At 72.1% G+C, this 55159-nt stretch carries 52 protein-coding genes, 1 pseudogene and 1 riboswitch (1 of these 54 cut by a window edge); of the genes and pseudogenes, 20 read left to right on the forward strand and 33 right to left on the reverse strand.

The genetic code is table 11. The features are described 5' to 3' along the window. Positions 1-405: 405 nt before the first annotated feature. Genes UK12_RS13180 through UK12_RS13190 form a run of 3 tightly spaced genes read right to left on the reverse strand, consistent with a single transcriptional unit; the run spans position 406 to position 3655 of the window. Positions 406-1512 carry a threonine aldolase family protein gene (locus UK12_RS13180; protein ID WP_045303102.1) on the reverse strand — a complete coding sequence of 369 codons (1107 nt, stop codon included), beginning with the start codon at positions 1510-1512 and terminating at the stop codon, positions 406-408. Beyond that, on the reverse strand, positions 1494-2237 hold the full coding sequence (locus tag UK12_RS13185) for an SDR family NAD(P)-dependent oxidoreductase (protein WP_045303103.1): 744 nt from the start codon (positions 2235-2237) through the stop codon (positions 1494-1496). Before UK12_RS13185 ends, UK12_RS13180 begins: the two co-directional genes overlap by 19 nt. Then, the gene (locus UK12_RS13190; RefSeq protein ID WP_082119568.1) at positions 2234-3655 is read right to left on the reverse strand and encodes a DUF6421 family protein; all 1422 of its coding nucleotides are present in this window, start codon (positions 3653-3655) and stop codon (positions 2234-2236) included. The genes UK12_RS13185 and UK12_RS13190 overlap by 4 nt, the downstream gene beginning before the upstream one ends. A 438-nt stretch (positions 3656-4093) precedes the next feature. Between UK12_RS13190 and UK12_RS13195 the strand changes: the two genes are divergently transcribed. From UK12_RS13195 to UK12_RS13210, 4 genes are all read left to right on the forward strand, one after another. Continuing rightward, positions 4094-4996, forward strand: a complete 903-nt coding sequence (locus UK12_RS13195; protein WP_045303105.1) for an ABC transporter substrate-binding protein — start codon at positions 4094-4096, stop codon at positions 4994-4996. Further along, positions 4993-5925, forward strand: a complete 933-nt coding sequence (locus UK12_RS13200; RefSeq protein ID WP_231591185.1) for an amino acid ABC transporter permease — start codon at positions 4993-4995, stop codon at positions 5923-5925. The genes UK12_RS13195 and UK12_RS13200 overlap by 4 nt, the downstream gene beginning before the upstream one ends. Next, entirely contained in the window at positions 5922-6689 is a 768-nt protein-coding gene (locus UK12_RS13205) for an amino acid ABC transporter ATP-binding protein (RefSeq protein ID WP_045303106.1), read from the forward strand. The genes UK12_RS13200 and UK12_RS13205 overlap by 4 nt, the downstream gene beginning before the upstream one ends. Before the next feature lie 263 nt (positions 6690-6952). Further along, the gene (locus tag UK12_RS13210) at positions 6953-7540 is read left to right on the forward strand and encodes a DUF5134 domain-containing protein (protein WP_045303107.1); all 588 of its coding nucleotides are present in this window, start codon (positions 6953-6955) and stop codon (positions 7538-7540) included. 81 nt (positions 7541-7621) lie between these two features. Here the strand turns inward: UK12_RS13210 and UK12_RS13215 are convergent, their stop codons facing one another. Beyond that, positions 7622-8548: a DUF6891 domain-containing protein gene (locus UK12_RS13215; protein ID WP_045303108.1), complete on the reverse strand. Its 927-nt coding sequence runs from the start codon at positions 8546-8548 to the stop codon at positions 7622-7624. 161 nt (positions 8549-8709) lie between these two features. On the opposite strand from UK12_RS13215, the gene UK12_RS13220 reads away from it, so the two are divergent. Next, positions 8710-9666 carry a M56 family metallopeptidase gene (locus UK12_RS13220; RefSeq protein ID WP_045303109.1) on the forward strand — a complete coding sequence of 319 codons (957 nt, stop codon included), beginning with the start codon at positions 8710-8712 and terminating at the stop codon, positions 9664-9666. 60 nt (positions 9667-9726) lie between these two features. On the opposite strand, the gene UK12_RS13225 is transcribed toward UK12_RS13220, so the two are convergent. Next, a complete protein-coding gene (locus UK12_RS13225; protein WP_045303147.1) occupies positions 9727-10164 on the reverse strand; it encodes a MarR family winged helix-turn-helix transcriptional regulator in 438 nt (145 codons plus the stop codon). An 86-nt stretch (positions 10165-10250) separates the two neighbouring features. Between UK12_RS13225 and UK12_RS13230 the strand changes: the two genes are divergently transcribed. Together UK12_RS13230 and UK12_RS13235 are read left to right on the forward strand one after the other, a co-directional pair. Continuing rightward, the gene (locus UK12_RS13230; protein ID WP_045303110.1) at positions 10251-11789 is read left to right on the forward strand and encodes an MFS transporter; all 1539 of its coding nucleotides are present in this window, start codon (positions 10251-10253) and stop codon (positions 11787-11789) included. 297 nt (positions 11790-12086) lie between these two features. Continuing rightward, entirely contained in the window at positions 12087-12692 is a 606-nt protein-coding gene (locus UK12_RS13235; protein WP_197084815.1) for a TetR/AcrR family transcriptional regulator, read from the forward strand. Between the two features lie 96 nt (positions 12693-12788). Here UK12_RS13235 and UK12_RS13240 read toward each other — a convergent pair whose 3' ends face one another. Next, complete coding sequence (locus UK12_RS13240; RefSeq protein WP_045303112.1) at positions 12789-13655, reverse strand: helix-turn-helix domain-containing protein; 867 nt, start codon at positions 13653-13655, stop codon at positions 12789-12791. Between the two features lie 417 nt (positions 13656-14072). Between UK12_RS13240 and UK12_RS13245 the strand changes: the two genes are divergently transcribed. Beyond that, a complete protein-coding gene (locus tag UK12_RS13245; protein WP_045303113.1) occupies positions 14073-14606 on the forward strand; it encodes an ATP-binding protein in 534 nt (177 codons plus the stop codon). 283 nt (positions 14607-14889) lie between these two features. Here the strand turns inward: UK12_RS13245 and UK12_RS13250 are convergent, their stop codons facing one another. Continuing rightward, the gene (locus UK12_RS13250; RefSeq protein WP_045303148.1) at positions 14890-15126 is read right to left on the reverse strand and encodes a DUF397 domain-containing protein; all 237 of its coding nucleotides are present in this window, start codon (positions 15124-15126) and stop codon (positions 14890-14892) included. Positions 15127-15576: 450 nt separating this feature from the next. On the opposite strand from UK12_RS13250, the gene UK12_RS13255 reads away from it, so the two are divergent. From UK12_RS13255 to UK12_RS13265, 3 genes are all read left to right on the forward strand, one after another. Continuing rightward, positions 15577-16482, forward strand: coding sequence for a hypothetical protein (locus UK12_RS13255; RefSeq protein ID WP_045303114.1), 906 nt, complete (start codon positions 15577-15579; stop codon positions 16480-16482). Positions 16483-17072: 590 nt separating this feature from the next. After that, a riboswitch (cyclic di-AMP (ydaO/yuaA leader) is annotated at positions 17073-17244 on the forward strand. Then, on the forward strand, positions 17229-18365 hold the full coding sequence (locus tag UK12_RS44385; protein WP_197084816.1) for a transglycosylase family protein: 1137 nt from the start codon (positions 17229-17231) through the stop codon (positions 18363-18365). It overlaps the preceding riboswitch by 16 nt. A gap of 206 nt (positions 18366-18571) precedes the next feature. Next, positions 18572-18772, forward strand: a complete 201-nt coding sequence (locus UK12_RS13265) for a hypothetical protein (protein ID WP_045303150.1) — start codon at positions 18572-18574, stop codon at positions 18770-18772. A gap of 7 nt (positions 18773-18779) precedes the next feature. Here the strand turns inward: UK12_RS13265 and UK12_RS13270 are convergent, their stop codons facing one another. The 6 genes from UK12_RS13270 to UK12_RS13295 all read right to left on the reverse strand — a co-directional run bounded on the left by UK12_RS13270 (position 18780) and on the right by UK12_RS13295 (position 25699). After that, on the reverse strand, positions 18780-19334 hold the full coding sequence (locus UK12_RS13270) for a hypothetical protein (RefSeq protein WP_045303115.1): 555 nt from the start codon (positions 19332-19334) through the stop codon (positions 18780-18782). Between the two features lie 221 nt (positions 19335-19555). Further along, positions 19556-20590, reverse strand: coding sequence for a LacI family DNA-binding transcriptional regulator (locus UK12_RS13275; RefSeq protein ID WP_442973794.1), 1035 nt, complete (start codon positions 20588-20590; stop codon positions 19556-19558). 10 nt (positions 20591-20600) lie between these two features. Then, positions 20601-22307 (reverse strand): glycoside hydrolase family 13 protein, encoded by a 1707-nt coding sequence (locus UK12_RS13280; protein ID WP_045303117.1) that lies wholly within the window; start codon positions 22305-22307, stop codon positions 20601-20603. A gap of 49 nt (positions 22308-22356) precedes the next feature. Continuing rightward, positions 22357-23259, reverse strand: coding sequence for a sugar ABC transporter permease (locus UK12_RS13285; protein WP_045303118.1), 903 nt, complete (start codon positions 23257-23259; stop codon positions 22357-22359). Positions 23260-23311: 52 nt separating this feature from the next. Next, entirely contained in the window at positions 23312-24196 is an 885-nt protein-coding gene (locus UK12_RS13290) for a carbohydrate ABC transporter permease (protein ID WP_197084823.1), read from the reverse strand. 219 nt (positions 24197-24415) lie between these two features. Then, positions 24416-25699, reverse strand: a complete 1284-nt coding sequence (locus UK12_RS13295) for an extracellular solute-binding protein (RefSeq protein WP_045303120.1) — start codon at positions 25697-25699, stop codon at positions 24416-24418. Between the two features lie 322 nt (positions 25700-26021). Here UK12_RS13295 and UK12_RS13300 point away from each other — a divergent pair, with 322 nt between their 5' ends. Beyond that, positions 26022-27290: a globin domain-containing protein gene (locus UK12_RS13300; RefSeq protein WP_331386647.1), complete on the forward strand. Its 1269-nt coding sequence runs from the start codon at positions 26022-26024 to the stop codon at positions 27288-27290. 7 nt (positions 27291-27297) lie between these two features. On the opposite strand, the gene UK12_RS13305 is transcribed toward UK12_RS13300, so the two are convergent. The 4 genes from UK12_RS13305 to UK12_RS41200 all read right to left on the reverse strand — a co-directional run bounded on the left by UK12_RS13305 (position 27298) and on the right by UK12_RS41200 (position 32275). Continuing rightward, positions 27298-27951 carry a helix-turn-helix transcriptional regulator gene (locus tag UK12_RS13305; RefSeq protein ID WP_082119570.1) on the reverse strand — a complete coding sequence of 218 codons (654 nt, stop codon included), beginning with the start codon at positions 27949-27951 and terminating at the stop codon, positions 27298-27300. A gap of 81 nt (positions 27952-28032) precedes the next feature. Next, positions 28033-29100 carry an aldose epimerase family protein gene (locus UK12_RS13310; protein ID WP_045303121.1) on the reverse strand — a complete coding sequence of 356 codons (1068 nt, stop codon included), beginning with the start codon at positions 29098-29100 and terminating at the stop codon, positions 28033-28035. A gap of 175 nt (positions 29101-29275) precedes the next feature. Further along, complete coding sequence (locus UK12_RS13315) at positions 29276-31732, reverse strand: ATP-binding protein (protein ID WP_052681853.1); 2457 nt, start codon at positions 31730-31732, stop codon at positions 29276-29278. A 39-nt stretch (positions 31733-31771) separates the two neighbouring features. Then, complete coding sequence (locus tag UK12_RS41200; protein WP_197084817.1) at positions 31772-32275, reverse strand: hypothetical protein; 504 nt, start codon at positions 32273-32275, stop codon at positions 31772-31774. 282 nt (positions 32276-32557) lie between these two features. Between UK12_RS41200 and UK12_RS13320 the strand changes: the two genes are divergently transcribed. From UK12_RS13320 to UK12_RS13330, 3 genes are all read left to right on the forward strand, one after another. After that, positions 32558-33508 carry a terpene synthase family protein gene (locus UK12_RS13320; protein WP_045303122.1) on the forward strand — a complete coding sequence of 317 codons (951 nt, stop codon included), beginning with the start codon at positions 32558-32560 and terminating at the stop codon, positions 33506-33508. A 349-nt stretch (positions 33509-33857) separates the two neighbouring features. Then, positions 33858-35381: an acetaldehyde dehydrogenase ExaC gene (gene exaC / locus UK12_RS13325; protein WP_045303123.1), complete on the forward strand. Its 1524-nt coding sequence runs from the start codon at positions 33858-33860 to the stop codon at positions 35379-35381. A gap of 1 nt (position 35382) precedes the next feature. Then, positions 35383-35772, forward strand: coding sequence for a DUF779 domain-containing protein (locus UK12_RS13330; protein WP_045303124.1), 390 nt, complete (start codon positions 35383-35385; stop codon positions 35770-35772). A gap of 25 nt (positions 35773-35797) precedes the next feature. Here the strand turns inward: UK12_RS13330 and UK12_RS13335 are convergent, their stop codons facing one another. Both UK12_RS13335 and UK12_RS13340 read right to left on the reverse strand, forming a co-directional pair. Next, positions 35798-35992 carry an SHOCT domain-containing protein gene (locus tag UK12_RS13335; protein ID WP_045303125.1) on the reverse strand — a complete coding sequence of 65 codons (195 nt, stop codon included), beginning with the start codon at positions 35990-35992 and terminating at the stop codon, positions 35798-35800. Positions 35993-35999: 7 nt separating this feature from the next. Beyond that, positions 36000-36431, reverse strand: a complete 432-nt coding sequence (locus UK12_RS13340; protein WP_045303126.1) for a DUF6325 family protein — start codon at positions 36429-36431, stop codon at positions 36000-36002. Positions 36432-36603: 172 nt separating this feature from the next. Between UK12_RS13340 and UK12_RS13345 the strand changes: the two genes are divergently transcribed. After that, complete coding sequence (locus UK12_RS13345; protein ID WP_045303127.1) at positions 36604-36927, forward strand: hypothetical protein; 324 nt, start codon at positions 36604-36606, stop codon at positions 36925-36927. A 169-nt stretch (positions 36928-37096) separates the two neighbouring features. Further along, positions 37097-38022: pseudogene (locus tag UK12_RS13350) on the forward strand (acetylxylan esterase). Between the two features lie 97 nt (positions 38023-38119). Here UK12_RS13350 and UK12_RS13355 read toward each other — a convergent pair. Then, entirely contained in the window at positions 38120-39337 is a 1218-nt protein-coding gene (locus tag UK12_RS13355) for a serine hydrolase domain-containing protein (protein ID WP_045303128.1), read from the reverse strand. Between the two features lie 108 nt (positions 39338-39445). Here UK12_RS13355 and UK12_RS13360 point away from each other — a divergent pair, with 108 nt between their 5' ends. Next, on the forward strand, positions 39446-39964 hold the full coding sequence (locus UK12_RS13360; protein ID WP_045303129.1) for an NUDIX hydrolase: 519 nt from the start codon (positions 39446-39448) through the stop codon (positions 39962-39964). Positions 39965-40065: 101 nt separating this feature from the next. On the opposite strand, the gene UK12_RS13365 is transcribed toward UK12_RS13360, so the two are convergent. Both UK12_RS13365 and UK12_RS13370 read right to left on the reverse strand, forming a co-directional pair. Then, entirely contained in the window at positions 40066-40737 is a 672-nt protein-coding gene (locus UK12_RS13365; RefSeq protein WP_082119571.1) for a cytochrome b/b6 domain-containing protein, read from the reverse strand. Further along, the gene (locus tag UK12_RS13370; RefSeq protein WP_045303130.1) at positions 40679-41383 is read right to left on the reverse strand and encodes a molybdopterin-dependent oxidoreductase; all 705 of its coding nucleotides are present in this window, start codon (positions 41381-41383) and stop codon (positions 40679-40681) included. The genes UK12_RS13365 and UK12_RS13370 overlap by 59 nt, the downstream gene beginning before the upstream one ends. 116 nt (positions 41384-41499) lie before the next feature. Between UK12_RS13370 and UK12_RS13375 the strand changes: the two genes are divergently transcribed. Together UK12_RS13375 and UK12_RS13380 are read left to right on the forward strand one after the other, a co-directional pair. Next, complete coding sequence (locus UK12_RS13375; RefSeq protein ID WP_082119572.1) at positions 41500-42306, forward strand: TetR/AcrR family transcriptional regulator; 807 nt, start codon at positions 41500-41502, stop codon at positions 42304-42306. A gap of 416 nt (positions 42307-42722) precedes the next feature. Continuing rightward, the gene (locus UK12_RS13380; protein ID WP_045303131.1) at positions 42723-44720 is read left to right on the forward strand and encodes a hypothetical protein; all 1998 of its coding nucleotides are present in this window, start codon (positions 42723-42725) and stop codon (positions 44718-44720) included. 187 nt (positions 44721-44907) lie between these two features. Here the strand turns inward: UK12_RS13380 and UK12_RS13385 are convergent, their stop codons facing one another. The 11 genes from UK12_RS13385 to UK12_RS13435 form a co-directional block, all read right to left on the reverse strand. Further along, positions 44908-45600: a spermidine synthase gene (locus UK12_RS13385; RefSeq protein WP_156178696.1), complete on the reverse strand. Its 693-nt coding sequence runs from the start codon at positions 45598-45600 to the stop codon at positions 44908-44910. A 164-nt stretch (positions 45601-45764) separates the two neighbouring features. Continuing rightward, complete coding sequence (locus UK12_RS41205; RefSeq protein WP_231591186.1) at positions 45765-46829, reverse strand: YeiH family protein; 1065 nt, start codon at positions 46827-46829, stop codon at positions 45765-45767. A gap of 8 nt (positions 46830-46837) precedes the next feature. Next, positions 46838-47356 carry a cysteine dioxygenase family protein gene (locus tag UK12_RS41210; RefSeq protein ID WP_197084819.1) on the reverse strand — a complete coding sequence of 173 codons (519 nt, stop codon included), beginning with the start codon at positions 47354-47356 and terminating at the stop codon, positions 46838-46840. A gap of 166 nt (positions 47357-47522) precedes the next feature. Further along, a complete protein-coding gene (locus UK12_RS13400; RefSeq protein WP_045303135.1) occupies positions 47523-48428 on the reverse strand; it encodes a LysR family transcriptional regulator in 906 nt (301 codons plus the stop codon). A gap of 76 nt (positions 48429-48504) precedes the next feature. Further along, positions 48505-49371, reverse strand: coding sequence for an amino acid ABC transporter permease (locus UK12_RS13405; RefSeq protein WP_045303136.1), 867 nt, complete (start codon positions 49369-49371; stop codon positions 48505-48507). Continuing rightward, positions 49368-50012 carry an amino acid ABC transporter permease gene (locus UK12_RS13410; RefSeq protein WP_045303137.1) on the reverse strand — a complete coding sequence of 215 codons (645 nt, stop codon included), beginning with the start codon at positions 50010-50012 and terminating at the stop codon, positions 49368-49370. Before UK12_RS13410 ends, UK12_RS13405 begins: the two co-directional genes overlap by 4 nt. 16 nt (positions 50013-50028) lie before the next feature. Beyond that, positions 50029-50916 carry a glutamate ABC transporter substrate-binding protein gene (locus UK12_RS13415; RefSeq protein WP_045303138.1) on the reverse strand — a complete coding sequence of 296 codons (888 nt, stop codon included), beginning with the start codon at positions 50914-50916 and terminating at the stop codon, positions 50029-50031. Between the two features lie 11 nt (positions 50917-50927). Then, positions 50928-51656, reverse strand: coding sequence for an amino acid ABC transporter ATP-binding protein (locus UK12_RS13420; protein WP_045303155.1), 729 nt, complete (start codon positions 51654-51656; stop codon positions 50928-50930). A 55-nt stretch (positions 51657-51711) separates the two neighbouring features. Further along, the gene (locus UK12_RS13425) at positions 51712-51966 is read right to left on the reverse strand and encodes a lipopolysaccharide assembly protein LapA domain-containing protein (protein WP_045303139.1); all 255 of its coding nucleotides are present in this window, start codon (positions 51964-51966) and stop codon (positions 51712-51714) included. A gap of 172 nt (positions 51967-52138) precedes the next feature. Then, a complete protein-coding gene (locus UK12_RS13430; protein WP_045303140.1) occupies positions 52139-53911 on the reverse strand; it encodes an ABC transporter ATP-binding protein in 1773 nt (590 codons plus the stop codon). Continuing rightward, positions 53908-55159: the 3' portion of an ABC transporter transmembrane domain-containing protein gene (locus tag UK12_RS13435; RefSeq protein WP_045303141.1), read on the reverse strand. Its footprint extends 587 nt past the window's final position; 1252 of the gene's 1839 nt are visible here — the last part of the coding sequence; its start codon lies beyond the right edge, outside the window — the gene reads right to left on this strand; it ends in the stop codon at positions 53908-53910. Before UK12_RS13435 ends, UK12_RS13430 begins: the two co-directional genes overlap by 4 nt.

Consider the following 55159-nt stretch of genomic DNA (forward strand, 5'->3'; position numbering starts at 1 on the left):
GTTGAGCGGCACGGCAACCACCGGAATAAGGTGACCCCGCGCACTGCGTCCTCGCTGTGTTTTTTACTTCAAAAGGAATCTCCAACAAGACCATGACGGTCTCGCCGGGGATGTCAACATATCTGGCGTTGACTTTTGGCACGCTGTTGAGTTCTCAAGGAACGGACGCTTCCTTCAGGTCGCCTTCCAGCGAGCCCTCCGGGCGCTTCGTTCTTTCGTGTTTCGAGCTTATCAGATGCTTTCCGTTCCGTTTTCCGGCCCGAATTTCATCTAATTCGCTTTTCTTCGCCCCTCGCGGTGCGACTCCGGAACTGTACGGGGCACGACCCCCCACAAGCAAATCGCCCCCGCCCGGAGCCCCCCACGGGTCCCGGACAGGGGCGACCGACGAGCCCGACGCGAAGGTCAGACCCGGCTCATCTCCTCCGCGATTGCCGCCGCGAAGGCGTCAATGTCGGCCTCCGTGGTGTCGAAGGCCGCCATCCAGCGCACCTCACCGGTGTGCTCGTCCCAGAAGTAGAAGCGGTACTGCTTCTGCAGCCGCTCGCTGACTTCCCTCGGGAGCAGGGCGAAGACCGCGTTGGCCTCGACCGGCCGGACCACCGTCACGCCGTCGATCTTGCGGACGGCAGTCTCCAGCCGCTTGGCCATGGCGTTGGCGTGGCCGGCGTTGCGCAGCCACAGGTCGCCGGTGAGCAGCGCCTCGAACTGCACGGAGACGAAGCGCATCTTCGAGGCGAGCTGCATCGACATCTTGCGCAGGAACTTGATGTCGCGGACCTTGTCCGGGTTGAGGACCACGACGGCCTCGCCGAACATCAGGCCGTTCTTCGTCCCGCCGAAGGACAGGATGTCGACGCCCGCGTCCGTCGTGAAGGCGCGGAAGGGGAGGTCGAGCGAGGCGGCGGCGTTCGCGAGGCGCGAGCCGTCCATGTGCACGAGCATTCCGCGCTCGTGGGCGTGGTCGCAGATCGCCCGGACCTCTTCGGCGGTGTAGCGGGTGCCGAGTTCGGTGCTCTGGGTGATGGAGACCGCGAGCGGCTGGGCGCGGTGCTCGTCGCCCCAGCCCCAGGCCTGCCGGTCGATCAGCTCGGGGGTGAGCTTGCCGTCCGGGGTGGGGACGGTGAGCAGCTTGATGCCCGCGATCTTCTCGGGGGCGCCGCACTCGTCCACGTTGATGTGGGCGCTCTCCGCGGCGACGACCGCGCCCCAGCGCGGGAGCAGGGCCTGGAGGGCGACGACGTTGGCGCCGGTGCCGTTGAAGACGGGGTACGCCTCGGCGCGCTCGCCGAAGTGCTTGCGGAAGACCGTCTGGAGGTGCTCGGTGTACTGGTCCTCGCCGTACGCGATCTGGTGGCCGTCGTTGGCGAGGGCTATCGCGGCGAGGATCTCGGGGTGGATCCCGGCGTAGTTGTCGCTGGCGAAGCCGCGGACGGCGGGGTCGTGCCGCCGTACCGCGTCGGTCGCTCCGGGAAGCGATCCGGCGGTGGTGCTCATCGGGCTGTCAGCCACAGGTGCTGTCCGTTCAGTTCTGCTGCGGGGCGGTCCCAGAGGCCCGCCAGGGTCTCGGCCAGGTCGGCGGTGTCGGTGAAACCGGCGAACTTCGCCTCCGGCTTCTCGGCCCGCATCTCGGGGGTGACCAGTGCCTTGATCACCAGGATCGCAGCTGCGGCGGTGGGCTCGCCGTCGGCCGAGGTGGTCTCCTTCTTGAAGGAGTCGGCCATCGAGAGCGTCCAGGCCTCACTGGCGGCCTTGGCCGCGGCGTAGGCGGCGCCTCCGGCGGTCGGCTTGTGTGCCGCGGCGGCGGAGACGATGGCGTACCGGCCGGCCTCGCTGCGGACCAGCGCGGGCTGGAAGGCCAGCGAGGTGTGCTGGAGGGTGCGCACCACGCGGTCGTGCAGGAAGTCCCAGTCGTCTATCCGGCTGTCGAAGAAGGTCTTGCTGCCGCGCCAGCCGCCGACCAGGTGGAAGACGCCGTCGACGTGGCCGTGCTCGGCCTCCAGGTGGTCGGCCCAGTCGTGGACCTCCTGCGGGTCGAGCAGGTCGATGACCTGGCTGCTGACCTTGGCGTCGGGCACGGCGGTGCGGACGAGGTCCACCGCCGCGTCGAGACGCTGCGGATCGATGTCGGCGCCGATCACGGTGGCGCCGCCCGCAGCGAGGCGGCGGAGTACGGCCTGGCCGGCGGGGCCGCTGGCCCCGGCGACGGCGATGACCTTGCCGGTCAGGGCGCTCATGCGGCGACCCCCGTCACGCCCGCGCCGGTGATGCCGGTGGTGGCGGCGATGACGCCGCTGAGCTTCTTGGAGAGGGCCTCGTAGAACATGCTGAGCGGGAACTCGTCGGGCACGACGGCGTCGCACAGCGCCTTGTTGAGGGCCTTGCCGTCGGTGATGTCGAGCGGCAGCGCCTCCGGGCCCTTGGCCCAGGTGGAGGCCGGGTGCGGGGTGAGGTAGCGGGAGACCAGCTGGTAGGCGGCGATCCAGTGGGCGGTCTTGGGGCGGTCGATGCCGTCGCGGTAGAGGGTCTCGATCTCACCGCAGAGCTGGTTGGTGACCTCGGCGACGCGGGCCCAGTCGATGCTGAGGCGGTTGTCGCGCCAGCGCAGCGCGTCGTGCTTGTGCAGGTAGGCGAAGAGCAGCTGGCCGCCCATGCCGTCGTAGTTGCGGACGCGGTCGCCACTGACCGGGAAGCGGAACAGGCGGTCGAAGAGGATCGCGTACTGGACGTCGCGGCCCTGCGGGTAGCCCTCGGCCTCCAGGCGGACGGCCTCCTTGAAGGCGGTCAGGTCGCAGCGGAGCTCTTCGAGGCCGTACATCCAGAACGGGCTGCGCTGCTTGATCATGAACGGGTCGAACGGCAGGTCGCCGTGGCTGTGGGTGCGGTCGTGCACCAGGTCCCACAGGACGAAGGTCTGCTGGGCGCGCTCCTGGTCGATGAGCAGTTCCTCAGCGTCGGCCGGGATCTCCAGGCCGAGCTGGCCGACGGCGCTGGTGGAGACGGCGCGGAAGCGGGCGGCCTCGCGGTCGCAGAAGATGCCGCCCCAGGTGAAGCGCTCGGGGGCCTTGCGGACGGCGACGGTCTCCGGGAAGAGCACGGCCGAGTTGGTGTCGTACCCCGCGGTGAAGTCGGTGAAGGTGATCGGCACGAACATCGGGTTGTCGAAGCGGGTGCGCTCCAGCTCGGCGAGCCACTCGGGCCAGACGACCTGCAGCAGGACGGCTTCGAGGTTGCGGTTCGGGTTGCCGTTCTGGGTGTACATCGGGAAGAGCACCAGGTGCTCGAGGCCGTCGGTGCGCTGCGCGGCGGGGTGGAAGGCGAGCAGCGAGTCGAGGAAGTCGGGCTCGCGGTAGCCGGTGTCGGCCCACTTGCGCAGGTCCGCCTGGACGGCGGTGAGGTACTCGGCGTCGTGCGGGAAGAGCGGGGCGAGTTCCTCGACCGCGGTGAGCACGGTGTCGATCAGGGGGTCGACGGTCTGCCGCTGGACGGCGGCGAGATCGATGGAGCCGTCCTTGGACTGCAGGGGGCGCAGGGCCTCGACGGCGTCCTTGAGCCGGAGCCAGGCGGGGTGCGCCGCGTGGCCGGAGGGCCGGGGGACCGGGGACGCTACGGGACGGTCGGCCGCCACAGCGAGCCTTGGCGAAAGATTCTGCATCTGAGACTCACTTCGACAGGAGTTATTTCGACAGAGACACCATAGATTCGAAAGGTTCTCCTGTTCAAGGGGGGGTCGGTCGTCGATCGGACGCAGCAGGTCAGGTGTCCGCTATCTGGACACCTGACGGCTGGTTGTGGACAGGCGTCCTGGTGGGGTGCGAACCTCCCGCCATGCTCCCGGCGGATCTTGTGGCGCAGCGCCACCGCGACCTGCTCCGGGTGTGCTCCTGTTGCCACGCGCACGACCGCTGCAGCTGTCGCCGCTGACGCCGGCGCGGGAGGCACCGCGGAGACGGTGCCGTACGCCGACCATGCCCCGTGCCCTGCGGCGCCGCCACCGGGGGATTCCGGTGTGCCCACCGCGCGCGGTGGGCACGTTGTCCCGAGGGCGCCCGTCCGCGATCCCACCTTCTTCGCCCTCTCCTGGAGTCCTGCCATGACCCCTGCCTCCGGCTCGCGCGTCGCCCGCCTGGCGCCGTTCGCCGCATTGCTCCTCGCCGCCTCGGTGCTCACCGCCTGCGCGCCGCAGGACGCCGAGACCGGCCAGGCGGCCTCCCCGGCCGCCGGTACCGGTTCGGCGCAGGCCGCGGGCGGGTGCGCCAAGGGTGCGCTGGCGACCAGGAAGGGGGGCACGCTGACCGTCGGCACCGACAAGCCGGCCTATGCGCCCTGGTTCGCCGACGACAAGCCGGAGAACGGGAACGGCTTCGAGTCCGCCGTCGCGTACGCCGTCGCGGACCGGCTCGGCTACCCGAAGGACAAGGTCAGCTGGGTGGTCAGCCCGTTCAACAAAGCGTTCGCGCCGGGCGCCAAGGACTTCGACTTCGACGTCAACCAGGTGTCGATCAACGACGACCGCAGGAAGTCGGTCGACTTCTCCTCGGGCTACTACGACGTGCGGCAGGCCGTGGTGGCGCTGAAGAGCTCCGGGTTCGCGTCGGCCGGCAGCCTGGCCGACCTCAAGGGCGCCAAGCTGGGCGCCCAGGTCGGCACCACGAGCCTGGCGAGCATCACCGACCAGATCAGGCCCAGCACCCGGCCGGCCGTCTTCGACGACAACGACCTGGCGAAGGCCGCGCTGAAGAACGGTCAGATCGACGCGCTGGTGGTCGACCTGCCGACCGCGTTCTACATCACCGGCGCCGAGGTGACGGACGCCAAGGTGGTCGGGCAGCTGGAGGGCGGCGGCGCCGAGCAGTTCGGCCTGGTGCTGGACAAGGGCAGCGCGCTGACCGGCTGTGTCAGCCAGGCGGTCGACGCGCTGCGCTCCGACGGCACGCTCGCCAGGCTGGAGAAGCAGTGGCTGTCCGACGCCGTCTCGGCGCCGGTGCTCAAGTGACCGCCGGTACGGCGCAGGGCGGGCGGCCCTCCGGCGGCGGGCGGTCCGCCGACGGTGGGGTGCCCGGGGCCGGTGCGGCCGAGCCGTACCGCCCGTCCGCCCGTCGGCTGGCCCGCGAGACGTACCGCAGGCAGCGGGCCAGGCGCTCGGCGCTGATCGCCGCCCTCAGCACCGGCGGCACCGCGCTGGTGCTCTACCTGGTGGTCGTCAACTCGCCCGGCTGGGAGCGCACCCGGGACACCTTCTTCAACGCGCACTACGCCTGGCAGGCGCTGCCCGAGGTGCTCAGGGGCCTGCGGGTCAACCTCGAACTGATGGCCGTCTGCGGGGTGTTGATCCTCCTCTTCGGCCTGCTGCTGGCTCTGCTGCGCACCCTGCAGGGGCCGGTCTTCCTGCCGGTGCGGCTGCTGGCCACCGCGTACGTGGACTTCTTCCTCGGCCTGCCGATGATCATCTGCCTGCTGATCATGATCACCGGCGTACCCGCGCTGCGACTGACCGGCGTGACCACCGACCCGCTGCTGCTCGGCGGCGCGGCCCTGGTGCTCACCTACTCCGCCTACGTCTCCGAGGTGTTCCGCGCCGGGATCCAGTCGGTGCACCCCAGCCAGCGTGCCGCCGCCCGTTCGCTGGGGCTCAGCAACGCGCAGGCGATGCGCTACGTGGTGCTGCCGCAGGCCGTCCGGCGGGTGGTACCGCCGCTGCTGAACAACCTCGTCTCGCTTCAGAAAGACACCGGCCTGGTCTCCATCGGCGGCGTGATCGACGCGGTGTACGCCGCGAAGATCATCACTTCGCAGACCTTCAACTACACGCCCTACCTGGTCTCGGCACTGGTCTTCATCATGCTGACCATCCCGATGACCCGGTTCACCGACTGGACGACGGCCCGGATGAACCGCCGCCAGCACCAGGGAGGGACCGTATGACCGGTACGACCGACGACGCAGTGCTGCGGCTGGAGGCCGTCCGCAAGAGCTTCGGCGAGCACGTGGTGCTGCGCGACATCGAACTCGCCGTGCCCGCCCACTCGGTGACCGCGCTGATCGGCGCCTCGGGCTCCGGCAAGTCGACGCTGATGCGCTGCGCCAACCTGCTGGAGGAGATCGACGACGGTGCGATCCTCCTCGACGGCGAGGAGATCACCGACCCGCGCGCCGACCAGGACGCCGTCCGGCGCCGGATCGGCGTGGTCTTCCAGGCGTACAACCTCTTCCCGCACATGACCGTGCTGGACAACATCACGCTCGCCCCGCGCCGGGTGCACGGCGTCGCCAAGGCGGAGGCCGAGGCCAGGGCACGGGAGCTGCTGGACCGGCTGGGCCTGGCCGCCAAGGCCAAGGAGTACCCCGACCGGCTGTCCGGCGGGCAGCAGCAGCGGGTCGCCATCGTCCGGGCGCTCGCCACCGGCCCCCGGCTGCTGCTCCTGGACGAGATCACGGCGGCGCTCGACCCCGAGCTGGTCGGCGAGGTGCTGGCGGTCGTCCGGGACCTCAAGGAGCAGGGCATGACCATGGTGCTCTCCACCCACGAGATGGGCTTCGCGCGCGAAGTCGCCGACCAGGTCTGCTTCCTCGACGGCGGCGTGGTGCTCGAACAGGGCCCGCCCGAGCAGGTCTTCGGCGACCCACAGCAGGAGCGCACCCGACAGTTCCTCAGCCGGATCGTCGCGGCCGGACGGCTCGCGGGCTGACCCTGCGGAGGCGGGAACGCTTCGGCATGCGGGCCCCTCGGGGTCGCAGGGCTGCGTTCAGGCGGCGCGGGAGAGGCACCGGTGACGGCCGGGACGGTCGGATCGCCTGACCTGCGGGCAGTTGTCCGGCTGATCACCTCAGTGCGCCCCCGCGCGCGCCCTGCTGCGCCTCCCCCCTGATCGGTGATCGTGGACGGTGAACAGCCCTCGGAGCCGGCGTACACCGGGACCGGGGGCCACGTGACCGGCCGAGAGGTGCACCGATGCACGGACCCGCCCTCGTCACCTGGCTGCTGGCCGCACTGGCCGTCGGCTCCAGCGGGTACTGCCTGGCCCGCCTGCGCAGCCCCGGCCCCTCCTGCGGCGCGCACGGCGGGGCCGGGCGGGGCCGGGCCGCCCACGAGTCGGACGTCGCCGAGGCGTTGATGGGCCTCGGCATGGCGGGCATGGCCCTGCGGCCGGGCACCCTCTGGGGCTGGCCGTTCGCGCTGCTCGCCGCCACCCAGGTGGTCGCGGCGCTCCGCCCCGGCAGCCCGGCCCTGCGGGCCCACCGGCTGCACCACGGGATCGGAGCGCTCGCCATGGCGTACATGGCGCTCACCATGGCCGATGCGCGCGCGCACGAGCACGCACACCACGGCACGTCCTCCGGACTGCCGTTGCTGACGGGTGCGTTGCTGCTCTACTTCGGCTGCTACGCGCTCTGGAGCGGCAGTCGGCTGCTCTCCGTCCCTGGCGCAGTCGTCGCGGGCGGGACCATGGCGGCGGGCACGGCCGCAGCCGACGGGGTGTCCCGGGCCTGCCGGCTGGCGATGGGTGTCGGGATGTTCGCGATGCTGCTGTCGATGTGACGTCCGGGCGGGCAGCGCCCGGCCCGTACCGGGCCCGGCACGAACGGCCGGGCCCGGCACGGGGATCGACGGGGTTGCGGGCTACTGCGGCAGTCGCCTGCGCCAGTCGAGCGGGGCGACCCGGACGGCGGTGTCCGGCGAGCCGTCCCAGACCGCGGGCAGGCCGGCCTCCGTCAGGGCGGCCACCACCTCGGCGCCGATCGCCGTGTCCCGCCCGCTCTGCCGGTGGTCCGGCCCGTACGCCCCGTACGCCAGCCAGAGCCCGTGACCCGCGGCGGCGCGATCGGTGTCCTGGCTGTGGAAGAACACGTAGCCGCGGGCCCGCCCGTCGGCGAACTCCTGTATCTCGCCGTGTCCGCACCGGCCGCAGCAGGCGAAGTTCATCCGAGCCACGACGCCCTGGTCCTCCAGGGTGGCGAAGGCCCGCGCCAGCCGGTCGGCGTCGGTCACCTCGGGCCAGGACTCCTGTTCGGCGAGCCGCTCGTCCCAGAGCGGCCCCAGGATCCGTCCGGCCTGCTCGACGGTGACGAAGCCCTCCCCCGGTTCGGACATCTCCGAGACCGCCACGGCCACCGCCCGGAAGTCCAGGAAGCCGCCGCGCAGCAGGGTGCGCGCATGCTCCTGGGCCTGGGCGCGGATCTCCTCGGTGAGGCCGGGGGTGGAGGTCAGGTCGAGCCGCCGCCAGTCGTGCGCGGCGGCCCAGGAAGGGTCGCCGCCGGCCCAGGCGAGGAAGGTCTCGGCCAGGGCGGCGGGGTCGGTGGCCCGCACGCCGTACTGGTCCGCGGAGCCGTCGCGGTACTCGACCTCGAAGGGGCCGTCGGCCTCCCGCCAGGTCTGCAGGAAGACCTGCGGCTCGGCGGGTATCCGCTCCGCCACCACGTAGTGGTCGCCGGGGCCGCCGATCCGGGCCAGCAGGGCGCGCAGCTCGACCTCGGTCGGTCGGTCGAGCTGGCCGCCGTCCTCGGTGAGGAGGGAGACGGGCAGACGGGAGGCGTCGGCATCGTTCATGGCGGGGATTCTGCCCTCCGCCACTGACAAGTGGTCAGCGCGGCGGTGCCCAGTGGTGTTGGTCACCTGCGCTGCAAGTGCGTTCCCCGGGGCCCCGGCAGCGCATAGGTTGGGGACAGCGCGATGCCGCGCTCCCGTGCGTCCTTGGGGGAGCACTTCGAATGACGGCCCTGCTCAGCCTGCTGCTGCTCGGATCGATGCTGGCCACCGTGGCCCCTGGGCGACTGGCCCGGGCCCGGTGGGCCGAGCGAGAACCGGTGCTCGCCCTGTGGGCCTGGCAGTGCCTGGTGGTCGCCGTCCTGCTGTGCTGCGTGCTCGGCCTGCTGCTGGCCGCTGCGGCCGCGCTGCCGGAGCTGCGCGAGCTGGTCTTCGCCGGGGCGCCGAGGGATGTCGAGGCGGCCTACGGCCTGGCGGGCTCGGAGGGCTGGGGACGCCTGTGCGGCGGGCTGCTCGCGCTCGGCGGGGTGTGGACGGCGGTCTCGTTCACCCGCGAGGTACGGTCGGCGCGCGCGCTGCGCGACCACCGGCACGCCCAACTCAGCCACCGGGCACCCGAGTTGCCCGCCGAACTGGGCAGCCCCCGGGTCCGCAACGGCCGGGAGCGGCTGGTGGTGCTGGAGAACGCGCGCCCCGAGGCGTGGTCCCTGCCGGGTCCCGGCGCCCGACTGGTGGTGACCACGGGGGCGCTGCGGCAGCTGAGCGACCACGAGCTGGCCGCCGTCCTGAGCCATGAGCGCGGCCATGTCCGGGCCAGGCACCACTGGTTGGCGCAGTGCGCCGAGGCGCTGGCCACCGGGTTCCCCGGGGTGGGTGTCTTCAGTGCCTTCCGCGACCAGGTCGGCGAGTTGGTCGAACTGGCGGCGGACGACCGCGCGGCCCGCCGGCACGGCCGGGTGACCACGGCCCTCGCCCTCGCCGAACTCAACTCCGGCCGCGGGGTGTTCGGGTCCTGCCTGCCCCAGCAACTGGCCCAGTCGCCGCGCCGGGTGGACCGGCTGCTGGCCGGCGAACCGCGCCTGCCCGTGCACCACCGGCTGCGGCTGACCGTCGCCGCCCTGGCGGCCCCGGCCGCCGCCGTCCTGCTCGCGGTCGCACCGGGACTGACCACACTGCTCTGAAACGTCGGCGCCAGCGCGGCGCACGAGTCCACTCAGGCGTTACCGCCCGCGCGAGTCCGTTCAGGCGTCGCAGTCCGCCGCAGCGGGCGGGTCCGCCAGCGTGCGGGCGAGGATCTCGCGGTGCAGCGGGCGGGCCGCGGTGTAGCGGGCGCGCCCGGCCTCGGTGAGGGTGACGAAGATCCCCCGGCGGTCGGCGTCGCACATCGCCCGTTCGACCAGTCCGCCCTTCTCCAGCCGACCGATCAGCCGGGAGAGCGCGCTCTGGCTCAGGTGGACGGTCTGGGCGAGGTCCTGGACCCGCAGCTTGTGGTCGACCCGCCGCTCGTCCTCGAAGAGCCGCTCCAGCACCTCGAAGTCGCTCATCCCCAGGCCGTGCAGCTCTCCCAGTTCGCGCTCCAGCGCGGTGGAGACCGCCGCATGGCGGGCCAGCAGGTCACGCCATGCGGCGACCAGCTTCGCCTCCGGGGCATCGGGGGTGACGGCATCGAGTCCGGGCATCCACCCACGGTAGCACATGCTCGATCAATTAATGCAGATGCATTAAATCTCCTTGCATTGATTGCACATGCACGTATTCTCCTCCCATGACCACAGCCCAACCGTCCCCGACCACCGCCCCGGCCGAGACCTCCGACAGCGGGTCCGTCCACGGCGACGAACGGTGGAGCCCACGCCTGTGGGGCACCCTCATCGTCCTCTGCGCAGCCCTGTTCCTCGACTCCCTCGACGTCTCGATGGTCGGCGTCGCCCTGCCCTCGATCGGCTCCGACCTGCACCTGTCCACCTCCGCCCTGCAGTGGGTGGTGAGCGGTTACGTCCTCGGCTACGGGGGGCTGCTGCTGCTCGGCGGCCGGGCGGCCGACCTGCTGGGACGCCGCCGGGTCTTCCTGATCGCGCTCGCCGTCTTCGCCGGCGCCTCGCTGCTCGGCGGACTGGTGGACGACGGCGGGCTGCTGATCGCCACCCGCTTCCTCAAGGGCATCGCGGCCGCCTTCACCGCGCCGGCCGGGCTCTCGATCATCACCACCACCTTCGCCGAGGGCTCCGCCCGCAACCGCGCGCTGAGCATCTACACCACCTGCGGCGCCAGCGGCTTCTCGCTCGGCCTGGTGCTCAGCGGCCTGCTCACCTCGGCCGGCTGGCGCTGGACCTTCCTGATGCCGGTACCGGTCGCCCTGGCCGCGCTCGTCGCCGCCGTCCGGCTGCTCCCCCGCCGGCACTCCCCCGAGCGCGCCTCGGGCGGCTACGACGTCGCCGGCGCGATCACCGGCACCGGTGCGCTGCTGCTGCTCGTCTTCACCGTCACCGAGGCGCAGAGCGCGGGCTGGGCCAGTGCCAGGACGCTGCTGTCACTGCTGGTGGTCGCCGCGCTGGCGGCCGCCTTCCTGGCGATCGAGCAGCGCACCGACCACCCGCTGGTCCGGCTCGGGATCTTCCGCAACGGCGGCGTCAGCCGCGCCAACATCGTCGCGTTCACGGCCATCGGCTCGTACGCGGGCTTCCAGTTCATCGCCACCCTCTACCTGCAGCGGCTGCTGCACTGGTCCGCGCTGGACATGGCCCTGGGCTTCCTCCCCGCCGGGGCGCTGGTCGCGCTCTCCGCGCCCAGGATGGGTGCCATCGTCGACCGCCTCGGCACCACCCGGCTGCTTCCGCTCGGGGTGCTGGCGCTGACCGCCGCGTTCGCGCTCTTCCTCCGCCTCGACGAGCACAGCGGCTACGTCTGGCTCGTCCTGCCGAGCATGGTGCTGCTCGGCGCGGGCTTCGCGCTCGCCTTCCCCTCGGTGAACATCGCCGCCACCAACGGCGTCCCGGACGACGAACAGGGCCTGGCCTCCGGGCTGGTGAACACCGCCGTCCAGGTGGGCAGCGCCGTCGTGCTCGCGGTGGTCACCGCCGTCATCACCGCCGGAAGCGGCGGCGGCGAGAGTCCGCAGGAGCAGCTCGACGGCTACCGTCCCGCGCTGCTGCTGGTCACCGCCGTCTCCCTGGTGGGCCTGCTGGTGGCGCTGGCCGGTACGGTGCTCGACCGCCGGCGCGAGCGGGCCGCCGCGGCAGCCGTCCCGGTTCCGGACTACGACTACGACCGGTCGCCCGTGGCCGAGGTGCTCGTGGAGCGGTGAGAGCCGGAGCGGCGGAAACCGACTACTGCGCGACTCGCAGCGACGAGGGCCCGGCAGCCGGGAGACCGGATCTTCCAGGGTCGGCAGTGGTGCGAGCCGACTCCACCAAACCCCCGTGTTGGTGGAGTCGGCTCACCGTACGGGCCCGGCCGGGCCCCGACCAGCGAGGGCGTACCGGATACGGATGTCCCCGGGTTCGGGCACGGCGGACCTGACCCCACCAGTATATTGGCTGGGAGCCAGTCAACGTACGGAGCAGTCACGATGGCACCTCGCGGGGAATCGGTCAACGAGGAGATGCGTCAGCGTTCCCGCCGGCGCATCATGCGAGCCACCGTCGAGCTCGTGGACCAGCACGGATACGCCGGAACGACGCTCGGCGACATCGCCGCCCGAGCCGGACTCGCGCGCGGGCTGCTGTCGTACTACTTCGACGGCAAACGATTGCTGATGCAGGCCGCCACCCACCGGCTGATGCACCTGGAGCTCGCCGAGGCGCTGGCCCAACTGCCCACCGGTGCAAGCCCCGAGGCCAGACTGGCACGCGCGATCGATGCGGTGCTCGGCGTGGCGATGGACCACCCGCGGGTGATGCGCTCACATCTCGCGCTGATCCTCGACCCGGACGTGGGCGCGTTCGTCCAGGACCCGGAGCAGCAGCAACTCGGGGCGATCCTGCGGGAGCTGCTGCTGGACTGGGGTGCGGCCGACCCGGCCGCGGAGCACGCGGTGCTGCGCAGCGCGCTGATGGGCGGCTGCATCGGCGTCCTGCTGCCGGACGCGACACTGCCGCTGGCGCCGATCCGGGCCGATCTGTTCGCCCGCTACGGGCTGGCCTGGGAGTTGGGCGTACCGCCGCAGCCGCAGGCCCCGCCCCGGCCGCAACCGTCGGTCAGGACCTGAGCGGCCGGGGTGCGCGGACACGGAGGTGGGGCCGCGCGGGCGGTCCGGTCCGTCCGCGGTGCTTCACCCGGCCCCGACGGGCCTGCCCGGCCCGGCTCAGTGGTCGGTGAGGATCGACTTGAAGAGGTCGATGGTCTGGTCGGGCGTCAGGCTGTCGACGCAGAGGCGTTCCATGACCTGGACGTAGGCGTCGACGTCGTCGCGCTTGTCGAGGTAGAGCGCGCTGGTGAGTTGTTCCAGGTAGACCACGTCGGCCAGGTCCTGTTCAGGGAAGCGCAGGATGCTGAACGCACCGCTCTCACCGGCATGGGCGCCGAAGCGGAACGGCATCACCTGGATCACCACGTTGGAACTCTCGGCCACGTCGATCAGATACTGGACCTGGGCGCGCATCACGGCCGGGCCACCGACCGGGCGGCGCAGTGCGGCCTCGTCGATGACCGCCCACAGGCGGGGGCTCTGGCCTTCGGTCAGCAGCTTCTGGCGGCGCATCCGGAGGCTGAGCCGGCGCTCCAGCTCCTCGTGGCTGAGGACGGGCCGGGTCTGGGCGAAGACGGCGCGCGCGTACTCCTCGGACTGGAGCAGGCCGGGGATGAACTGCACCTCGTAGGTGCGGATCAGCGCCGCGGCCTCCTCGAGGCCGACGTAGGTCTGGAACCAGCCGGGCAGCACGTCGTTGTAACTGTGCCACCAGCCCGGCTTGTTGGCTTCGCGGACCAGGCCGAGCAGTGCCTCGCGCTCGGTGCCGTCGTGCACGCCGTAGAGGGTCAGCAGGTCGGCCACGTCGCGCTCCTTGAAACTGACGCGGCCGAGTTCCATGCGGCTGATCTTCGACTCGGAGGCGCGGATCTGGTAACCGGCGTCCTCGCGGGTGATGCCGTGTCCCTCACGCAGCCTGCGCAGCTGGGAGCCGAGGAGGATGCGGCGCACCATCGAGCCACCGTTGGGCTGAACTGCGGTCATGCCGTCGAAACCTCCACCTAGGGCAAACAGGGCACAGTCTGCCATCAGTTGAGCGCTCAGGGTGCCGGTACTGGCAGAACGATCTATCAGTTCTGCATCGGAACACCATGATGCACGTGCATCCGGCGCTTGCATATGCCAATAGTGCGACTGCACGTGAATCGACTCTTGCATCTGCAGTGAGCGCAGAGGACCATGGTGCACGTGCACCTGCACATCCCTGGCAATCCCGCGGGCTCCGCGTTCGACCCCTCGCGCGAAACCGCACACCCGCTTGGCCGCGCCATCGCACGGCCGGGCTTGCGTGCGCGCGTATGGGCCGTCGAGGAGGCTGGCGCGCGGCCGAGCGAGTCGGAGGTGACCGGCATGACCCCCACGGGTCCAGCCGTGTCCGCCCCCTTATGGGAGGAGCTCTTCATGAGCACCGGTACGGCTGTCCTGGCCGACCCCCACGTGGTCACCTGTACGCTCGCGCCACGCTTCGAGGCCGTCAGAACCGCCCGTGAGTTCGCCAGATCGACTCTGCACGGCTGGGGCCTTGGCGATCTGTTCGACGATGTCTCCCTGGTCGCCTCCGAGTTGGTGACCAACGCGCTGCGGCACGCCCTCGGTGCCCGGCGGGACGAGTGCTCCCCCGCCACCGCCGGCCACCCGCCGAGGCGGCCCGGCACGCTGCAGGGTTCGGACGAGTTCCTGCCGATCCGAATAAGCCTGGTGCACCGGGAGGCGCAGGTGGTCTGCGCGGTCAGCGACCCGAGCAGCACCGGACCGGTCGCCCGCGAGCCCGACTTCGTCGCCGAGTCCGGCCGGGGCCTGCACCTGGTCGACTCCTTCAGCCGCTCCTGGGGCTGGCACCCGCTGGCGGGCGCGGGCAAGGTGGTCTGGGCCATGTTCGAGGCCGGCCCCGGGCCGGTGGAGGCCCCCGCCGGCCGGCACCGCCGCTCCGCCTGAGCAGCCCGTCCCTGCCGACCGGGCGTCCACCGGGGATCAGCCGTCCACTGCCGGACGGCCGTCCGCAGCCGAGCCGATGCCCACGGCCGAGCCACCGTGCGGATCCCGGGCCCCCGCCCGCCCCCGGCACACCGGCCGGAAGACGCCGAGCCGACAGCTGCGACCCGACGGCACGGCCCGACCTGCGCGAGCCCGGCCACCGCCGTGAACGGCTGCGAGGACGATGAAGGCCGTCGTGGCATGCGTCCCACGACGGCCTGTGTGCAGCAGAGTTGAGGATGGCTCAACCCGTCAGATGGTCGAACTCCCCGTCCTTCACGCCGAGCAGCATCGCCGTGATCTCGGCCCGGGTGTAGATCAGCGCCGGACCCTCGGGAAAGCGCGAGTTGCGCATCGCCACTTCACCGCCCGGCAGAGCGGCGAACTCGACGCAGTTGCCCTGCGAATTGCTGTGCCGGCTCTTCTGCCAGACCACGCCTTCGAGGTCCGCAGCCGCCATGCCGTTGTACGTTCCCTGCATCTCCTGCACCGAATTCTCCCGACCTGCCAGGCTTAACGCCTCACTTGACGTGATGATAGCTCCAGTGCACGTGCATCAGCACGGGACATTGCCCGTGCAAGGCGGGCGTGTCGGAATGTGCGCCTCCCAGTCCGCTCAACCGGGTCTGACGGAACGTAAGCGGACATAGTCCGGCGAATCGGAGACTGTTCGATGACTGCCCGTACCGGGCCCGCGCCACCGTGTTGATCTTCATGAGCCCCGCGCCAGGCTCACGATCCGTCACCCGGGAGCGCCTGTGAGGCACGTCACCCAGGACGGCGGCTGACGGCCTTTTGGTTGCAGGATGCGACAGTTCGTCAGCAAGGATTGGGTAATTTGGTGGTAATTGTCCGGATTACTGGCAGGTTTGGTGGCAACTCTCGGGATCCGGATACAGCCCTGCCTGCCGAATGTCCTACGATCTCCGCCATGAGCACCGCAGCCATCCCGGGCGCGCCACTGCCCGTCCGCACTCCAGGCTCCCGTGCGCGGGGGCGCCACCGCCGTCCCGAGCGCCCCGAGGTCCCGGCCGGCTCTCCGGCGCTGGTGCTGGCCGTCCCGGCCGCAGCCGGCCCGGAGGCGAGCCCGATCGTCGAGGAGCTGCTGTCCATCGTGCGCGGCGAGCAGCCGGGCATCGAGACCGCCGCCGGCTACCTGGTCGGCGACAGTGCCGACCCGCACGCCGCAGCGGGCGCCGACCAGGCCGCCCCGACCGTGGCCGGGGTACTCGCCCAGGCCGCCGCGGCCGGTCTGCCGACGCCCGTCGTGATCCCACTGCTGTCCGGCCCGCACGCGTTCCTGACGGACCTGCACCGGCTGGCCGACGAGACCGGGGCGGCCGTCACCGACGTGCTCGGCCCGCACCCGCTACTGGCCGAGGCGGTGCACGTACGGCTCTCCGAGGCCGGTCTGGCCCGCGCCGACCGGGCCCGGCTGTTCGCCATCACCACGGCGGCCGACGGCGTGGTGCTGACCACCGTCGGCGGTGAGGAGGCCGCCGCCGCGGCCGGAATCACCGGCGTGCTGCTGGCCGCCCGCCTCGCGGTGCCCGTGGTGGCCGCCGCCCTGGACGTGCCCGGCTCGGTGGCCGCCGCGGTCGAGCACCTGAAGGCCACCGGCTCGCAGCGCCCCGCGCTGGCCCCGCTGGTCATCGGCCCGGAGGCCGATCCCGAGCTGCTGGCTGCGGCCGCCGAGGAGACCGGCTGCCCGAGTGCCGCCCCGCTCGGCACGTACCCGACCGTCGGTCAGCTGATCGCCTCGACCTACCTGGCCGCCCTCAACCTCCCGGCGCCGGGTGAGTCCCCGGTCGCCACCGAGGAGCAGCCGACCGGCTGAACGCACACCGGATCCACCCGAGAGGCCCCCTCCGAGGGGTCTCTCGGCGTTTCCGGGCCCTCGCCGCCTCCCCGACAGCCCGAACCGGGCCTGCGGACCGCGGGGCGGTTCCCGGGGCGCCTGTCGGCCGCGGCGCTGTGGCCGTCACTGGCGGGTCAGGTGGCGCGGGATCCCTGCGGATCGCACACCGCCCCGGCCGGCTCCGCCCCGAGTCGGCGCACCTCGGGCGACGTTTGCCCCATTGGCGAACAATTCGGACATTCATCACCACCCCTTCCGCCCGGCCGCGTTGACCTCGTTCCCCATGATGGGCCGGGCTTTTCAAAACCTTCACAAATGGCGGCCCGATTCGCTGAAAATGCCACCGCATCATCTGAAAGGCAGGCAGATCGCCAGCCGTACGGGGGTCCTGAAAGGGGCCCATCGGATTCCGGGAAATGTCCATTCGTATTCGATCTTGAGGGGCTGGCAAATGATCTGTGAGCGATCTCACAGATGTTTGCGGTTTCAACTTAAGTCTGCTTAACGTGCTCCCCGTTCGTTGACACACGGACCCAGCTCTTCCGGAACGCCGAGTCCTGCCGCCGGAGCAGCTGGCACCGCAGAACGCACCTACGGCAGGGGCGGGGGAACCAGGTAAGTCGCCCGAGAGCCGGTCAGAAGTGACCGACTCCGGGCTAGGGGTGAAGCCGTGCACAGCACGGCCGGGCAACTCCAGCCCGAATCCGACAGCTCACCTCGCAGGCGTGGGAGAGGAACGCATCTTCATGCTGCCCATCAACGCCAACAAGCGTGCCCGCCGCCTGATCGCCGCCACCGGTGTGGTCGGCCTCGGCCTCTCGATCCCCGCCCTCACCGCCGCCGGCGCCTCCGCGGCCTCGGTCGCCACCTGGGACAAGGTCGCCCAGTGCGAGAGCAGCGGCAACTGGAGCATCAACACCGGCAACGGCTTCTACGGCGGCCTCCAGTTCACCTCCTCCACCTGGGCCGCCTTCGGTGGCACCCAGTACGCCGCGCAGGCCAACCAGGCGACCAAGGACCAGCAGATCGCCGTCGCCGAGAAGGTCCTCGCCTCGCAGGGCCCCGGCGCCTGGCCGGTCTGCTCGGTGAAGGCCGGCCTGACCAAGGGCGGCACCCCCGCCCAGGTCGACACCGCCGCCGCTGCCGCCCCGGCCGCCGCGCCGAAGGCCGCTGCCCCGGCCCCCGCCGCCAAGCCGGCTGCCAAGCCCGCCGCCCCGGCTGCCGCGCCGACCGCGGACAGCGCCAAGTACACCGTGGTGGAGGGCGACTGGCTCTCGGCCATCGCCCAGAAGAACAGCGTCGAGGGCGGCTGGCAGAAGCTGTACGACCTCAACAAGTCGCTGCTGACCAGCGGCCCTGACGTCATCTACCCGGGCCAGCAGCTGGCCCTCGGTGGCGCCGCCGCTGCCGCCCCGGCCGCCGCGCCGAAGCCCGCTGCCCCGGCCCCCGCCGCCAAGCCGGCTGCCAAGCCCGCCGCCCCGGCCGCGGCTCCGGCCGCGACCGGCAGCAAGGCCGCCGCGATCAACTTCGCGCTCTCCAAGGTCGGCCAGGCGTACGTCTACGGCGGCAGCAGCGACGGTGGCTGGGACTGCTCCGGCCTGACCCAGGCCGCGTTCCGCCAGGCCGGCATCTCGCTGCCGCGCGTCGCCGCCGACCAGGCCGACGTCGCCAGCCGCGTCTCGCTGGACAGCCTGCAGCCGGGCGACCTGCTGTTCTGGTCCAACAACGGCAGCAACTCGGGTGTCTACCACGTCGCCATCTACATCGGCGACGGCAAGTACGTCGAGGCCGCCAACCCGAAGGCGGGCGTGAAGATCGAGACCATCGCCAACTACGCCCCGGACTTCGCCGGCCGCGTCTGACGGTCCCCGCGGCAAGGCCGCTGCTCCCGGTGCTCTGGTCGGCGCCGGGGGCAGCGGCCTTGCCCGTTCCGGACCGCGGGCCGCGGGGCCGCGCCCGGCCGGACGTTCGCCCGCGGACCTGCGCGGTGCGCCTGGGCAGCGGGCTGGCCCTGCGGCCGCCCGTGCCCCTGGAGCCCGTGGGTGCGCCCATCGGGAGGGGAGCCACCATGGCGAAGGTCACCATCAGCCTCGACAGAGATCTGGCGATCGAGGTCATGCTGCTGTCCGGCACCAGGAGTCCGCAGGACGCGGTGGAGTTGATCGTCCGCGACTACCTGGCCACCGGCCGCCGTACCGAGGCCCGCACGGCGGACGCCGCCGACGCCCACCGGGTCGATCCGCGCACGTCCACCGCCGAGGAGGGCTGAGCAGCGGTCACTCCTCCTTGCCGGGGGCCTCGCCGTGCTCCTTGCCGGGTTTCTTGTCCCGGCGCGGCCAGCGGGCGCGGGTGAAGACCAGGAGCCCCGCGAAGACCGCCGCCGCGATGATCACGCCGATCAGGGTCGCGCCGCGGAACCAGGGCGCCTTGACGTCCATGACGCGCTGCCCGGCGTGTGCGCCGCTGCCGCTCCCCACCACGACGCTCAGCGTCCAGAGGTTCGGCAGCGCGAGCACCACCGCCAGGACCAGCCAGGCGACCGCCGCCTTCCACGGCCGCCGCCGGTGCAGTCCGGCCCAGGCCGCCAGCAGCGGCAGGAGCGTGAAGCAGATCCCGAAGACGAGTCCCAGCAGCAGTCCCGTGCCCAGGTGCCCGTTCACCATGTCGCCCACCCGCTGCGACCACCAGCGCGGGATGGTCGCGGCCCAGACGAAGTAGGCGACCACGCCGAGCACCAGCAGTCCCCCGCCGAGCAGCAGCCGTCTGCGCCAGATCGGCCACGCCTCGCGCTCCCCCGTCCGATCCACTCGATCCGCCCGACCAGCTCTCATGGCTCGATGCTGGCAACAGGCGACCCCGCGTGCAGCCCGGGACGGGGGTCCACAGCGCCTGCGGGAGGGCGGGCGGGCCCGGGGACCGGCCGGACGCTCCCGGGCCGGTACTGCTCCATCCGGGCGACGGCGGCGTACCCCGGAGCAACAGCGCGTCGGCCCGCCGGGCAGAACCCGGCGGGCCGACGTGGACTACGGGCTGTGCCCGGTGGCGGGCGGTGTCAGTGCGCCCTGGCCCCGGTGGAGCCGCGCATCACCAGTTCCGGCTGGAACATGAACTCGGCGCGCTGCCCGGGGTTTCCGCCGACCTCCTCCAGCAGGGCGTCCACCGCGGCCGTGGCCATCGCCTCGACCGGCTGGCGGATGGTGGTCAGCGGCGGCTCGGTGAAGGCGATCAGCGGCGAGTCGTCGAAGCCGACCACCGAGATGTCCTGCGGCACCGACAGGCCGCGCTGGCGGACCGCGCGGATCGCGCCGAGCGCCATCATGTCGCTGCCGCAGACGATCGCGGTGCAGCCCTGGTCGAGCAGGGCGCCCGCGGCCGCGTGCCCGCCCTCCACGCTGAACAGCGTGTGGTGGACCAGGGCCTCGGCCTCCTCGGGGGTCCGGCCGAGCAGTTCCCGGACGGCTGCCGTGAAGCCCTCGATCTTGCGCAGCACCGGGACGTACCGGCGCTGGCCGACGGCCAGGCCGATCTTCTCGTGGCCGAGCTCGACCAGGTGCTGCACGGCCATCCACATCGCGGCCCGGTCGTCCGGCGAGATGAACGGCGCGGCGATCTTCTCGCTGTAGCCGTTGATCAGCACGAACGGGACCTGACGCCCAGTCAGCTTGGCGTACCGGTCGTGGTCGGCGGTGGTGTCGGCGTGCAGTCCGGAGACGAAGACGATGCCCGCGACACCCCGGTCGACCAGCATCTCGACCAGTTCGTCCTCGGTGGACCCGCCGGGCGTCTGGGTGCACAGCACCGGGGTGTACCCGTGGCGGCTGAGCACCTGCTCGATCACCTGGGCCAGCGCGGGGAAGATCGGGTTGCTCAACTCGGGGGTGATCAGGCCGATCAGGCCCGCACTGCGCTGGCGCAGCCGGGTCGGCCGCTCGTAGCCGAGCACGTCGAGCGCCGCCAGCACGGTCTGCCGTGTGGTGGCGGAGACGCCCGCCTTGCCGTTGAGGACGCGGCTGACGGTGGCTTCGCTGACCCCCGCCTGCGCCGCGATGTCCGAGAGTCGCGCCGTAGTCACGACCCCAGAGCCTATTGCAACCATCTCAGACCGCCCACCACACGGTGCTGTCCGCTTCCAGCACCGCTTCTCCGGCGTTCACCTCGACGCTCCCGGCGGAGGACAGCAGCACCCGGCCGGGTGCGCCGAGCAGGACCTGCTCGCCGGTGGTGTTCACGGTGCAGACGAAGGAGCCCTCGACGCTGTCCCGGCGGAAGGTCAGCGTGCCCTCGGGTCCGTCCAGCCAGGTCACCTCGCTGCCCGCGCCGAGGGCGGGCGTTGCCCGGCGGACGGCGAGGGCGGAGCGGTAGAGCTCCAGGGTGGAGGTCGGGTCGCCGGTCTGCGCCTCGACGCTCAACTCGGCCCACTCGGCGGGCTGCGGCAGCCAGCTGGGGCCGCCCGCGGTGGGGCCGAAGCCGTACGGGGCCTCGGTGCCGGACCACGGGATCGGCACCCGGCAGCCGTCCCGGAAGCCGTCCTGGCCGGCCTGGCGGAAGAACGACGGGTCCTGGCGGACCTCGTCGGGCAGGTCGGTGACGTCCGGCAGGCCGAGCTCCTCGCCCTGGTAGAGGTAGGCGGAACCGGGCAGTGCGAGCATCAGCAGGGTGGCGGCGCGGGCGCGCCGCAGGCCGAGTTCGCGGTCGCCGGCGGTGCGGATCTGGGTGCCGCCGGGCGGGTTGCCGAAGCGGGTGGCGTGCCGGGTGACGTCGTGGTTGGAGAGCACCCAGGTGGTGGGGGCGTCGACCGGGCGCATCGAGTCCAGCGAGACGTCGATGACCTCGCGCAGCGCGGCGGCGTCCCAGTAGGTGCCCAGGTACTGGAAGTTGAAGGCCTGGTGCAGCTCGTCGGGGCGGACGTAGTTGGCGGTGCGCTGGACGGTCGGGGTCCAGGCCTCGGCGACGCCGATCCGCTGGCCCGGGTACTCGTCGAGGATCCGGCGCCAGGAGCGGTAGATCTCGTGCACGCCGTCCTGGTCGAAGAACGGCATCACGTCGTTGCCCAGCAGCTTGAGCTGGTCGCTGCCGCCTATGTCGGGCAGTCCCTGGGCCTTGACCAGGCCGTGCGCGACGTCGATCCGGAAGCCGTCCACGCCCATGTCCAGCCAGAACCGCAGGATGGAGCGGAACTCGTCGGCGACGGCCGCGTTCTCCCAGTTGAAGTCGGGCTGCTCGGGGGCGAAGAGGTGCAGGTACCAGTCGCCCGGGGTGCCGTCGGGGTCGGTGCTGCGGGTCCAGGCCGGGCCGCCGAAGATGGACTCCCAGTCGTTGGGCGGCAGTTCACCGTTCTCGCCCTTGCCGGGGCGGAAGTGGTAGCGGTCGCGCAGCGGGGAGGCGGGGCCGTCGCGCAGCGCGCGCTGGAACCACTCGTGCTGGTCGGAGGAGTGGTTGGGGACCAGGTCCACGATGATCCGCAGGCCCAGCTGGTGGGCGTCGCGGATCAGCGCGTCGGCGTCCAGCAGGCTGCCGAACATCGGGTCCACCGCACGGTAGTCCGCCACGTCGTACCCGGCGTCGGCCTGCGGCGAGGCGTAGAACGGCGAGAGCCAGACGGCGTCCACCCCGAGGTCGCGCAGGTACGGCAGGCGGCTGCGGATACCGGGCAGGTCGCCCATGCCGTCACCGTTGGAGTCGGCGAAGCTGCGCGGGTACACCTGGTAGATGACCGCATCGCGCCACCAGCCTCTGGTCGCACCGGCGTTCGCGGCGATCGGCGCTGCGGCGGGCCGGGAGGTGTCGGCCAGGTTCTGGGTCATCGGACAAGTCATCCTTTGAGGAAACGGTTGCTTCGGGGAACGTTGCTGGTCAGGACTTCGCGGCACCGGCGGTCAGACCGGTGACCAGGTGCTTCTGGACCAGGTAGAAGAACAGCGCGGCGGGCAGCGCGATCAGCACCGAGGTGGCGGCCATCAGGTGCCACTGCGCGTCGTGCTCGCTGATGTAGCTCTGCAGGCCCACCGCCAGCGTGTACTTGTCGGAGCTGAGCATGAAGGTCGAGGCGAACGGCACCTCGGCCCAGGCGGTGAGGAAGGAGTAGAAGGCGGCGACCGCCAGTCCCGGCCGGGCCAGCGGCATGATCAGCCGCCAGAAGGTGCCGAACGGGGACAGTCCGTCCACCCGGCCGGCCTCGTCGATCTCCACCGGGATGGTGTCGAAGTAGCCCTTCATCAGCCAGGCGCAGTACGGGACGATGGTGCCCGAGTAGGTGAGGATCAGGCCGAGGTAGCTGTCCAGCAGGTCGAGGCTGGACAGGATGGTGTACATCGGCACGATCACCACGGCGATCGGGAACATCTGGGTGAGCAGCAGTGTCCACATCAGCTGGCGGTGGCCGGGGAAGCGCATCCGGGAGACCGCGTAGCCGGTGGTGGCGGCGACCAGGACGGCGAAGACCGTGGTGCCGATCGCGACCAGCATGGAGTTGCCGAACCAGGTGAGGAAATCGGTGTGCTGGAGCACGAAGCCGTAGTTGCCGAGGCTCATCCTGTCGAAGATCTGCCCCGGGTGCAGGTAGTCGGTCTTGTCCGGGCCGAGCGAGATCCAGGCGATCCACAGCACCGGGAAGAGCGCGATCAGCGAGGCCACGGTGAGCAGTCCGTGGAGCAGCGCGCTCAGGGCCGGTCCGCGCTCGCCGCGCGCCCTCCGGCGGGGCGCGGCCGGCGGCTGGGCCTGCGGGACGGGGGTGGGGAGTTCGGTGCTGACGCTCATTCGCTGGCCTGCCTCGTCGTGGTCGGTGGGGTGACTGCGCCGCTCCGCGCCATCAGGCGTTCTCCTCGGTGCGGACCTGCCAGCGACGGTAGAAGCTCGTGAAGACGACCAGGATGGAGAGCAGCAGCACCCCGTAGGTGGCCGATTCGGCGTAGGCGCGGGGCTGTTGGCCGAAGCCGAGGCGGTAGGCCCAGGTGACCAGGATCTGGGCGTCCGGCGATCCGTTGCCCAGCAGCAGGAAGATGATGGCGAACTGGTTGAAGGTCCAGATCACGCCGAGCAGGACGACGGTGCTGCTGACGGTGCGCAGCCCGGGCAGGGTGACGTAGCGGAAGCGCTGCCAGGGCGTGGCGCCGTCCATCTCGGCCGCCTCGTAGAGCTCGGCCGGGATCGACTGCAGGCCGCCGAGCAGCGAGACCATCATGAACGGCACGCCGCACCAGGTGTTGACGATGACGGCGGCGGCCTTGGAGGCGAGCGGGTCGCTGAGCCAGGACGGCTGCGGCAGGTGCAGGAAGCCGAGCGCGCTGTTGACCACTCCGCTGTCGGAGAGCATCAGCCGCCAGGAGAAGACGGTGACGAAGGTGGGCACGGCCCAGGGCAGGATCAGCAGCATCCGGTAGGTGGTGCGGCCGCGCAGCTTCTGGTTCAGCAGCATGGCCAGGCCCAGGCCCAGCGAGTAGTGCAGGGTGACGCAGAGGACCGTCCACAGGACCGTCCAGATCAGGTGCGACCAGAAGCGGTCGTAGGAGCCGGGGCCCCACAGCACGTCGGCGTAGTTGTGCAGGCCGACGAAGTCGAAGCTGTCGGGGATGTGGTTGACGCCGATCTGGCGTCCCACGTTGAGGCTGTTGGCATTGGTGAGGGTCAGGTAGATGCCGCGCCCCAGCGGGTAGCCGACGAGCACGCCGAGCACGACGACCACCGGCGCGACCATCGCGTAGGCGTACCAGTGCCTGCTGTACGAGAGCTTGAGGCGCTGGACGAGGCCGGGCCGCGGTTCGCCGTCGCGACTGCCTTGGCTGGGAGCGCCCTGCACGGCGACTGCCATCTTTGACACCTTCTCGAGAGGTCCGCCGCCTCGCTGCGGCGACTGCTGTGCATACGGGAGGCCGCCCGGCCCGCCGGTAGGGCGGCGGGCCGGGCGGCTGGGGACTTACTTGCTGAAGCCGGGGAGCAGCTTGGCGAAGTCGGTGGCGGCGCTGTCCAGGCCGGCCTGGGTGCCGGCCTGGTCCTGGGCGATCTTCACCAGGTCGGTGCCGAGCGGGGTGAACAGCGAGCTGTACTCCGGCAGTTCGGGACGCGGCTGGGCGACCGGGAGGATCGCCTGGAAGCCGGTGATGCCCGGGTCCTTCTTGACCTCGGCGGTGTACGCGTCGGCGCGGGTCGGCAGGGTGGAGTTCTTCTGCGCGAGGAAGGTCTGGCTCTCGGCGGAGGTCAGGAAGGCGGCCAGCTTCTCGCCCGCGGCCTTGTGGGCGGCGTCGGACCCGGCGTAGACCGAGACGTTGTGGCCGCCGGTCGGGGCGCCGGCCTTGCCGGTGGAGCCGGCCGGGACGGCGGCGATGCCGAGGTTGTTCTTGTCGGCGAAGGCGGCGCCCTTGTAGATGTTGGTGATCTCCCAGGGGCCCTGGATGATCATCGCGGCCTTGCCGTTGTTGAAGGCGTCCATCATGTGCGCGTACGCGTCGGTGGTCACGTCGGCCTTGACGGTGCCGGGCGAGGTGAACATCGACTTGTAGGTCTCGACGGCCTTGGCGGCCTCGGGCGAGTTGATGGTGATCTTCTTGCCGGCGGCATCCACCATGTTGGTGCCCTCGCCGTAGAGGAACGGCATCAGGTAGTAGCCGTCGCCGGCCCGCATGAACAGGCCGTCCGCACCGGTCTTGTCCTTGATCTGGGCGGCGTCGGCCTTCAGCTCGTCCCAGCTGGCGGGGGCCTTGGCGATCCCGGCCTTGGCGAACAGGTCCTTGTTGTAGAGCAGGCCGAGGGTGTCGGTGACCAGCGGCACGCCGTACAGCTTGCCCTCGAAGGTGGCCTGCTTGATCAGGCTGGGCTGGAAGGCGGAGGTGTCCTTGGCGGCGTCCGTGCCGTCCAGCGGCTCCAGGAACCCGGCCTTGGCGAAGGCGGCGGTCCAGCCGACCTCGGAGCGGAAGACGTCCGGCGCACCCTTGGCGCCCATCGCGGTCTGCAGCTTGTTCTGCGCCTGGTCGAACGGCACGTTGACGAACTTGACCTTGATGTTGGGGTTCGCGGCCTGGAACTTGTCGACCAGCGCCTGGTAGTTCGGCGCCTCGTTGGTGGCGTTGGAGGTGTCCCAGTAGGTGATCGTGACAGGGCCGTCGGCCTTGCCGTCCGATGCTGAGCCGCCGCTGCTGCCGCAGGCTGCAGTCGAGACCGCGAGGGCCGCAACGAGGGCGGAGGCCGCGATGCCACGCCGCATGAGAACTCCTAGAGGTGGGGGTGCCCGAGATGGTGGAGGGAACGCGCATAATGGCTGTCCCATGCCGACTGCGCCGTTGCGGCCGTCGGGCTTGGGCAGGAACGTAACAGGCGCGCAATCGCCACGGAAAGGCCTTGCAGCAAGTTTCTGCAAGATCCTGCGATCGTTACGCCCGCGTGTCCTCCACGTTGCCGCAAGGTAGTCGATCTGCGGCCATCGTCCCGGCAATTGTCCGATTGGTCCGTATTCCGCACGCCGCAAGGCATCCTGCAAGGCATCGGCGACGACCCACCTACATTTAAAAGGATGAGCATCCGATATATTGACGGCGCTGCCGAACCGCAGCCAGATCCGTCAGACCGCGTTGGAGGAAGCCGTGCTCTCCCCTGAATCGACCGCGACCGTCCGCGCCACCCTGCCCGTGGTCGGCGCCGCCATCGGCGAGATCACCACGCTGTTCTACGGCCGGATGTTCGCCGACCACCCCGAGCTGGAGCGCGACCTCTTCAACCGCGGCAACCAGGCGGCCGGCGAGCAGCCCAGGGCACTGGCCGGGGCGATCGCCGCGTACGCGACCCTGCTGGTCGAGCAGCCGGAGGTCCGGCCGGGCGCGATGCTGGCCCGGATCGCCCACAAGCACATCTCCCTGGGCATCACCGAGGACCAGTACGAGATCGTGCACAAGTACCTCTTCGGTGCGATCGTCGAGGTGCTGGGCGAGGCCGTCACCCCCGGGGTGGCTGCCGCCTGGGACGAGGTCTACTGGCTGATGGCCGGCGAACTCATCGCCCTGGAGGCCAAGTTGTATGCCGAGGCGGGCGTCGCACCGGGCCAGACCTGGCAGGAGATGACCGTGGTCGCCCGGACCCGGGAGTCCCGCGACGCCGTCTCCTTCACCCTCCGCCCGGCCGACGGCGGCCCCGCACCCGCCTTCCGCCCCGGCCAGTACGTCAGCGTCGCCGTCCGGGTCGCCGACGGCGCCCGGCAGATCCGCCAGTACAGCCTCTCCACCGCGCCCGGCGGCGCCCACTGGCGGATCACCGTCAAGCGGGTGCACGGCGGCGGCACCCCCGAGGGCGAGGTCTCCACCCGGCTGCACGACCACGTGCAGGCCGGCGACGTACTGACCGTCTCCCGGCCGGCCGGCGACCTCACCCTGGCCGAGGGCACCGAGCCGCTGCTGCTCGCCTCCGCTGGGATCGGCTGCACCCCGATGATCGGCATGCTCCACCACCTCGCGGTCACCGGCCCCGAGCGGCCGGTCACCGTGGTGCACGGCGACCGCTCGCTCGCCGACCACGCCCACGCCGAGCAGGTGCAGACCCTGGTCCGGGCCCTGCCCGAGGCCGCGCTGCACCGCTGGTACGAGCAGCCCGCCCAGGACGGCGCGGCACCGGCCGACACCGGGACCCGGACCGGCCGGGTCGACCTGGCGCAGATCGAGATACCGGAGGGTGTCCGCGCCTACCTGTGCGGGCCGCTGCCCTTCATGCGCGCGGCGCGGGCCGAGCTGCTGCGGCGCGGTGTGCCCGCCCAGGCGATCCACTATGAGGTGTTCGGCCCCGACCTCTGGCTCGCCTCCGGCAACTGACGAGGCGTCAGTCCCGGTGCCGGGTGATCGAGATACTGCAGACCCGGGGGCCGACGAAGGGGTGCAGGCGGAGCGCGCCGGGCTGCCCGGCGCGCTCCGCCATGGCGTTCAGCAGACCCTGGTGCACCGAGCAGACCACCTCGGGGTGGCGCTCCGCGTTGTGCTGGAACGGGCAGCCGTGCAGCAGCACCTCGCCACCGCCCACCCCGCCCCCGGCGCGCAGTTCCGGCTCGAAGCCCCAGACGTCGGCGGCCGCCAGCACCTGCTCGGTCAGCGAGCCGTCCGTGCCCGCCTCGGTGGCGCCCCAGCTCCGCCCGGCCTCCCCAGCCCGTCGTGCCCGCTCGGCCCGGCTGTCGCCGAACCCCGTGGCCAGCACCTCCACCAGCGTGCGGTAGGCGGCCAGCTGCGCCCGTTCGGGCGCCGCCGCGTACAGCAGCCGGGGACGGCCGCGCCCACCCGTCGGCTCCTCCTGGCGCACCTCGACCAGCCCGGCCTCGACCAGTGCGGTGAGGTGGTGGCGCACCGTGGTGATGTGCTGCCCGACCAGCTCGGACAGCCGCCGGTTGTCCAGTGGCTCGGCCGCATCCGTCAGCGCCGCCAGCAGCGCCCGCCGCGCGGGCACCGCAAGGGCCTTGTGCACACCGGGGTCCGAGCTCTCCATTCAGCCAATACTACGGCGCTGAGCTGGCGGTATGAATGCCCCGGCCGGACCCGGCAGGCCACGCCCCGGGGGCGCCGGCCGCTACCGGGCGACGCCGAGCCGCAGCACCGTGGTCGAGCGGAACTCCTCGCCGGGGCGCAGCTCGGTGGACGGGTACGAGGGCTGGTGCGGGGAGTCCGGGTGGTGCTGGGTCTCCAGGGCGACGCCCGCGTACGGCCCGTACGCGACGCCGCTCGCGCCGGTGACCGCACCGTGGAAGGTGTTGGCGGTGTAGACCTGGATGCCCGGTTCGGTGGTGAGCACCTCCAGGGTGCGGCCGCTGACCGGGTCCTCCAGGAAGGCCGCGCGGGTTGGCGTGCCGTCACCCGGCCGGGGCCTGAGCACCCAGTTGTGGTCGTAGCCGCCACCGAGCAGCTGGGCGTGGCTGTCGTGGATGCCCTTGCCGATCGGGCGGGCGGTGGTGAAGTCGAACGGCGTCCCGGCCACCGGTTCGTACGGCCCGTACGGGATCAGGCGTTCGTCGACCGGGGTGTACTCGTCGGCGTCCAGGGTGAGCAGGTGGCCGAGGACGTCGCCGCTGCCCTCGCCGCCCAGGTTGACGTACGCGTGGTTGGTGAGGTTGACCACGGTGGGGCGGTTGGTGGTGGCCCGGTAGTCGATGGTGAGGCGGTCCTCGGCCAGGGTGTAGGTGACCTGGACGTCCAGGGCGCCGGGGAAGCCCTGGTCGCCGTCGGGGCTGTGCAGGCGTAGGCGGACGCCGCCGGGTGCCTCCTCGGCGGCCCAGATCCGGTGGGCGAAGCCGTCGGGGCCGCCGTGCAGGGTCACCCCGCCGCCGGTGGGCGCGAGCTGGTGCTCCTCGCCGTCGACGGTGATCCGGCTGTCGGCGATCCGGTTGGCGTAGCGGCCGACGACGGTGCCGTAGTGGCGGGCCGGTCCGAGGATCGCACCGAGCTCGTCCGTGCTGAGCAGGATCTGCGCGACGGCACCGGTGCGGTCGGGAGCGGTGAGCGTGTGCAGGGTCGCGCCCAGGGTGAGCACGCTCGCCTCGACCGGGCCGTTGCGCAGTGTCCAGCGTTCGATCGCGGCTCCGGCTCCGCCGGTGGCGAAGTGCGCCCGGAGGACCTCGGTGGTCCCGGCCGACCCGGTCATGGATCGCTCCTCCCTGCGGCCGCCGGCCCGACGGCCACCTCTGGTTCGAGATCTGTTCGCGTCCGGTGCCAGATTAGCCCCGTCGGCTGCGCCGGCACCGGCTGCGACCCTCCGCGTCCGGAAACCGCGCCGACCGGGCGGCCCCCGCCCAGGGCGCCGCCCGGTTGACGGTCCGTCAGCCCTGCTCGGTCGGCGGCGGCTCCTCGGACAGGCCGAGCGCCGCCGCCAGGCCCTCGGGACCGCTGCCGGCCTTGCGGTGGACGGCGGCCAGCCGCCGGTTCACCAGGCTGAGCGGTAGGTCGAGCCGATCGGCGATCCGCTGCGGCGGGACACCCTGGACGGCCAGCCTGGCGACGTCCCACTCGGGCTCGCTGAGGCCCTCCTTGGTGAGGGTGCGCAGGCGGTTGGGGCGCAGCACCGAGGTCGCCAGTTCGGTGCGGGCCCGGTCGACCAGACCGTCGGCACCGCAGGTCTGGGCCAGCTCCATGCCCTGGTACAGGTACTCGGCGGCGTCGGTGAGCTGCCCGACCCGGCGCAGTGCGGCGCCCAGATCGACCTGCGCGTAGGCGAGTTCGTACCCGGCCGGGGACTGCGAGAGCCAGCGGACGGCCTGCTCCAGCAGGTCGACGGCGCGCCGGCCGTCCCAGAGTTCGGCCTGCATCCGCAGGGCGGTGCCGATCGCGGAGGCCGAGCCGAACTCCTCGGCCCGCGCGACGGCGTCGGCTGCCAGCTCACGGGCCCGGCCGGGCTGGGTGGGGAAGAGCGCCAGCGCGAGGTGGCCGACCCAGGGCGCCCAGACGGTGTTGCGCCAGCCGCGCCGGGTGAGCTGTTCGCCGACCTCCTCGAAGACGGCGGCCGCGGCGGCGTGCTCGCCCCTGGCCAGCAGGAGCTTGCCGTAGAGGGTGGGCGCGTCGGGCAGCACCATCGCGCTGGGGTGGTAGGGCGGTGCGAAGCGGTACTTCTGCGCCAGCTCCCAGGCCTCCTCGGTGCGGCCGCGGGCGAGCAGGGTGTCGGCCAGCACGCCGACGACGTCCCACTGCAGCGGGATGTCGGGGGCGATCCGCTCGGAGAGCCGCAGGCCCTGGCGCAGGTAGTCCTCGGCCTCGATCAGGAAGCCGCGCCGGAACCTGGTGAGCCCCATCAGGAAGTACCCGAAGCCCTTGTGCGCGCCGCTCCAGCCGGCCAGTTCGAAGCCCAGCACGGCCTCCGAGAACAGCTTCTCGGCGCGGGCTAGCTGGTCGCTGTAGCTGTAGGTCAGGCCGATCAGTGCGGGCAGCTCGAAGCCCCAGGTGGTGTTGGTCCAGCCGATCTCCCTGGGCAGCCGGCCGTTCTCCAGGGCCTGGTCGGCCAGCTCGATCGCCTCGGTCACGGACTTGCCGCGCAGGGTGACGTCCCAGGCCTGCATCGCGCGGACCACCCGCTCGGGAATGGTGGTGCCGGTCAGGCTGGTGGAGAGCTGGTGCAGCCGCCGCGAGCGCTCCTGGCCGTCCTCCTCGTCGCGTTGGAAGGCCACCCACATGAAGTACACGGCCTGCAGCCTGAGTTTGCCGGCGCCGGGCTCGGTGCGTTCGGCCTCCCGCTGGCAGACGGCCGCCGCCTCGACCAGGTGGCCCGCGTGCGCCAGTACCTCGGAGAGCCGGAAGGTGGCGTCCACCCGCAGGTCGGGGCTGAGGCCGGGCTCCAGCGTGAGGGCCAGCTTCAGCTGGTTGACGGTGGCGATCGGGTCGGTGAGCAGGGCGGCGCAGCCCGCCTCGTAGAGCACCTCGGCGCGGTCGTCCTCGTCCGGCGGCTCGCTGAGCGCGCGGGCCAGGCAGCGCTGGGCGGCCTCGGGCGCGCCGATCGCCAGGTGCTCGGCGGCAGCGGCGCGCAGCTTGCGGACCATGCCGTCGTCGCCCTCGGGGTGGGTCTCCAGCAGGTGGCGGGAGGCCTCCAGCAGGCTGCCGCCGTTGTTCTCGATGATGCTGGCGGCGATGCCGTGCATGCCGGTCTTGGTACCGGGGGGCATGGACTGGTAGATCGAGGTGGCGATCAGCGGGTGGACGAACTCCAGGCGGCCGTTGGGGGTGCTGGTGAGGATCCGGTGCTTGCGCAGCTGGCGGCCGGAGTCCTCGGCCTCGGCCGTGCCCTGGGCGGAGATGCTGGCGGCGAGGCCCTGCTTGATGTCGGTGCCCAGCAGGGCCGCGGCCCAGGCGAACCTCAGGGTGCTCGGGCCGAGCTTGGCCAGCCAGTGCTGGAGGGTCATGCCCTTGGCGGCGGCGGCCAGGTCGCGCAGCTGCGGGCTGTTCTGCTCGATCGGGTCGAGGCACTGGTCGCGGACCTCGCGCAGCAGCGCGGTGGTGTCGTACGGGTTGCCCGCGGTGACGGCCCAGACCTGGCGGCAGAACGCGTCCTCGGCCGCCTCGCCGAGGGCGGCACGGACCAGTTCGGCGACGGACGCGGGGTTGAGCGGCCGCAGTTCGTGGCGGCGGCTGGCCTGGTCCTCGATCTGCTGCTGGAGCGCCCGGGCCTCGTCCTGGAACTCGTCGCGGTAGGCGAAGACCAGCAGCACCGGCAGGTGGCGGGTGCGGGCCGCGAAGGAGGCCAGCCAGCCGAGCGACTCCTGGTCGGCCCAGTGCAGGTCGTCCACCACCATCACCAGCGGTGCACGGCGGGGCGCGAGTTGGGAGAGCAGTTAGTCCAGGCCGTCCTGCACGCCCTGCGGGTCGAGGCGCTCGACCTCGCCGGAGGGCGGGACCAGGCCGATGGCCGGGCCGACGATGCCGTACCAGGCGCCGAAGACCTCGGCCAGCTCGCCCTGCTCCTTGTCGAGCGTGCCCAGCACGGGCAGCAGCAACTGCCGCAGGACGTGGAAGGGTTCCTTCGTCTGGCGCTGGCCGCCGCGGCCGGCGAGCACGGTGCAGGACTCGCGCAGTCCGGCCAGCCGGCGGACCTGGTCGAGGATGGTGGTCTTGCCGCCACCCGCCGGAGCGGAGAAGACCAGCACCTCGCCGATCTCGGTGCCACCGGCGGCGAACCTGCGGCAGAGCCGGTCCAACGCCTGCTCTGCGGAGCGGAGTTCGGCCTCGCGCTCGTGCAGCGCCGGGCCCGCCGCCGCACCGATCGCCTCCGTACCGACCGGCCGGGCACCCACTCCTCGCCCGCCCTCGCCCGTCGGTCCGCTCTGCTGTTCGGCCACCGTCGCCCCTCCGCCTCACCGGGTTCTCTGTCCGCTGCCGAGACTATCCCCGCAAACCTCCGAGTGTGAGCCATTCCCGCAGGCTGCGGTGTACTTACGGGGTTCGAACCCGATGCCGAGGGCAAATGCCCTGTTATCTCTAACACCTGATGATCAGATCGACTACTGTTCCGCCCGGAAATGGCAATTGATCTTCGCCATTCGATCTTTACCACACAGGAGTTCAGCAGGGCCGGTAGCACAGACAGCACCATTGATCCCCCCAGCAGCACCGGGAGTCCGATGTCCGACGACACCTCACTTGAGCTTCCGTTCGCCCACCGTCGCAACCCCCACCAGACCCGGGCCACCGACCGCCACCTCGAATGGCTCCAACGCCACCACGAGCTCGCCGCCGTCGTCAGCGGGTCCACATACACGGGTTGGGACATCACGGAACTCGCCTCCCTGGTCTACCCCGAGAGCTCCGTCGAGGATCTGGCGCTGGCCGCCGACCTGATGGGGTTCTACTTCCTGTTCGACGACCAGCTCGACGGCCCGCTCGGCCGCCGCCCCGACCAGGTGGCCCTGATCTGCGAGCGCCTCACCGCGATCGTGCACGGCACCCGCCCGGCCGGCGCCTCACCCGCCGAACGCGCCTTCGCCGACCTCTGGCGGCGCAGCACCCGCGGCATGTCGCCCCGCTGGACCGCACGGGCCGCCTACAACTGGGAGTTCTACTTCGCCTGCCACCCGGCCGAGGCGGCCAGCCGCAACATCGGGCATCCCCCGGACCGGGAAGGCTATCTGACGCTCAGACGCGGGACCGCCGCGATGGAGACCATCTTCGACATGATCGAGCGGCTCGGCCGCTTCGAGGTACCGCAACACGTCCTGCACCACCCGCTGCTCCGGCAGCTGCGCCAACTCGCGGCCGACATACCGTCGTTCACCAACGACGTGCGGTCGTACGCACAGGAGGCCCAGCGCGGCGACGTCGCCAACCTGGTGATGATCGTCCAACGGGACCGCTGCTGCTCCGCCGAGGAGGCCTGCGCGGTGGTCTGGGACGAGGCCCAGCGGATGGCCGACCGGTTCTGCGAGCTGCGGGACCAACTCCCGGACATCTGCCGCTGGATGGCGCTGGACGCGGCACAGCAGCAGGCCGCCCAGCGGTACGCCGACGGTATGGCGCTGTGGCTGGCCGGCTACCTGCACTGGGAGTCCCGCACCCGCCGCTACCACCACGGCTGACCGCCAGGGGCATGGGAGCCGCCCCGACCCCCAGCCGCGGCGTCCCGCGCCCCGCGCCCCCTCGCCGTCGCCATCCCCGTCCCCACCGGGAACCATCTCCACTGGGAGCCATCGCCACTGGGCACCGTCGCCACAGGCGCACAACTCCCCTCGCACGCCCCCTGATTGATCAAGTGCGCACCGTGGCGGCCCAAGCCGGCCGCAGCTAGGGTGCAGCGCGGGGACACCCACCCCGGCCCCATCTTTCGAGCACGTTCCCGACCCCGTCCGCCGGGCCCGCACAGCGGGCCCGTGCGCCGTTCCGCCGACCCGGGAACGGCGACCCGACGCAGCGAGGAGCACCACCGATATGACCGTCTACCAGCCCCCCGGCCGGCCCGGCAGCATCGTCGGCTACCACCCCCGCTACGAGCACTGGATCGGCGGCACCTGGACACCGCCCGTCCGCGGCCGGTACTTCGAGAACCCCACCCCGGTGACCGGCCAGCCCTTCACCGAGATAGCCCGGGGCACCGCCGAGGACATCGAGGCGGCCCTCGACGCCGCGCACGCCGCCGCGCCCGCCTGGGGCCGCACCGCCCCGGCCGACCGGGCCGGGCTGCTGCTGCGGATCGCCGACCGGATGGAACAGCACCTGGAGGAGCTGGCGGTCGCGGAGAGCTGGGAGAACGGCAAGCCGGTCCGCGAGACCCTGGCCGCCGACCTGCCGCTGGCCGTCGACCACCTGCGGTACTTCGCCGGTGCGCTGCGGGCCCAGGAGGGCGGCCTCTCGCAGCTCGACGAGGACACCGTGGCGTACCACTTCCACGAGCCGCTGGGCGTGGTCGGCCAGATCATCCCGTGGAACTTCCCGCTGCTGATGGCCGTCTGGAAGCTGGCCCCGGCCCTGGCTGCGGGCAACACCGTGGTGCTCAAGCCCGCCGAGCAGACCCCGGCCTCGATCATGCTGCTGATGGAGCTGATCGCCGACCTGGTCCCGCCGGGCGTGATCAACGTGGTGAACGGCTTCGGCGTCGAGGCGGGCAAGCCGCTGGCCGCCAGCTCCCGGATCCGGAAGATCTCCTTCACCGGCGAGACCACCACCGGCCGGCTGATCATGCAGTACGCCAGCGGCAACCTGATCCCGGTCAGCCTGGAGCTCGGCGGCAAGAGCCCGAACCTCTTCTTCGCCGACGTCGCCGACCGCCGGGACGACTTCTACGACAAGGCACTCGAGGGCTTCGCCATGTTCGCCCTCAACCAGGGCGAGGTGTGCACCTGTCCGAGCCGGGCGCTGATCCAGTCCTCGATCTACGACGGCTTCCTCGGCGACGGGCTGGACCGGGTCCGCGCGATGCGCCAGGGCAACCCGCTGGACACCGAGACCATGGTCGGCGCCCAGGCCGGCAACGACCAGCTGGAGAAGATCCTCTCCTACATCGACATCGGCCAGGCCGAGGGCGCCAAGGTGCTGGCCGGCGGCGAGCGGGTGGACCTCGGCGGCGAGCTGTCCGGCGGCTACTACGTCGCGCCGACCGTCTTCGAGGGCACCAACGACATGCGGATCTTCCAGGAGGAGATCTTCGGCCCGGTCGTCGCGGTCACCCGCTTCGAGGACTTCGAGGACGGCATCGGCATCGCCAACGACACCCTGTACGGGCTCGGGGCGGGCATCTGGAGCCGCGACGGCTCGACGGCCTACCGGGCGGGGCGGGCCATCCAGGCCGGACGGGTGTGGACCAACTGCTACCACCACTACCCGGCCCACGCGGCGTTCGGCGGCTACAAGAACTCCGGCATCGGCCGGGAGAACCACAAGGCGCTGCTGGAGCACTACCAGCAGACCAAGAACCTGCTGGTCAGCTACAGCGGACGGGCGCAGGGGTTCTTCTAGGATGCCGCCCCTGACGCGTCCCTCCCAGGTGGCCGTCACCCCGCTCGCCGCCGAACTGCTGAAGCAGCTCGGCGGCGAGCACGGGCCGCTGATGTTCCACCAGTCCGGCGGCTGCTGCGACGGCTCCGCCCCGATGTGCTACCCGGCCGGGGAACTGCTCGTCTCCCCGGAGACCGACCGGCTGCTCGGGGAACTGGAGGTGACCGGGCTCGACCCGATCCCGGTCTGGATGTCCAGGAGCCAGTACGCCTACTGGTCCCACACCCACCTCACCATCGACGTGGTGCCGGGACGGGGCAGCGGCTTCTCCCTGGAGTCGCCCACCGGCCTGCGCTTCCTGACCCGCTCCCGCCTGCTCACCGACGAGGAGTCCGCCGCCCTGAACCGCTAGCCCGGTCCGGCCGGAGCGCGAGGAGTCACCGCCCGAGCAGCCGCGCCTTCGCGGCGGTGAACTCCTCCGAGGTGAGCAGCCCCCGCTCGGCCAGGCTGCCGAGCTCCCGCAGGCGCCAGGCCAGGCCGCCGGCCGCCAGCCCGCGCATCAGCGGAGCTCCCGCAGGCCGGGCGGCACCCACCGCACGGACCGATCCGACCGGATCCAGCGCACGCACCATGACGTCCTCACTTCCCTGCCGCCGCGCGGGCCTTGGCAGCGCGTACGGCCTCCTCGATGTTCTCCGGCGGAATCCGCACGCCCGAGGCGATCCGGCCGCCGACGCTGCGCAGCGCGTCCGCCGCGGCCTGCGCCCAGACGTGCTCGATCAGCACCAGCAGCGCCACCGTGCCGGGTTCCAGCAGCTCGGCGGCCTCCTGGGCGTCCTCGGGGCCGATCAGCGGCAGCGCGTGGCCGCCGGCGTCCCCGACGATGTCCCTGAGGTGCTCGAAGTCGGCGAGTTCCCCGTAGGTGGCCCCGCCATCGGGGTGCCGGGTGACGACCAGTGAGTCGATCACCCGGATGTCACCACCGGTCCGCAGCTTGCTCAGGGCCGACGCCGCCTCGACGGTGATGGTCTCCTGCGGGAACGTCAGGACGAGCAGTTCGGCCGGCCCCATCCGAGGCTCCCTTCCGGTCGGAATCGCCCCATACCGGGATCTAAGCACACCGCTGCGTCGATTCACCGGAGCAGCTGCCGCCCCGCACGACACCCGCCACGAAGAGTGCGCAGCGCACCACAGTGTGCGACAGTGCTGCCCATCCCATCCCCGGAATCCGAGGAGTCGTCAGATGACCATCGCCGTCGCCAAACTGTCCGACCCGACCGTCCGCGCCGCCGTCGTCGCGATCAACGCCAACGACCGGAAGGGCTTCCTCGCGCTGCTGGCCGACGACGCGACGATGTCCGACGACGGTTCGGACCGCGACCTGCTGCCCTGGGTCGACCGCGAGATCTTCTCCTCCCGCGGCCACATGGAGATCCAGACCGAGTCGGACGGCGGCCGCGCGCTGATCGCCAACTTCACCAACGAGACCTGGGGCGAGATGCGCACCGCCTGGAAGTTCACCGTCAGCGACGGGAGGATCAGCCGCTTCGAGACCGGCCAGGCCTGATCCCCCGGCCGGTCGGGACACCCCCGTCGGCGGCCCCGGAACAATCCGGTCACACACGGACGTTGAGCGCGCCAGCACAAGATCACAGACTGCCGCGTTCCCGACCGAGGAGACCACCGCGCCGCTGACCGACATGTAGTACCAGGACCTGGTGACCTACCGCCCGGCCATGACCGAGCCCGCCGACCTCGACGCCTTCTGGGCCGGGACCTTGGCCGAGGCCCGCGCCGCCGGCGGCGCGGTACGGCTGGCGCCCGTCACCGACTCGCTGCTCACCACGGTGGACGTGTACGACGTGCGGTTCCCCGGCTGGCGCGGCGAGCCGGTGGCCGGCTGGCTGCTCACCCCGCGCGAGGCCACCGGACCGCTGCCGACCGTGATCCAGTACCTCGGCTACAGCGGGGGCCGCGGCCTCCCGACCGAGCGGCTGATCTACCCCTCGGCCGGCTACGCGTACTTCGTGATGGACACGCGGGGCCAGGGGCACGACACCCCGGACCAGCACGAGGGTCCGGCCTCGCAGTGGTACGCCGGGTTCATGACCAAGGGCATAGACGCGCCCGAGAACTACTACTACCGGCGCCTGTTCGCCGACGCCGTCCGGGCCCTGGACGCGGTGCGCGGCCTCGACCTCGTGGACGCGGACCGGGTGGTGGTCTCCGGGACAGCCAGGGCGGCGGCCTGGCGCTCGCCACCGCCGCACTCGCCGACGGCCTGGTGGCCGGGGCCATGGTCAACGTGCCGTTCCTGCAGCACTTCCGGCGCGCGGTGGAGATCTCCGGGAGCGGACCGTACCCGGAGATCGCCGCCTATCTGCGCATGCACAGCCGGGAGAAGGTCGAGCAGACCTTCCGCACCCTCTCCTACTTCGACGGCGTCCACCTGGCCGGACGGGCCACCGCCCCCGCCCTGTTCAGCGTCGGCCTGATGGACCCGGTCTGCCCGCCCTCCACCGTCTTCGCCTCCTACAACCGCTACGGCGGCGAAAAGGACATCGAGGTCTGGGAGTTCGCCGACCACGGCGGCGGCTACGACTCGCAGGCCCGCCGCCAGCCGGAGTGGCTGCGCGACCGCGGGCTCGGCCCCAAGTCCTGACGCACCACCGCGCCCCGGGGGCGTGCGGCGTCGCCCGACCGCCGCTGTTCGCGTCCGGCCGCCCCTCAGGGCGTGCGGCTCCCCGCGTCCCCGGTGGTCACGCCGTCAGGCACCTGCGGACGGCCGCGATCAGCGTCCGGGACCGGATGTCGCCGGTGACCCCGGGCTGCATCCCGTTGGTGACGTAGCCGAAGCCGATCCCGAGGTCGGGGTCGGCGAAGCCCAGCGAGCCACCGCGCCCGGGGTGGCCGAACGCCGCCGGGGAGGACATCGGCGAGCTGGGGCCGTGCCGGAAGAAGCCGAGGCCGAAGGTGGTGTTGATGACCAGTACCTGGTCCGGGCCGCTGACGGCCGGCCCGATCGCCTCGTCCAGCAGGTCCGGGCCGAGCACGGCCGGGAGCAGCCGGCCGGGCGTGCCGTGCCGGTCCGCCGCACCGATCAGCGCCGCGTAGAACCGGGCCACCGACCGGGCGGTGCCGATCCCGCCCGCGCCGGGGATCTCGACCGCCTGCACCGCCGGGTCGTTGAGGTCCACGGCCGGGCGCACCGAGGCGAAGGCCCGGGCGGTGAGCGAGTGCCGGTCCCGGTAGGCGTCCACCACGGACTGCTTGGTCCGCAGCCGGAGACCGGACGGGCCGCTCTGGGCCGCCTGGGGGGCGGGCAGGTCCACCAGCCGCCCGACCCGGGGCGCGGCGGCGGACGGGAGGCCGATCCACAGGTCCAGGCCGAGCGGGCGGGCGATCTCCTCGGCGAAGTACTGGCCGACCGTGCGCCCGCTCGCCCGCCGCACCACCTCGCCGATCAGCCAGCCGAACGTGTAGGGGTGGTAGCCGTGCGCGGTGCCCGGCTCCCAGGCGGGGGCCTGGGCGGCGACGGCGGCGGCAGCGGGCTCCCAGGCGATCACGTCCTCGACCCGCAGCGGGACGTCGAGGGCGGGCAGCCCGGCCTGGTGCGAGAGCAGCCAGCGCACCGGCACCCGGTCCTTGCCCTCGGCCTTGAACTCCGGCCAGTACGAGGCGACCGGCGCGTCCAGGTCGAGCTTCCCCTGCTGGACCAGGTGGAGCGCGGCGGCCGCCGTCAGCCCCTTGGTGACCGAGCGCAGCACCTGCGCGGTGTCGGCCGTCCAGGCCACGGCGGGAGCCGGCCGGCCACCGACCTCGGGACGGGCGTCGCCGCCCCACAGGTCCACCACCTTGCGACCGTCGGCGTAGAGCGCGAAGGCCGCACCGAGCTCACCGTGGTCCCGGAAGTTCTGCGCGAACGCCTCCCGGACCGGCTCGAAGCCCTCCGCCGCCTCACCCCAGATCTCGACCACGCGCGCCACCTTCTTGCTCGTACGTCTCCCTTTCGAACGATAGTCGGACCGTCGCACCCGCGCCGAGCCGGTGTCAGGTGGCCCCTCGGCCTCGCTACCGTGAGCGCCATGACGAACCCCGCCGAAGAGCTGCTGGACGTGGTGGACGCACAGGACCACGTCATCGGAACCGCCCCCCGCGCCGAGGTGTACCGCAAGGGGTTGACACACCGTTGCGTCTTCATCCTCGTCCGTGACCCGCAGGGCCGGATCTTCACCCACCGCAGGACCGACACCAAGCTCTTCGCCCCCGGCGCCTACGACTGCTTCGTCGGCGGTGTGGTCGGCACCGGCGAGACCTACGCGAGTGCCGCCGTGCGGGAGGCGGAGGAGGAGCTGGGGGTCGGCGGCATCCGGCCGGTACCGCTGTTCAAGTTCCTGTTCGAAGCGGAACCGCTGCTCTCCTGGTGGTGCGACATGTACGAGGCCCGCTGGGACGGCCCGGTCTCCCCGCAGGTCGAGGAGGTCGCCTGGCACGGCTGGCTCACCGAGGAGGAGCTCGCGCAGCGGCTCGGCGGGGGCGAGTGGGACTTCGTCCCGGACGGACGCGAGGCGTACCGGCGCTACCTGGAGCACCGCTCGGCCTAGCCAGGGCTGTCCGGTCGATCCGGCAGGGTCGCGGGGAGCCGCGCGGCCGGCCCGGGAGGCGGCCGGCTGCCCGCGCCGCCTCCGCCCCGGACGCCGCGCGGCTAGCGGTCCGCCCGGTCCGCGTTGGCCGCAGCGTCCCAGTACGGGTGCTCCCGGGCGGCCCAGCCCTCGTCGACCCGGCCCGTACGCATACCGCGCCGGGCCTCCGGGTCCCTGGCCGACTGGTAGAGGTGGCCCGCGACCGCGACGGCGACGGCCACCGCCAGCCAGTCGTGCACAAAGGTGGCCCCGGTGCGCCACACCAGCGGCGCCAACCGGGTGAACCACATCAGCAGCCCGGTGCCCAGCATCACCAGGACCGCCCCGGCCGTCCACGCCGCGTACAGCTTCTGCCCGGCGTTGAACTTGCCCGCCGGACGCCGGAACGAGCGGCGGCGCACGGCCCTGAGCCACTCCCGGTCGTAGGGAGCGAAACGGTTCAGCCGGGAGAGGTCGGCCCGCAGCGCCCGGGAGCCGAGCCCCAGCAGCAGCGGCACCGGCAGCGCCAGCCCGCACCACTCGTGCACCGTCACCACCAGCCTGCGGCGGCCGACCAGTTCGGCGAGCGGCGGGAAGTACAGGCAGCCTGCGGTGGCCAGGCAGACCAGCATCAGCGCGGAGCTCGTCCAGTGCACCCAGCGCTCGGCCCGGGTGAACCGCAGGAGCGGGCCGCGCTCAGGCGGTCGGGGCGTCGTCTCGCCCGTTGGAGCGTCCGACCCAGGCGTCGACGTCATATCCGAAGTGCTCCCAGTAGCCGGGTTGGACGGTGGAGGTGAGGGTGATCGAGTCGAGCCACTTCGCCGACTTGTAGAAGTACATCGGCGCGACGTACAGCCGGACCGGCCCGCCGTGCTCGTGGGCGAGCGGCCGGTCCTGCATCCGCAGGGCCACCAGGACGTCGTCACGGCGGGCCTGGTCGAGCGTCAGGCTCTCGGTGTAACTGCCGTCGAAGCAGCCGAAGCCGACCGCGGTCGCCTCCGGTCTCACCCCCGCCGCCTCCAGCAGGTCCGCGAGCAGGACCCCCTCGAACGGGGTGCCCGGCACCCGCCAGCCGGTGACGCACTGCACGTCGCGCACGATCCGGCGCTGCCGCATCGCCTGCAGGTCGGCCAGCGTGTAGCTGACCGGCTTCTCGACCAGGCCCCCCACGGTGAGGGTGTAGTCGGCGGCCGTTCTGTCCGGGACCGAGCCCGTCACCGAGTAGTACCTGAATCCGCCGCCGCCCGGCAGCAGGCCGCTCAACCCGGTCGGGTCCTTGCTGGCCACGTTCTCGACCGCACGCTGCAGGTACGGTCCGGCCGCCACCCCGGCCGCTCCCAGCCCGAGCATGCCGAGCACCACCCGGCGGCCGACCGGAGGCCCCTCGCCGCCCGCTCTCATGGCCTGGCTCCCATCACTGTCATGTCGCCATTCGAGCAGGTCGGCGCCGTTCTTCCCAGGGGCGGGGCGCGGACGTCAGGGTTTCGTCATCTTCCGGCCCGGATAGGGTGGCGGGCATGGCTTCCTCCCGTACACCGGCGGTGGCGGACCACCGCGCCGAGGACGAGCACGGCCCGGCCACGACCGCGCGCGCCGAGCGTCCGCCACGGCGCAGGCTCAGCGTGGACGAGCGCCGGGAGCAGCTGATCTCGGTCGCCCTGGACCTCTTCAGCAAGTACCCGCCCGAGGACGTGTCCATCGACGACATCGCCGCGGCGGCCGGCGCCTCGCGGCCACTGGTGTACCACTACTTCCCGGGCAAGCAGGCACTCTACGAGGAGTCGCTGCGGCGGGCCGGGCAGGAGCTGGCCGGCCGCTTCGAGGAGCACGCCGAGGGCCCGCTCTCCGAGCGGCTGTACCGGGTGATGGGCCGCTACCTGGACTTCGTGGACAGCCACGGCCCCGGCTTCTCGGCCCTGCTGCGCGGCGGTTCGGTGGCCGCCAGCCCCGGGACGACGGCGGTCATCGACGAGGTCAGGCGCGCGGCGCACGACCAGATCCTGCTGCACCTGGCGGTCACCGAGCCCAGCGCCGGCCTGCGGCGCACCGTACGGGCCTGGATCGCCAACGCGGAGATCACCTCCCTCGACTGGCTGGCCGACCGGTCCGTACCGCGCGAGGAACTCCAGCTCCAACTGGTCCAGGAATTCGTGGCCGCGCTGACGCTGACCGCAGCCCGGGAACCCGCCCTCGCCCTCGAACTCGCCGACTTCTTCGCCGCCGAACGCCCCGAGGGCCCCACCGGCCGCCTCGTCCGCGAACTGGCCAACCTCCTCACCGTCCCCAACCTCGCCCCCCAACTCACCCGCCTCGCCACCTCCTGACCCCGGGCCCGGCACATCCGCCCCCGCTCCCCCCATCACTCCCCTCAGCCCCGCCGCCCAGCACAGCCCTCACCACACCACCCGCACCCGGCCCGGGTCCCCCACTCAAACCCCCATCCCGCCGCCCAGCGCAGCGCCCACACCCCACCTGGGTCCCCACCCAAACCCCCGCCCCACCGCCCAGCGCAGCGCCCACCACACCACCCAGTCCCGGCCCGGGTCCCCCACTCAGACCCCCAACCCGCCGCCCAGCGCAGCGCCCACCACACCACCCGGCCCCGGCCCGGGTCCCCCACTCAGACCCCCAACCCGCCGCCCAGCGCAGCGCCCACCACACCACCCGGTCCCGGAGTGTCCGAGGTTTCTGATAGAAAGTGGACGGAATTTCGGCTTTCGGGCGAGGGGGGCTCAGCACCATGACTCAGGACAATTTCGCGGCCGCAGAGCAGATCGGAGCCACGCTCGACGTGCTGGCCGCGGCACTGCTCGACGGGCGCGCGACCCACTACCCGATCGCCTCGCTGACCGGCTTCCGCCGGGACGCCCACCCGTCGGCCTCCGCACTCTTCGGACTGCGTCTGAGCCCCAGCGGCCCCGGCACCCTGACGGTCCGTGGCCTGGGCACGGTCGTCGAGGGCAGCACCGCCCGCCCGACCGCGCCGGAGACCACCGTGGCCACCGAGCTGCTCACCCGCTTCGGCGGCGGAGCCGTCCGCGGCCTCTTCGGTTCGGCTCAGGGCGTGGACCCGGAGCAGTTCCAACTGCCGGTCGGTGTGGAGCGTACCGAGGACAAGCTGCGCCCGGGGTTCCCCGCCGCCCTCGCCGAGCTGGCCGCCGACCGGGCCACCACGGCTCCGGAGGAGCTGTCCACCGGTACGGGCGTGGAGGTGCGGCTGGTGCTGCCCTCGGTCTTCCACGCGCTCACCGCCCGGGGCACCGCCACCACCCGTACCGCACAGCTCGCCGAGGTCGCCGAGGAGCTCTTCGCCGGCAGCGACGTCCGCGCCCGCAAGGAGTGGGCCGTGCTGACGGCCGCACTGGCCAAGCCGTTGAGCGATGCGGGGACGCTGTTCGCCGGGGTCTCCGCCCTGCGTGTGTCGGGGCGGCCGAGCCATGCCTCCCTGGTGATATCGCTGACGCACCGTCCGGGCCAGATCTCCGAACTCGCCACCCAGCTCGCGGACACCCGCCCGCTGGCGGAGGTGTGGACGGTCCTGCTGCCCGCCGGGCCGGCCGCCGTCCTGGTCGAGGAGCGGACGTCCCCGATCCCGGCCGTACTGTCCAACGACGGCCGGCCGTACTGGACTTCCAGCTCGGTGGCCCAGGCGTTCGTACCGCTTCCGGACGGCGCTTCCGTCCTGGTCGTCCAGCTCTCCGTCGCGCAGCCGGAGGACTGGGAACTGTACATGGGCTCCTTCGCCGAGGTCCTGAAGAGTGTTCAGCTCGGCTGGGACGGCGTGTACGCTCCCCAGCCCGCCATCCCCACCCAGGCCCCGGCCCCGGCCCAACTCCAGGCCCAGCCTGCTCCTGCTCCTGCTCCTGCTCCTGCTCCTGCTCCTGCTCCTGCTCCTGCTCCTGCTGCGGACTCGTACCCCGCCGCCCCGTCCCAGCCGCAGCCGGCAGACGTTCCCGTAGCCCCGCCGGTACCGCTGCGGCCCCCGGCCGCGCCTGCCACCCCGCCGGCACCGGCCGCCGAGCAGCCGGCTGCGCCGAAGGGCACCCCGGTCACGGTTCCCCCGGCCGACTTCAACCCCTTCGCACCTCCGGCACCCACAGCCACAGCTGCAGCCGACGCAGCCGCACCCAGCAAGGGCACCCCGGTCGCAGTGCCGCCCGCCGACTTCAACCCCTTCGCGCCCCCGGCACCGGCCGCCGAGCAGCCGGCTCCACCGAAGGGCACCCCGGTCACGGTCCCCCCGGCCGACTTCAACCCCTTCGCAGCTGCGGCACCGTCAACTACCGCCGCCGCACCGGCCGTTCCCGCACCGGCGGCCGCGCCCGCCCCGCAACCGGCCCCGAGTGCGGACCCGTTCGGCACGGTGATGAACAACCAGCCCGCCGACCCGTTCGGCACGGTGACCACCGGATCGTCGCCCGCTCCGGCCGCCGCCCCGGCCCAGGCCCGGTCCTTCACGGCTCCCCCGCCGCCGACAACCCCTCCGACGATCCCGGCTCCGGCCCCGGCCAAGGGCACCCCGGTCGCGGTCCCCCCGGCGGACTTCAACCCCTTCGCGCCCCCGGCACCGGCCAACAACGCACCGGCCGCCGAGGAGCAGGGCGAGCCGGCCAAGGGCACCCCGGTCAACGTCCCGCCGCCGGACTTCAACCCGTTCGCCGCTCCCACCGCCCCGCCCGCAGCCCAGGCGGCCGGCCCGGCCACCCCGGAGCCTCCGGCCAACAACCCCTTCGGCTGAGCCGGAGACGGAGCCGGAGCCGGAGCCGGCAGCCCCCACAGCCAACGGCAGCGGCCGGACAGCCCCTTGCCCGGGTCGTCCGGCCGCCTCCGTACGCGCAGCAGATCCGTACGCGCAACAGACATGTAGGACAACACCGGCAGCAGACGCCAACGAGCCGAAGCGCCGGGGAAGTTGTCGAGTCGCCTCAGGCGCGGCGGGCCAGGTGGACCACGTCGGGGACGCCGCGCAGCACCGGGATCTCCAGCGTGCGCACATCGGCGAAACCGGCCGTCCGCAGCGCCTCCTCGAAGGCGGCGGACGGCTGTGCGCTCCACACCGCCAGTACCCCGCCGGGGGTCAACCGCCGCTGCGCGGCGGCCAGTCCGGCGGGGCCGTAGAGGCCGAGGTTGGAGTCGGTGACCGTCCAGTCCGGGCCGTTGTCGATGTCCAGGCAGAGCGCGTCGTACCGCTCGCCCTCGGCGCGCAGGTACTCGACCAGGTCGGTGTGGAGCACCGCCACCCGGGAGTCGTGCTCCAGCGCGTGTTCGGAGAACTCGGCCAGCGGGCCGGAGCGGTGCCAGTCGATGATCGCGCCCTCCCGCTCGGCCACCGCGATCCGGCCCCAACGGGGTTCGGCGGCGGCGTACGCCAGTGAGAAGCCCACGCCCAGGCCGCCGATCAGCACCGACGGGCGCTCGACGGAACCGAACTGGTCCAGGGCCGCCTGGATCAGCAGCCGCTCGGAGCGCCCGTCGGCGGTGTCCATCAGGAAGCAGCCGTTGGCGATGATCTCGAAGTGCCCGCCGCGCTGCCGCAGCACCACCTCGCCGTACGGGCCCTCGCGCCGGTCGAGCGTGACGGGGGCGTCCAGTCCGTCCCGGTCGGGCAGTACAGACATCGTGGTCCTCATCGTGCGTGAACGACGGTACCGGGCAACTCTACGCCAGCCGTGCACCTGACCGTCGCCGGGCCGACACCTGCCGGAGGTACTGCCCAGGCGATGACCGAAGCGCCGCTCAGGCCGTGGCTGAAGCGATGCCCGGGCCAACACCGAAGCACCGCTCAGGTAGTGAGCAGCACACCGGCGTACGAGACTCCCGCGACCACCACCCAGGAGGCCAGCCCGAGTGCCGCGACCCGTCCACCGGTCCGCGCCAGGGTGGGCAGGTGGACGGCGCTGCCGAGGCCGAACAGGGCTGCCGCGAGCAGTAGTTCCTGCCCGTTCTGAGCCAGCGTCAGCGCCTCCGCCGGCACGGTCGCCACCGTGCGCAGCACGATCATCGCGAGGAAGCCGAGCACGAACAGCGGTACCAGCGGCGGCCGCTTGGCACCGCTCGGGCGGTCCTCCGAACGGCCCGAGCGCCGCCGCCGGACGATGGCCAGTGCCACTCCGGCCGTCAGCGGGGCCAGCAGCACCACTCGCATCAACTTGACCAGTACGGCTTCGCGCAGCGCGTCCGCCCCACCGGTCTGCGCGGTGGCGACCACCTGCCCGACGTCGTGCACGCTCGCGCCGACCCAGCGCCCGAACTCGGCTCCTCCGAGCCCCAACGGATGTTGCAGCAGCGGGAGTACGGCGATCGCGAGGGTTCCGCAGAGGGTGACCAGTGCCACCGAGGTGGCGACGTCCTCCTCGTCGCTCTCGGCGACCTGGCTGACGGCGCCGATCGCCGAGGCGCCGCAGATCGAGTAGCCGGTGGCGATCAGCAGCGGCTGGTCGCCGCGCAGTCCGAGTCGCCGGCCGAGCCAGAGCGTGCCGAAGAAGGTCGCGGCGACCACGGCGAGCACCATGGCGACGGTGGCCCAGCCGAGGCCGAGGACGTCGCCGAGGCTGAGCTTGAGGCCGAGCAGGACGATCCCGACCCGCATCAGCCGTTTCCCGGCGAGCGAGAGTCCTGCTCTGGCCGCACCCCTGACCAGCGGGCGCAGCCAGGGGATGTGCGCGACGGCCACGCCGAGCAGCACGGCGGCGGTCAGTCGGGGGATCGCGGGGATCAGCGAGTGCACGGCCCACGCGGCGGCCACGCCGAGCGCTGCGAGCCCCAGCCCCGGGCCGTTGCGCCGGAACGCGGGGCCGAAGGCGGGTTGTGCGGTGGGACGTACGGCGGTACGGAGGGTCAGTGCCACAGGTCCGCTCACCGCTCGTCTGCGGGCAGGCGGTAGACCCGGCGGACGCTGCTGCCGAGCCGTGCGATGTCCGCGCCGTAGACGTGCAGGGAGATGGCGGTGTCCGGGCCGCAGTTCTGCACCCGGTGGATGTCGCCGGGCGGGGCGAAGCCGCAGACCGCGCCGACCGGGTTGGTGACGTCCTCGGTGGCGACCAGTCGGCCGGCCCGGCCGTCGGAGACCAGCCGGAAGCGCCGTTCGCTCTCCACGCCCTGGTGGACGCCGGTGGCGCACCAGGAGACGTGATCGTGAATGGAGGTGTGCTGGCCGGACAGCCAGACCAGGGCGACCAGCGAGAAGCTGCCGTCGGTCTCGGCGTGGATCAGGTGCTGGCGGTAGCGGTCGGGGTCGCCGACCTGCTGGTCCGCGGTGAGCAGGTCGGCGGTGCCGAGGTGGGGTGCGAGCTGCTCGCCGACCAGGTAGGCGGTCAGGTCCGGGGGGAGGCCGCGGTCGACGACCTCGCGCAGTGCACCGATCAGGCGGTGCATGCGCTCCGTACACCGGTCGGCGGTTACGGTGGCGGAAGTTGTCATATCTTGAGCGTCGGCCCGATCCGACCATCACGTCCAACGACAGTTCGTTGACGATATGCCAACTTCCGCTTATGGATCGACCCGGCCGGACCGTCCGACCCGACAGGGTCCTCCCGCTACCTCAGCAGCCGACCCGCGAGGCCCCGGCCCTGCGCAGCTCGTCCAGCACCAGTGCGGTGGCCGGGATCCGCTGGTGCTCGCGCAGCAGGTAGGCGGAGACCTTGCGGCGCAGGTGCGGTTCGACCAGGCGGCCGGTGACCTTGCGGTGACACATGAAGGAGAGCACCAGCGCGGGCATCAGGGCTATCCCGACTCCGGCGGCGACCAGGCTCTGCACAGCCAGGTTGTCGTCGGTGGTGAAGACCACGTCGGGGGCGAAGCCCTCGTCGGCGCAGACCTGGAGCAGGTTGGCCCGGCAGCGCGGGCACCCGGCGATCCACCGCTCGCCGCCGAGGTCGGCCAGCCGTACGGCGTGCCGCCTGGCCAGCTGGTGGCCGACCGGCAGCAGCAGGGTCAACTGGTCCTCCATCAGCGGGACTTCGACCAGCTCGGGCGGGGTCTCGGCGCGCGATCCCGGGTAGCTGAAGGAGAGCGCAATGTCGCACTCGCCGCGCAGCAGGCGCTGGACGGACTCGGGCGGCTCGGCCTCCAGCAGCTCGACCCGGACGCCCGGGTGCTCGGTGAGCAGCCGGGCCATCGCCTCGGGGATCAGGGTCGCGTTGGCGCTCGGGAAGGCGCAGACCCGGACGCGTCCGGCGCGCAGCCGGGCGAGTGCGCCGAGCTGCTGCTGGGCGGCGTCCATGCTGGAGAGGATGGTCCGGGCATGCCGGGAGAGGGCCTCGCCGGCCTCGGTGAGCCGCAGCCCGCGCCCCGCGCGGGTGAACAGCGGGACACCGACGTCGCGCTCCAGCGCCTTCATCTGCTGAGTGATGGCGGGTTGGGTGTAACCGAGGGCGCGGGCGGCGGCGGAGTAGGAGCCGCTGCTGACGACCTCGTGGAATGTCCTGATGTGCCGTGAGTCGAACACCTCTGAATCATAAGCAAATTTTGGATGCGCATCCGCAATACCCCAGCCTTCGCTTTGATGTCCGACAGCCCCGGGACTACTGCTGTGCCTCCGGCGGCAGTCCCATCACCACTCCCGCCTCGGCGATCGGGGCACCGCCCCTGGCCTTGGGGCTGCGTCGGCTGCGCTTCTCGACCCACCGGGCCAGCCAGGAGAGCAGCAGACACATCCCGATGTAGACGGGCACGATGACCATCACGACCGGGATGAACGGCAGATCGTAGTCGAGGTTGGTGGCGATCAGCTTCCCGGCGTGCAGGAACTCCTCGAAGGTGATCAGGAAACCGAGCGAGGTGTCCTTGAGCGCCACCACCAGCTGGCTGATGATGGTCGGCAGCATGGCCCGGTTGGCCTGCGGCACCAGGACGAACGTCATCACCTGGGTCTTGCGCATCCCGAGCGCGAAGGCCGCCTCGCGCTGCCCCGTGGGCACGGCGAGCACGCCCGCGCGGAAGACCTCGGCGAGGACCGACCCGTTGTAGAGGGTCAGTCCGGCGACCAGCGCCCAGAGCGGCTGCACCTTCATGGCGACGAAGATGAAGAAGATCATCACCAGCAGCGGCATGGCCCGGAAGAACTCGACCACCAGCGTGGCGAACCAGCGCACCACCCGGTGGTCGGAGAGCCGCCCGGCGGCGAACAGCGCGCCGAACGGCAGCGCGAAGACCACGGTCCAGGCGAAGGCGGTCAGCGTGTTGCCGAGGCCGCGCAGCAGCAGGTCCTGGACTCCCCGGTACTCGAAGGGCATCCACTTCCGGTACGTGAACTGGTGGGTGTGGAAGAGCTTGTACACCACCCAGCCGATCAGCGCGGCGATCAGCAGCAGCGCGACACCGCCGTAGAGCCGGTGCCGGGCGAGCGCCCTGGGGCCGGGGACGTCGTAGAGCGCGGAGCCGATGGTCATCGCGAAGCCGCCACCCGTCGCTCGAGGAGGTTGAAGAGGGCGCTGATCGCCAGGGTGATGACCAGGTAGCCGACCGCGATCCAGACGAACGTCCAGATGATGCTGTAGCCGAGCTCGTTGAGGGTGCGGTAGGTCCCGAGCAGTTCGGTCACGCTGAACGAACCGGCGATCGCGCTGTTCTTCGCCAGCGCGATCATCACACTGCCGATCGGTGCCACCACCGAGCGGTACGCCTGCGGCATCACCACCACGCCCAGCGTCTGGCCGAAGGACATCCCCAGACTGCGGGCCGCCTCCCCCTGCCCGGCGGGGACGGTGTTGATGCCCGAGCGCAGCGCCTCGCAGACGAAGGCCGAGGTGTAGCAGCCGAGTGCCAGCACCGCGAAGGTGAAGAACGGCAGCACGATCTCGAACCGCGGCAGCCCCAGCACCACCACGAAGAACAGCAGCGTCAGCGGGGTGTTGCGCAGCACGGTCACCCAGCCGGTGCCGAACGCCCGCAGCGGCCGCACCGGCGAGACCCGGAAGCCGGCCATCAGCACACCCAACAGCAGGGCCAACACGCCGCTGATCACGGTGAGTTCGAGCGTACCGAGGAAGCCGTGCCAGTAGGTCGAGAGATTGTCGGTCAGGACTTTCATACCGGTCCGGCCCTCCTCAGTACCGGTCGATCGGCGGCGGTGTCGGCGCGGGCACCCCGGACAGCCCGAGCGTGGCGTCGTACGCCCTCTTCCAGTCGCCGTTCTGCTCGTGCCGCGCGAGCGCGTCGTCGATGGCCAGCCGGAGCACCCGGTCCTCCTTCGGGGTGCCGATGCCGTACGGCTCGGTGGAGAACGGCTGCCCGGCGATCTTCAACTCGTCCGGGGCCTTGGCGGCGAACCCCTGCAGGATGGCGTTGTCGGTGGTCACCGCGTCGACCTGGCCGGTGATCAGGTTGTCGACACAGGCGGAGTAGGTGTCGTACCCGACCAGGTGCGCCTTCGGGTAGTCCTGCCGGATCCGCTGGTACGGCGTCGAACCGGCGGCCGAGCAGACCTTCTTGCCGGCCAGGTCCTGCGGCCCGTGGATGCTGTTGTCGTTCTTGCGGACCAGCAGGCCCTGCCCGGCGATGAAGTACGGTCCGGCGAAGCCGACCAGCTTCTTGCGGTTGTCGTTGATGGTGTAGGTGCCGACGTAGTAGTCGATCTGGCCGTTCTGCAGCGCGGTCTCACGGTTGGCCGAGGCGATGGTCTTGAACTCGATCCGGTCGGAGCCGAACCCGAGATCGGCGGCGACCATCTTGGCGATCTCGATGTCGAAGCCGGCGTACTGACCGGTGGCCGGGTTCTTCTGGCCCAGGTAGGGCTGGTCCTCCTTGACCCCGATCACCAGCCGCCCCCGCGCCCGCGCCCGATCGAGGGTGGGCGAGCCCTGGATCTCCGAGGCGTTCTGCACCTGGTAGGTGGGCAGCGCACTCGCCTGCGGACCCTTCGGGGGCGGGGTGCCGGGCTTGCCGCACGCGGTGAGCAGCACGAAGAGGACGACGAGCAGCGGGAGACGCTTCATCCGGCGCCCCCTCAGTGCTTCAGGATCTTGGAGAGGAAGTCCCTCGCCCGTTCGGTGTTCGGCGCGCTGAAGAACTCCTCCGGCTTACGGTCCTCCAGGATCCGGCCGTCGGCCATGAAGACGACCCGGTTGGCGGAGGCCCGTGCGAAGCCCATCTCATGGGTGACGACCACCATCGTCATCCCCTCGCGGGCCAGGCCCCGCATCACATCGAGCACCTCGTTGATCATCTCGGGGTCGAGGGCCGAGGTGGGCTCGTCGAACAGCAGCGCCTTCGGGTCCATCGCCAACGCCCGGGCGATCGCCACCCGCTGCTGCTGGCCGCCGGAGAGCTGCGCCGGGTACTTGTCCGCCTGCGAGGCCAGACCGACCCGCTCCAGCAGGTCGCGGGCCTTTCGGTCGGCCTCGGACTTGGTCCGCTTGCGGACCTTCAGCTGGGCCAGCGTCACGTTCTGCAGCACGGTCTTGTGCGCGAAGAGGTTGAAGGACTGGAAGACCATCCCGACCTCGGCCCGCAGCCTGGCCAGGCCCTTGCCCTCCTCGGGCAGCGGGACGCCGTCGATGGTGATGGTGCCGGACTCCACCGGCTCCAGCCGGTTGATCGCCCGGCAGAGCGTCGACTTGCCGGAGCCGGACGGGCCGATCACCACGACCACCTCACCGCGTCCGACGGTGAGATCGATGTCCTGCAGGACGTGCAGCCGGCCGTAGTGCTTGTTGACACCGGCCAGCTCGATCAGCGGGGTGAAAGCTGCGGTACTCACGGTGCGGGAACCCTCCCGGGGCTCGGGAGGGTCATTTGCCGCGTCGCCCCTTGGCCAGCCAGCCGAGGGCGCCACCCGCGACCAGGGTCGCCAGCAGGGCGATCCAGAGCGGGGCGGTCACGGTGAACACCCAGAACTGGATCTTCACGCTGTCCAGGTTGGCGAACAGGAACCAGATCGCCAGGATCACGATCACACCGATCGCGATCACCCTGGTCGGGATACCCGCGATCTCACCCCTGCCCTTGCTGCCGAAGGATGAGGAACCGCCCGAAGTCTTGGCCACAGAGGCAGTCTGCGCCGCGACCGCACCACCCCGCAGCGCACGCCGCCCGCGGTACCCCGGCTGGCCCACCCCGTACACCCAGCCGGGTGCAGCGCACCTCGGGACCGGCCGCGCCGGGCGCACGGGGGACCGCCCGCCCGGCCGCGCCGGACCCCGGGCCGGCCCGTCGGCCTCACCCCTCGTCCCGCCAGGAGCGCCAGAGCGCCGCGTACGGCCCGCCCGCGGCCACCAGCTCGGGGTGGCTGCCGTACTCGCTGATCCGCCCCTGCTCGACCACCGCGATCACATCCGCGTCGTGCGCCGTGTGCAGCCGGTGGGCGATGGCGATCACCGTACGGCCCTCCAGCACCCGGGAGAGCGAGCGCTCCAGGTGCCGCGCCGCGCGCGGGTCCAGCAGCGAGGTGGCCTCGTCCAGCACCAGGGTGTGCGGGTCGGCCAGGACCAGCCGGGCCAGCGCCAGCTGCTGCGCCTGCGGCGGCGTCAGCCCCGTCCCGCCGGAGCCGACCTCGGTGTCCAGGCCCTCCGGCAGCGCGGCCACCCAGCCCTGCGCGTCCACCGCCGCCAGCGCGGCGTGCAGCTCGACGTCGTCCGCCTCGGCGCGGGCCAGCCGCAGGTTGTCCCGCAGCGTGCCGACGAACACGTGGTGCTCCTGGTTGACCAGGGCGACCTCGGCCCGGATCCGCTCGGCGGGCATCCTCGCCAACGGCGCACCGCCGAGGGTCACGCTCCCCCGGCCCGGAGCGTAGATCCCCGCGAGCAGACGCCCCAGCGTCGACTTCCCCGCGCCCGACGGGCCGACCAGCGCGACCCGGCTGCCGGGCGCCACCTCCAGGCTGATGCCGTGCAGCACATCGGCCCCCTCGCGGTAGCCGAACCGGACCTCGGCCGCCGAGACCTGGTGGCCGGCCGGCTGCACGTGCTCGTCCGTCTCCGGGTCCGCCACCTCGCGGACCCCGACCAGCCGGGCCAACGAGGCCTGGCCGACCTGGAGTTCGTCGTACCAGCGCAGGATCAGGTCGACCGGGTTGGTCAGCGCCTGGGCGTAGAGCACCCCGGCGGTCAGCTGGCCGATCCCGATCCAGCCGTGCACGGCGTAGACGCCGCCCAGGGTGAGGGTGGCCAGTACCGCCAGCGCGTAGGTGGCGTCCACGCTCGGGAACCACACGGTGCGCAGCCACAGGGTGTACCGCTCCCAGGCCAGCCACTCGCCGATCCGGCGGTCCGTCAGCCTGATCCGCTCCTCGCCCAAGCGCAGCGCCTCGACCGTACGGCCGGCGTCCACCGTCTCGGCGAGCACGGTGTTCACCGCCGCGTACCCGGCCGACTCGGAGCGGTAGGACTGCGGGGCGCGGCGGAAGTACCAGCGGGAGGTGGCCAGCAGCAGCGGCATCCCGATGACCGCGGTGACCGCGAGCAGCGGTGAGGTGAGCAGCAGGGCGCCGAGCACCAGCGCCACCGAGACCAGGGCGACGGCCAGTTCGGGCACCGCCTCGCGGACCGACTTCGCGAGCCGGTCGATGTCGGTGGTGCCCCGGGAGACCAGGTCGCCGGTGCCGGCCCGTTCCAGTACGCCGGGCGGCAGGGCGACCGAGCGCACCAGGAAGTCCTCCCGCAGGTCGGCCAGCACCTCCTCGCCGAGCACGCTGCCGCGCAGCCGGGACCAGCCGATGAACGCGGACTGCACGAGAAGCGCGAGCAGGTACCACCCGATCCCGGCGAGGATCCGGCCTTCGGTCGTGCCCGTGCTGAGCTCCTGCACCAGCGAGCCGAGTACCCACGGACCGACCAGGCCGGCCACGGTGGCGACGGCGTGCAGGCCGATCACCGCGGCGAAGCCGGAGCGGTGCCGCCGGGCCAGCAGCCGGAGGTAGGAACGGACGGTGGCCGGTGAGGCGACCGGCAGCATGGCGGCCGGTCCGTGCTGCCGGACGACGGGGGGCTTCATACCTTCTCCTCGGAGTGGGTCTGCGCCGCGGCCGGACCGGCCGCCGGCACGGCCTCGGGCGCGGTCTGCTCCGGCAGCGCCGGCTCGGTGTCACGGGTGACGACGGCCCGGTACTGCGGGCAGCTGCGCAGGAGTTCGCGGTGCGAGCCGGTGGCGGCGACCCGGCCCTGGTGGACCAGCAGGACGGTGTCCGCCCGGTCCAGCAGCAGCGGACTGGTCGCGAACAGCACGGTGGTGCGCCCGTCGCGCAGTTCGCGCAGCCCGGCGGCGATCCGGGACTCGGTGTGGGCGTCCACCGCGCTGGTCGGCTCGTCCAGCACCAGCACCGCCGGGTCGGCCACCAACGAGCGGGCCAGCGCGAGGCGTTGGCGCTGCCCGCCGGAGAGCGAGCGCCCGCGCTCGGTGATCCGGGCCCGCATCGGGTCGCCCCCGCACTCGGGCGAGCCGTCGACCAGGGCGTCCAGCACGTCGTCGGCGCGGACGGCGGTGAGCGCCTGCGCCGTGGTGACGCGCCCGGAGGCGGGGACCTCGAACAGCTCGGCCAGGGTGCCGGAAAGCAGCACCGGCTCCTTGTCGTGGACCAGGACGGCCGCCCGCGCCTCGCCCAGCGGCAGCTCGTCCAGCGGCGTGCCGCCGAGCCGTACGGAGGGCTCGGGCCGCTCGTCCTCGGCCAGCGGCAGGTGGCCGCCGAGCCGCCCGGCCAGGTGGCCCGCGACGTCCGGATCGCCGCAGACCACGGCGGTGATCCGCCCGGCGCGGGCGGTCAGCCCGGTGACCGGGTCGTGCAGGTCGGCGCGCTCGGGGCGGGTGAGGGCGGCGGCGAGGGTCTGCTCGCCGGCCGTCCGGGTCAGCGCGAGCACCTGGGTCGCCCGCTCCGCGGAGACCCGGGCGACGCTCCAGGCGTGCGCGGCCTCGCCGAGGATCCGCAGCGGGGAGGCCAGGAAGGCCATCGCCCCGTAGACCGCGACCAGTTCACCGACCCCGATCCGGCCCCGGACCACCAGCTCGGCCCCGTACCAGGTGGTGGCGACCACGAACAGGCCCGGCAGCAGCACCTGTTGGGCCTGCATCAGCGACCAGATCCGGGCGGTGCGGACGGCGGCGCCGCGGACCTGCTGGGAGGCCGCGCGATAGCGCTCCAGGAACAGCTCCTCACCGCCGATCCCGCGCAGCACCCGCAGCCCGGCGACGGTGTCGGCGGCCAGCTCGGTGGCCCTGCCCGCGAAGGCGCGCTGCTTGCCGTAGCGG

Origin of the sequence: Saccharothrix sp. ST-888 (assembly GCF_000955975.1) — a bacterium.
Lineage (GTDB): Bacteria > Actinomycetota > Actinomycetes > Streptomycetales > Streptomycetaceae > Kitasatospora.

What these genes read in the sequence shown, in the direction of transcription:
- UK12_RS13235 (WP_197084815.1), top strand. Translation starts at nt 12,087, where the DNA reads ATGCGTCAGCGTTCCCGCCGGCGCATCATGCGAGCCACCGTCGAGCTC.
- UK12_RS13375 (WP_082119572.1), top strand. Translation starts at nt 41,500, where the DNA reads ATGGCTTCCTCCCGTACACCGGCGGTGGCGGACCACCGCGCCGAGGAC.
- UK12_RS13330 (WP_045303124.1), top strand. Translation starts at nt 35,383, where the DNA reads ATGCCGCCCCTGACGCGTCCCTCCCAGGTGGCCGTCACCCCGCTCGCC.
- UK12_RS13410 (WP_045303137.1), bottom strand. Translation starts at nt 50,012, where the DNA reads ATGAAAGTCCTGACCGACAATCTCTCGACCTACTGGCACGGCTTCCTC.
- UK12_RS13225 (WP_045303147.1), bottom strand. Translation starts at nt 10,164, where the DNA reads ATGCCCGGACTCGATGCCGTCACCCCCGATGCCCCGGAGGCGAAGCTG.
- UK12_RS13315 (WP_052681853.1), bottom strand. Translation starts at nt 31,732, where the DNA reads ATGGTGGTGGACGACCTGCACTGGGCCGACCAGGAGTCGCTCGGCTGG.
- UK12_RS13210 (WP_045303107.1), top strand. Translation starts at nt 6,953, where the DNA reads ATGCACGGACCCGCCCTCGTCACCTGGCTGCTGGCCGCACTGGCCGTC.
- UK12_RS41210 (WP_197084819.1), bottom strand. Translation starts at nt 47,356, where the DNA reads ATGCACCGCCTGATCGGTGCACTGCGCGAGGTCGTCGACCGCGGCCTC.
- UK12_RS13245 (WP_045303113.1), top strand. Translation starts at nt 14,073, where the DNA reads ATGAGCACCGGTACGGCTGTCCTGGCCGACCCCCACGTGGTCACCTGT.
- UK12_RS13195 (WP_045303105.1), top strand. Translation starts at nt 4,094, where the DNA reads ATGACCCCTGCCTCCGGCTCGCGCGTCGCCCGCCTGGCGCCGTTCGCC.
- UK12_RS13370 (WP_045303130.1), bottom strand. Translation starts at nt 41,383, where the DNA reads ATGAGAGCGGGCGGCGAGGGGCCTCCGGTCGGCCGCCGGGTGGTGCTC.
- UK12_RS13215 (WP_045303108.1), bottom strand. Translation starts at nt 8,548, where the DNA reads ATGAACGATGCCGACGCCTCCCGTCTGCCCGTCTCCCTCCTCACCGAG.
- exaC (WP_045303123.1), top strand. Translation starts at nt 33,858, where the DNA reads ATGACCGTCTACCAGCCCCCCGGCCGGCCCGGCAGCATCGTCGGCTAC.
- UK12_RS13430 (WP_045303140.1), bottom strand. Translation starts at nt 53,911, where the DNA reads ATGAAGCCCCCCGTCGTCCGGCAGCACGGACCGGCCGCCATGCTGCCG.
- UK12_RS13335 (WP_045303125.1), bottom strand. Translation starts at nt 35,992, where the DNA reads ATGGTGCGTGCGCTGGATCCGGTCGGATCGGTCCGTGCGGTGGGTGCC.
- UK12_RS13295 (WP_045303120.1), bottom strand. Translation starts at nt 25,699, where the DNA reads ATGCGGCGTGGCATCGCGGCCTCCGCCCTCGTTGCGGCCCTCGCGGTC.
- UK12_RS13240 (WP_045303112.1), bottom strand. Translation starts at nt 13,655, where the DNA reads ATGACCGCAGTTCAGCCCAACGGTGGCTCGATGGTGCGCCGCATCCTC.
- UK12_RS13305 (WP_082119570.1), bottom strand. Translation starts at nt 27,951, where the DNA reads ATGGAGAGCTCGGACCCCGGTGTGCACAAGGCCCTTGCGGTGCCCGCG.
- UK12_RS13205 (WP_045303106.1), top strand. Translation starts at nt 5,922, where the DNA reads ATGACCGGTACGACCGACGACGCAGTGCTGCGGCTGGAGGCCGTCCGC.
- UK12_RS13230 (WP_045303110.1), top strand. Translation starts at nt 10,251, where the DNA reads ATGACCACAGCCCAACCGTCCCCGACCACCGCCCCGGCCGAGACCTCC.
- UK12_RS13285 (WP_045303118.1), bottom strand. Translation starts at nt 23,259, where the DNA reads ATGAGCGTCAGCACCGAACTCCCCACCCCCGTCCCGCAGGCCCAGCCG.
- UK12_RS13255 (WP_045303114.1), top strand. Translation starts at nt 15,577, where the DNA reads ATGAGCACCGCAGCCATCCCGGGCGCGCCACTGCCCGTCCGCACTCCA.
- UK12_RS13310 (WP_045303121.1), bottom strand. Translation starts at nt 29,100, where the DNA reads ATGACCGGGTCGGCCGGGACCACCGAGGTCCTCCGGGCGCACTTCGCC.
- UK12_RS13185 (WP_045303103.1), bottom strand. Translation starts at nt 2,237, where the DNA reads ATGAGCGCCCTGACCGGCAAGGTCATCGCCGTCGCCGGGGCCAGCGGC.
- UK12_RS13270 (WP_045303115.1), bottom strand. Translation starts at nt 19,334, where the DNA reads ATGAGAGCTGGTCGGGCGGATCGAGTGGATCGGACGGGGGAGCGCGAG.
- UK12_RS13415 (WP_045303138.1), bottom strand. Translation starts at nt 50,916, where the DNA reads ATGAAGCGTCTCCCGCTGCTCGTCGTCCTCTTCGTGCTGCTCACCGCG.
- UK12_RS13405 (WP_045303136.1), bottom strand. Translation starts at nt 49,371, where the DNA reads ATGACCATCGGCTCCGCGCTCTACGACGTCCCCGGCCCCAGGGCGCTC.
- UK12_RS13190 (WP_082119568.1), bottom strand. Translation starts at nt 3,655, where the DNA reads ATGCAGAATCTTTCGCCAAGGCTCGCTGTGGCGGCCGACCGTCCCGTA.
- UK12_RS13365 (WP_082119571.1), bottom strand. Translation starts at nt 40,737, where the DNA reads ATGACGTCGACGCCTGGGTCGGACGCTCCAACGGGCGAGACGACGCCC.
- UK12_RS13265 (WP_045303150.1), top strand. Translation starts at nt 18,572, where the DNA reads ATGGCGAAGGTCACCATCAGCCTCGACAGAGATCTGGCGATCGAGGTC.
- UK12_RS13345 (WP_045303127.1), top strand. Translation starts at nt 36,604, where the DNA reads ATGACCATCGCCGTCGCCAAACTGTCCGACCCGACCGTCCGCGCCGCC.
- UK12_RS13280 (WP_045303117.1), bottom strand. Translation starts at nt 22,307, where the DNA reads ATGACCCAGAACCTGGCCGACACCTCCCGGCCCGCCGCAGCGCCGATC.
- UK12_RS13340 (WP_045303126.1), bottom strand. Translation starts at nt 36,431, where the DNA reads ATGGGGCCGGCCGAACTGCTCGTCCTGACGTTCCCGCAGGAGACCATC.
- UK12_RS13385 (WP_156178696.1), bottom strand. Translation starts at nt 45,600, where the DNA reads ATGTCTGTACTGCCCGACCGGGACGGACTGGACGCCCCCGTCACGCTC.
- UK12_RS13290 (WP_197084823.1), bottom strand. Translation starts at nt 24,196, where the DNA reads ATGGTCGCGCCGGTGGTCGTCGTGCTCGGCGTGCTCGTCGGCTACCCG.
- UK12_RS13380 (WP_045303131.1), top strand. Translation starts at nt 42,723, where the DNA reads ATGACTCAGGACAATTTCGCGGCCGCAGAGCAGATCGGAGCCACGCTC.
- UK12_RS13360 (WP_045303129.1), top strand. Translation starts at nt 39,446, where the DNA reads ATGACGAACCCCGCCGAAGAGCTGCTGGACGTGGTGGACGCACAGGAC.
- UK12_RS13250 (WP_045303148.1), bottom strand. Translation starts at nt 15,126, where the DNA reads ATGCAGGGAACGTACAACGGCATGGCGGCTGCGGACCTCGAAGGCGTG.
- UK12_RS13220 (WP_045303109.1), top strand. Translation starts at nt 8,710, where the DNA reads ATGACGGCCCTGCTCAGCCTGCTGCTGCTCGGATCGATGCTGGCCACC.
- UK12_RS13320 (WP_045303122.1), top strand. Translation starts at nt 32,558, where the DNA reads ATGTCCGACGACACCTCACTTGAGCTTCCGTTCGCCCACCGTCGCAAC.